We start from the raw sequence: 56448 nt of genomic DNA on the forward strand, positions 1-56448 counted from the left end.
TAGGGCAGGCGGCTGCGAGAGCGCCACTGCAGCACCTGGGTAGGCAGACACCGATTCGCAACTGTAAAAGCCGTCTCGCTTGGGATCGTTCCCATCGAGGCGAATGTCGGCTATGGAGGCCATGATGCCGCACTCGGGCGGCCTGCCGTTCGCCGCCCGTCCTCGTACGACATGCTCCTGCTCACCGCTGCCGGGCGGTGGGGTCGTCTATCTCCTTGTCTGCCGCGAGATGGCCATGTTGCTGATACGGCATCTCGTCGGGGTGCCGTTCGAGCCTGACGCGCCGCCATGCGGCGTCGAAGGAGAGGTTCCCCTGGCTGGCCCGTGTCAGCTGCCACGCCCGCCAGCTTGTCCAGGGCGAGAGCAGCCATCGCGATGCTGACGTGCTCACCAGACCACCACACCTGCGAGGCCGAGGCGGATACCTGCCGCCCCGCTCAAGACTCGTCCTCCGGATCCGCCGCGGCGTACCCGTTGACCAAGGCTTGTGCCTTGGCGGCGTGGTGTGGCCGCTGGGCGCTGTCCATGCCGGCGGCAAGGAGGGTGTACAGCATGCGTTTCTGGGTGTGGTCAGGGAAGCTGGCGAGGAATTCGCGCAGCACTTCGACGGCCTCGTGCTCGACGGTCCGTTCGTCCTCGGGGCGATGCCGGGCGAACACCTCCGCGACCGTGTTCACCTTGTCGGCGAAGGCCGGGAGTTGGGACCAGTCGGCGTTGCCGTGCTCGATCCATCGCACCAACAGGGCTGCAGGGTTGGCGAGTTCAGCAGCGAGAGCATCGGTTTTCTGCCGTCGCAGGATGTCGCTCACAGCCTGCCGACGCTGAGCAGTCAGCAGCGCGGCCACGGCAGCCCGATCGTCCGGCAGCAGGTCGAGCGTGAGCTCGGCCGTGAACTCGACCGGAGGGTCGGTGGGCAGTTGACGCAGTCGGGCGAGGTGCTGGCCGCAGACGTCCCGCGCCGCGGCGAGGTCGGCCGGGTCGCACGTCTTCGAGACTTTGCTCGCGGCGTCCCTGAGCGTGGTGCGCACCGCCCCTGCGATCTCCTCGACAGGGCTGGGGTAGGGCGGCTCGGTGAGCACTGTGGCCGTGATCCGGGCGCTGAAGCCGATCCCGGGACAGGCACTGCGCAACCGGACGTCGAAGCGGGTCAGGGCGCGCCGCACTGCTTTGCGCGCACGACGGCGCGACCATCGTGTGGAGGCCATCGATCAGGACCCCGCCGAGGCACGCTCGTGGCCGGACAGGAGGGACGACAACGCCGGGGGCAGCCGGAGATCCTTGCGCAGTTCGATGACGGCCTCACCGTAGGCCACTCCAGGCTCGCCGAAGATGAGGGCCGAGACCGGAGAGGCGACGAGGTGCCCCAGAACGATTTCGTTGAGGAGTTCCGTCAGGAGCTCGGTCGGCATGTCCGCTGTCTTCCGCGCCTCGGCCCAGGCGGTCAGCAGTTGCCGGCATTCGGCTTCGACCCGGGTGTCGGCCAGGGCCGCGCTCCAGCCGTCCACGAGCGCTTCCCTGACGTCCTGCTTCTGCTCGGCTGCCGCCAGCATGACCTGCAGAATGTACGGGTCCACGCGTGGGTCCAGCAGCGACAGGAAAGCCCGGTGTCCTGCCAGGTGTTTCTTCTCGGTGGCCCATTTGATGACCGTGCTCCACACCCGTGGCAGCTGGCCGTCGCGAGCGGCGATGTCCCGCAGTGCCTCCTGAGCCGTCCGTACGGCCTCGTCCGACTCGGGTCGGTCGAGGATGTGCCGTAGGCGGACGAGGGCCTGGCGCGGGTAGTGCTCGGCGAACTGCCCCCGGCATACCAGGGCGACAACGGTCGCAATGGCCTCCGAGTCCTCCTGTGCCGAGTCCAGCAGCAGACCACGGACTCCGGCGCCCAGTGTGTCCGACTCTGCGGCGACGGTCAGGAAGCGGGCGATCAGCGCGCGGTGCTCGGGGCTGTCGGCGCCGTTGTCGATCCAGGCGTGGACCTTCTGGACGACCCGGAGGTCGTTCTCGGCGACGGCCAGTTCGACCAGGAGGTCGCTGATGGCGGCCAGCCGGTCGGCACCCAACTCTTTCGGGGAGGTAATGGTGTCCAGCCACTTCAGCAGGTGCGGGTGGATGTCGGCACGCTGCTGCCACAGGTGGAGCAGGACTGCGCGGGCGTATCCGGGCTTGTGGTCCAGGGACACGGTCCGCCCGGTGACCTCTGCGCCCATCGCGGTCAGTCGGCTGGTCAGATCCGGTCCGGTCAGGATCGTGCGGACGTCCGCTTTCGGGGATTCGCCCAGCAGTGCCCGGGCGCCGTCCTGGACGGTCAGCGCGTCCTTGCCGTTGAGGAAGATCGCGGAGATCAGCAGGGCGCGGTCATCCGGATTGTCCTCGGTCGCCGCGAAGGCGTCCCGTACGTCAGTGCGCCACTCCTGGAAGGCGCTCAAGGCGTTCTTGAGCCCCTCTGGGGAGTCTTCTGCGGCGGCGAGTTTGGCGGCCAGGTCGGCGGCGTCCGCAGGTCGGCTGCCGTCGGTCAGCTGCTGCGCGGCCTTGCCGGCCAGGCCAGTGTCCGACGGCGTACCGGTCAGCCACCGCAGGCGGTCCGGCTGATGGTGCACGTACTCCAGATGCATCCTGGCCACGCGACGCGCGGACGGTCGAGCCGTGGCACGGACGACGACGCCCTCGACCGCTCCCGTGACCGTCTCGGGCCAGCCGTGTTCGTCGGCGATCACGACGAGGAACGAGCCTGAGAGCCTCAGCTCCTCAGCGTAACTCACCAACTGCTGAGCGACAGAGCCCCGATTCTGCCAGGCGCTGATCTCCGCGGCCACGTCCAGCAGGTAGCCCGTGCCCGGCTCGTCAGGCAACTCGGCGACGTCCGGGGAGCCAGGCTTCTCCCAGTCCGGCACGATCTCCTGGAGCTTGAGCGACTGTCGTTGGGACACCTCCCACAACGCCTTGATTCCGGCAGTTCGCTTGCCATATCCAGGCGGCCCCGCGACGACTGCTAGGCGAGGCCCCTCCCCGGTGAGACGGGCGACTGCCTTCTCGGCGGTCCGCACGTGCTGGTCGCGCACGTCCAGCTCCACCCACGCCCGCCGTACGACGTCGAGTTCGATCTGCGGGATGTTGACCACCGGCAGCTGCGGTTTGTCCTTCATCGTGATGGAGCCGGCGGCAATGATGATCTTCGAGTTCTGGTTGCCGTCGACCTGCACCTGGAAGCCGGGCATTGGTGGGCCGACGGGGGGAGGCGGTGACGGCGGGACGGCCCCAGGAACGATCTCCTCGTTCACCGGCTCCGCTCCGGAGCACGGTAGTGGAAGCCGCCCGAGGCGTTGATGTCGCCGCCGGAGATGACGACCATGCTGTCGGTGTTGTGGTGCACGCTCGTCCGAGCCGCGCCGGCCTCGCCCGCCCCCTTGACCTGGTCGATCAGGTCCTGCAGCTCCTGCACCGCGTCGGGATTCTTTCTCAGGAACACCACCAGCTGCATCTCCAGCTCGCCACGCAGCTGCTGCTCCACCGACCCGCGCTCGCCGGCCGCGCTGTCAAGGAGCTGCTGCCGTGCTGAGTCGATCAGCCGCAGTTCCTGCTCAGCGCTCTCCTCGCCACCCCGCCGGAAGAGCCGGGCGATCGCACCCCGCACAGATTCCCACGTGCTCTTGGCCATTTCGGTGACCAGGGCTGCAGCCCCCACACCCGCGACATCCGTGATGCTCAACGCGTCCCCCAGGATCCATTCCCCTGCTCGGCGAGACGTGCAGGGGTCGGCGGCATATTCGACAGATCAGGGTGGATGTCAGTACGGAGGTCGGCAATCGAAAGTATTTGCCACATATCTAAATGCGTAATTCTTAATCGGCCAGAATCGGTCAGTCCGCGTGGGCAGGGTGGGGCTTATGTAGAGCTTGTGGCGAGAATCGAGACAAAAGGGCCTTCCGGTCCCCGAGTTGCGAGGCTAATTGGCCAATGGGTTGTTTGGGTGATTGTCCTGAAGTGGGTGTAGCGGGCAGACGTGACTACGGCAATCAGCTAGGCGCCTGTTGAAAGAGCGGCCAATGAGGCGCTGGGCTGCCATGGGCGTACACCGAGGCGGGCCTGCCCGCCCTCCCCGACCGCCGCCGCATGGCCCGGTGGGACCGCGAGTGGGAACGCCCGGGTGGGTCATGCGCTCCGGGCGCTGACGGCACCGTCGCCCCGTAGTCCGTCATGCCGCCGGATGCCCATCTGTGGCGGTGTGGCGATGGGTCCCGCAGCGTGGGGAACAGGGGCGGACCGGCCCAGCGGGCACGGACATCGAAGGAGAGGTGGGACGCATGGACGCGGATGTCTCGGAGCCACGGGTGGTGGTCGGCGTCGACGGGTCGCAGTCCTCGTACGAAGCCTTGCGCTGGGCCGTGCGCTACGCCGGCCTGGTCGGCGGCACCGTGGAAGCGGTCGCCGTGTGGGAGCTGCCGGGTCTGTACGGCTGGTCGGGGCCTGCCGTGGACATGGACGTCGACGAGGAGGAGACCCGGCAGAAGATGAGCCAGGAGCTGTCCGACGTGCTAGGCGCGGAGGCTGCGGGCTCGGTGCGGACGCATGTGGTGCACGGCAACGCCGCCGACGTCCTGTTGCGCGCCGCCGAAGGAGCCGAGGTCCTGGTCGTGGGCAGCCGGGGCAGGGGCGGGTTCGCGCGTGCCCTTCTCGGCTCCGTCAGTCAGCATGTGGCACAGCATGCGAGCTGCCCGGTCGTGATCGTGCGTTCCCAGAAGCAGTGACCCGAGGCCCCGGACTGAGTGGAGCCAGCTCACTGGAAGGCCGCGTGAATCTCCTGCTCGGTCGCCTCGTGCGACACGAGCAGGAGCTCGTCGCCTGGCAGCAGCCGCACCTCGGGGCCCGGGACCGTGGGCCGGCCGTCGCGTACGACGGTGGCGACCACGGTGCCGGCGGGCAGCTCGATCTCACCCAGCCGGAGTCCCGCCGCCCGGGATTCCTCGGTGATCGCGGTCTCGATGACCTCGACGCCCGCCTTGCTCAGTCGCAGCAGCGCCACCGTGTCCGTGGCACCGGTGGCCTCCTCGATGAGGGAGATCAGGGGGGTGGCTGCGGGCACGGCTACGTCCACGCCCCACCGCAGGTCGAAGAGCCAGGCGTTCTCCTCCTCGTTGACGCGCGCGGCCACCCGCCCCACTCCGAACTGCCGCTTGGCGAGCAGGCTGATGACGAGGTTGTCCTCGTCGCGGCCGGTGGCGGCGATGACGAGGTCGCAGGCGAGGGCTCCCGCGTGCTCGAGGAGCGCCGGCTCGCAGGCGTCCCCGGCTACGACGCGCACGTGCGGCAGGTCGCCGAGTTCGGCCACACGGTCGTCGTCGTACTCGACGAGGGTGACGTCGTTGCGGGCGACGGACAGCACCTGGGCGATCTGGGTGCCGAGCCGGCCCGCACCCGCGATCAGGACCTTCACGTTCCCAGCTCCTTGTCGAGAAAGCCGCTCAGTCGGCCCAGCGCCGTGGCGGCGACGCTGAAGGTGACCAGGTCACCGGGTTCGGCCAGGACACCGTGGGCGGGGAGCAGTGAGTGACCGGCACGGGTGATCTCCACGACGCGGATTTCACCGTCGACGTCGAACTCGGTGACCTGCCGTCCGGTGAGGTAGGACGGCAGCCGGGAGCGGACGAGGAGCGTCTCGCCGTTGCCGAAGGTGAGTTCCGAGGTGAGGTGGCGGTGCAGCAGCATTTGGTGGATGCGGTTGACGGCCCAGCGGACGCTGGAGATCGTCGGGATGCCCAGTTCCCGGTAGATGTCGGCGCTGCGCGGATCGTGGATCCGGGCGAGGACGATCGGGACCCGGTACGTCTCCTTGGCGGTGCGCGCGCTGACGATGTTGCTGTTGTCCCCGGACGTGACCGCGACGAAGGCGTCCGCGTGGGCGATTCCGGCCGTCTCCAGCACGGAGCGGCTGAAGCCGTTGCCGATGTGGAAGGTGCCGGGGAAGCCCGGTGCCAGCCTCTTCTGCGCTTTCGGCTGCCGGTCGACGAGCCGAACATCGTGGCCTTCGGCGACGAGCTGCGTGGCCAGGGTGGCCCCGACCCGCGATGATCACTCTCATCCACCTTCCTCCCTTCGAGATGTCCTCCGGTGCCGCAGCGCCCATTTCCTGAATTCCTCGGCGGCCAGCAGCAGGGCTCCGAACGCGGCGAGAACCGCCCAGTCGGCGGGGGTCAGCGGCGCGGTGCTGAAGACGGCCTGGAGCGGTGGCGCGTAGCTGATGGCGGCCATCAGCCCGATGCCGAAGCAGCCTGCGACCAGCAGCCAGGGATTGGTCAGCAGACCGATCCGGAAGACGCTCTGCCGGTCGGTGCGCACGGCGAGGGCGTTGAAGAACTGGCTGACGACGATGCCAGCCTGGACCATGGTGATGGCCTCCCGGTAGACGGGATTGTCCTTGGTGAAGTCCGCGTAGGGGATGCCGGAGGCGTGGATGTGCCAGAAGAAGACGGCGCACACGCCGAGGGCTTGGATGCCGCCGAGGAAGAGGATGCGGCCCATGACAGCCGTCGAGAAGAGCCGCTCGCTGCGGGGCCTCGGCGGGCTGTTCATGACGTCGGGTTCCATCGGTTCCGCGCCGAGTGCGAGGGCGGGCAGCACGTCCGAGCCGAGGTCGATGGCGAGGATCTGAATGGCTGTGATCGGCACCAGCGGGAAGCCGGCGAAGGTGGCGGCGAGGATCGGTACGAGTTCGGCGATGTTGTGGCTGAAGAGGTAGATCAGGAACTTGCGGATGTTGCGGTACACCGAGCGGCCCAGCCCGACTGCGGTGGTGATGGAGGCGAAGGAGTCGTCGAGCAGCACCATCACCGCGGCCTCGCGGGCGACATCGGTGCCGGAGGCGCCCATGGCGACACCGATGTCCGCGTGCTTGAGGGCCGGGGCGTCGTTGGCCCCGTCGCCGGTGACGGCGACGACCTCACCGTGTCGCTGCAGTGCGGTGACCACCCGCATCTTGTGCTCGGGGCTGACCCGGCAGAGCAGCAGTTCGCCGGAGCCGGTCAACAGGGCGTCCAGACCGCCGTCATCCAGCGCGTCCAGCTGGGTGCCTGACGCCACGGTCGGAGCCCGCTCGTGCACGATGCCGACACGGCGGGCGACCGCCTCCGCGGTCAGGGGATGGTCTCCGGTGACCATGACGATCCGGATCCCGGCCCGCCGGCACGCGTCCACCGCGTCCCGCACCTCCGGCCGGGGCGGATCGTACATCCCCGCGAGCCCCAGCAGCGTCAGCTCCGACTCGACGTCCCCGAGCGACGGCCGGGGACCAGCCACCGGCCGCCTGGCGACTGCGAGAACGCGCAGGCCCTGTCCGGCCATGCCGTCCGCAGCCGCCGCCACTTCAGTGCGGGCCGCGTCGGACAGTGGTGTCTTCGTGCCACTCCGGTCGATGGCATCGCAGCGGGCGAGGAGTTCGAGCGGCGCGCCTTTGACGTATGCGAAGAACCTGCCGTCGCTGTCGCGGTGCACGGTGCTCATGAGCTTGCGCGCGGAGTCGAAGGGATGCTCCGCCACCCGGGGTGTACCGGCCTCTTCCTGCGCCGGATCCAGGCCGGCTTTCCGGGCGGCCACCAGCAGGGCCCCCTCGGTGGTGTCTCCGAGCACCCGCCACGCGTCCCGCCCGGTCGGCGGCACCAGCCGGGCGTTGCTGCACAGAGCCGCCGCCCGAAGCAGCTCTCGTACGGGCCCGGCGTCGGTGATCTCGCCGGTCGGCGCGTACCCCACTCCGGAAACGGCGTGGGAAACCCCGTCCGTCCACAGCTGTACGACGGTCATCTCGGCCTGGGTGAGGGTGCCGGTCTTGTCGGTGCAGATCACGCTGGTCGAGCCGAGCGCCTCCACCGCGAGCAGTTGCTTGACCAGCGCGTGCCGACGGGCCATGCGGCGGACACCGATCGCCAGCGACACGGAGAGTGTGGCCGGCAGCCCCTCCGGGACCAGGGCGACCATCACACCGAGCGAGAAGACGAACGTGTCGACGAACGGCTGCCCGCTGGGCACGCGCACCGCGAACAGAACGGCGCCGGTCGCGAGCGCGACGCCCGCGACCCTGCGGGCCATGAGGGCGACCTGCCGTTGCAGCGGGGTCTGCTGCCGCGGCGCGGCGGCGGCCAGTCGGAAGATCCGCCCGAACTCGGTGGCCGTGCCCGTGGCGAACACGACGGCCTTGCCCGTGCCCGTGACCAGATCGGTGCCCATGAAGACGCAGTTGCGCGCCTGCAGCGGCGGCCCTGACGGTACGGGTTCGGCGACGCGGGCGACGGGATCGCTCTCACCGGTGAGCGCGGCGTTGTTGACAGCGGCTTCCTGCGCCTCGATCAATCGGCAGTCGGCAGGCACCGCGTCCCCGGCCTCGAGGATCACCACATCGCCCGGCACCAGATCCCGCGCGGACAGCTCATGCCGCTCTCCGTCGCGCAGCACGCGGCAGGTGTGCGGCACCATCGCCTGCAGGGACTCGGCCGTGCGTTCGGCGGAGTACTCCTGCGCGAAACCGATGCCGGCGTTCAGCAGCACCACGCCGAGAATCGCCAGGGCCAGTTGGAGGGTGGCCGGATCCCGGGGCTGCCCCAGCCAGTACGCGAGAAACGTGATCGCCGAGGAGACGAGCAGGACCACTGCGAAGAGGTCGGTGAACTGCGCGACCAGCCGACGCCACATCTGGCCTCGGCCCACGCCGGGCAGCTCGTTGGGGCCGTAGCGGGCCCGCCGTGCGGCTGTCTCGGCCGATGTGAGACCGCGGGCGGAGCTTCCCAGGCCGGCAAGGAGGTCCGGCACCGGCAGAGCGGGGACTGACGAGCTGGAGGCATTTCGCTGGTCCGGGGGCGGCGCCGCCGCCGTCGTGACGCCCGTCGCTGGTCCGCCCTCGCGGAGGACAGCCGTCCCCTGCCGTCCCGGTTCAGGGCTCATCCACTGCTCCGGTCTCGGCAGGGGGGCCTGGCGGCTCCTGCAGGACGCTCCAGGCCACCGGTCCGAGCAGGTCGGCGAGCCGCCGGAAGACGTCGAGGAACAGGTCGTCGATCGTCAGCACGCCCACCACCCGGCCCGCGTCCAGGACCGGGAGACGGCGGACCCCCGTGCGGCGGAACGTCCGGTAAGCCACCTCCAGGTCGTCGGTGGCTTCTACCGTGACGACACGTGGCGACATGACGGCGTCCACGGATGCCTTCGGGTCCAGGCCGCCGCCCATGCCGCGTACGACCAGGTCGCGGTCGGTGACGATGCCGTGCAGCGCCCCGTCCTCGACCACGAGGACGGACCCCACGGCGCACTCGGCCATCCGTCGAGTCACCTCTACCAGGGAGGCATGGGGTTCGACGCATACCGGAGGAGCGGTCATCGCCTCGGAGACCTTCATGCGAGCACTCCTCGGTGTCCGATGCTGTCCGATGGGGAGGTTCAGAGAATGTCGAGCAGATCGGCCACCGGCCGACGTGGGCTCGCGGGGCCTTCGGGGCCGTAGCCGAGCCGGATGACCATCTGGACGTGTGTCATGGACGAGAGGGGGTCGCGGACGGCCCATCGGGTCTCGGGCCATTCCAGGGGCTGGGAGGTGACCGAGGCGACGAGCCCGTCCGCGGTGGCCCGCAGCAGCACCCGCTCCAGTGCCTGACCGGCCACGAGCCAGTCCACGGGCTCGTCGCGGGCCGTGCCCAGCAGGGCGATGTTCGGGTTCTTCTCGAAGGGCGCCCAGCCACGTCCGGGCATCGGGCGGCCGACGGCGAAGTCACGCACAGGAGCCGAGGTGCCGCGCTGCCGAGGACCGAGCGCCTCGCCCGGGATGCCGTCGGCCACCCCAGCGGCATGGGGCAGCTCTGTGTGCGTCCAGCGCGTCGTTTCCTCACGCACGTCCGGTGCGAGCGCCTCTCTGTCCTCCGCGTCCCGCACCAGTTCCAGGATCGATTGCACATGCCATGCGCCGGTGAACAACAGCTGGGCCCCCTCGCCGTCGGCCGCTTGGGACAGCCCGTCCCGCACCTCGCCGGGGATTTCCTCGTCGCGGAAGGGCAGCCGGCTGGAGTGGCGGCGCCAGATGGCAGGGCCCAGCTGGGCGAGCGCCCCGTCGGGTGGTCCGGTGCCGCACAGATGCACTTCGGCGAGGAACTCGGGATACGCCGGGTCGGGCAGCAGGCGGACGAGCGGCGACAGGCCCGCTGCAGCGGCGGCCACGCGCAGGTTCAGCAGCGCTGCGCCGCAGCCGATGTGCAGGCCCCGATTGTCCGGGTCCGTTCGTGGCAGGGTGCGCTCCAGGTCGGCATAGAGGCGGAGGACTCCGATGTCCCGCAGGTAGCGGAAGGTCCAGGGCTGCGCGTTGTGCAGCGAGGGCGCTGCGGCGGCGTCCGCCACGAGTGCGGTGACGGTGTTCACGTCGAGAGGTTCTGCGGTCACGGCGGCTCCCCTTCGTGAGGGTCCTGGGATTCACTCAGGCGTCGGGACGGCGATGACAGGGCAAGTGGCGTGGTGCAGCACGCCTTGGCTGACCGAGCCCAGCAACATGCCGGTGAAGCCCCCACGGCCCCGCGTCCCCACCACCAGCCCCAGCGCATGTGCCGAGGCATCGGTGAGAACTTTGACGGGATGTCCGAGGACCACTTCGTGACGCAGGTCGACCTCGGGGAAGCGGGCGTGGCGGCCTGCCACGATCTCGGAGAGCAGGCGGCGGCACTCCTGCTGCGGCTCGTACTCGTCGAAGATCCGGAGCGGTCCGGGCTCCCAGACGAGCAGGGCCCGTAGCTCGGCGCCGCGCAGGGCCGCCTCCTCGAACGCCACGTCGACCGCGGTAGCGGAGTGTTCGCTGCCGTCGACGCCGACGACGAAGTACGCCGGCTCCTGGGTGATGTGTTCCGGCTCGGGGACGACCACCAGGGGACAGCGCGTATGGGCCATGACCGGCAGGGCCACCGAGTGCGAGCCGAACACCTCCTGCCTGCGGCTCAGGTGCCGTGATCCCAGCACTACGGCGGCGGCGCCGCGACTCTGCTCGCGCAGCACCCACACCGGTTCACCCTCCGCGAGCAGAACGTCCACCTCAAGATGTGGGTGCCGGGCCGCGACGAAGCCCGCGGCCTCCTCCAGCACCTGCTGGCCGGCTTTGTGCAGCGCCTCGTTCCACTCCTCCCACGACGGTGGGACTTCCCGCCCGCGGTAGCCCCTGGTGGGCACGCCCTCGACATGGACCAGGCGCAACGGCAACCGCCGACGGGCGGCCTCGTCGGCCGCCCAGGCCAGCGCCATCCGATGGCCGGGATCAGGATCGAGGCCCACCACGATCGGCCGGCGGTCAACGAGCCGGGACATGGCCGTCTCCCGTCACCAGATGGCGGATGTAGGCGTCAGGACCCGGGAAGTACAGGGTCACCCGTCCGCTGTCGGCCCACCGCACGTCGTAGGGCGGGCTGCCGTCCGGGTGGTGGAGGCCGACGATCTCGCCATCTCGTGCGATGACTCCGGCCGTGGTTCCCCGTACGACGATCTCGTCGCCGACGCGTGCGCGCATCGAGGCGCCTGTGGCCTCGGGGCCGGTGGCCCGTACGGCCTGGTCGTTCTTCTTCAGTGGTGCGGGAGCGGACATCGCCCTCGCCTCCTCCCTGCGGTGGCGCGGAGGGAATGCCGCCGCCGATTCCATGGAAGTCTTCGGCACTGTCGGCCTGCCAGGGGCCATTGGTCCCCGTGGCGGCCCTGTCGACCCTCCGCTTGTGGGGGGACCGGTCAGTGTGTGTGCGCCGAGAGTGGGCCGGAGCGGGAAACCGCCGTGTCCGAGGGTGCGACGCGCCCCTCCGGGCGCAGTCGGGCTTCGATGTCGGCGCGCACCGAGGCGGTCAGCCGCGCCAGAGCCTCGGACCATACCGGCGGAACCGGTTCGGGGTCTTTGATCCGGAGTGCCGGGGCGGGCAGAGCGGCGAGGTCCTCACGGAATCGCTTGCGTGCGTCCTGCCAGTGGTCCGGCGACCAGGTCCGCCGCCCACCGCGCATGACCGTGCGCAACAGTGGCTGAGCGGAATCCGGAGGCTCTTCCCCGGCCAGGGCGATCACGTCGGGCCGCCCGGCGCGGCGGAAGACCTGCTTGCGGCCCGGGGCCGTGACCTTCGCCGAGGACAGTTTCATCACGGGCCGGCCGTCGTACTCGACGAGCTTGTATGCGGCGTCCAAGTAGGGGGCGTCCGCTGCCACACCCACCTTCGTGCCCACCGCGTACACATCGATCGGGGCGCCGGCGCGTACCAGACGGTCCACGCCGTACTCGTCGAGTCCACCGCTGGCCACGATCCGTACGTCGGCCAGTCCGGCGGCGTCCAGGATGGCGCGTGACCGGCGCGCGAGCGCGTTGAGGTCACCGCTGTCCAGGCGGATCGCGCAGCCAGGTCCGCGCCGGAGTTCGGCCAGGACTCGGGCGGCGATGCGTACGCCCTGCTCGGTGTCGTAGGTGTCGACGAGGAAGGTGACGGGGCTGGGGTGGGCGTGCGCGAATGCACGGAAGGCCTCCTCCTCGCCGGGGAACGCCTCGATGTAGGAATGCGCCATGGTGCCCGAGGCCGGGATGTCGAGGGCCGTCGCCGCGGCCACGTTGCTCGTACCCGCGAACCCCACCAGGGCGCCCAGACGGGCGGCCTGCAGGCCTGCCCACGGGCCGTGCGTGCGGCGCAGCGAGAAGTCCACGACCGGCCGTCCGGCCGCGGCCAGGACACAGCGCGCCGCCTTTGACGCGACCACCGTCTGGTGGCACAGCTGGTTCAGCAGGTACGTCTCGACGAGCTGGGCCTGTGGGAGCGGGGCGGTCACCTCCAGCAGCGGCTCACCGGCGAACACCACACGGCCCTCCGGTACGGCGCGCACCTCACCCTCGAAGGAGAGTCCGAGGAGCGGTTCCAGATCCCCGACAGGCCGGTGCAGGGCGTTCGCGAACTCCTCGACGTCGTCCCGCTCCACACGGTAGTGGGCCAGGAAGTCCAGGGCGGACTCCAGACCCGCGGCGACCAGGAAGCCCCGGCCCGGTGGAAGGTCGCGGACGAAGAGGCTGAAGCCGGCCGGGGCCCGCATGCCCTCCCGCAGGTAGGACATGGCCATGGTCACTTCGTAGAGGTCAGTGGTGGTGACGTCGGACATGGTGATCGCCGCCGAGTGGCTTGGTTCCTTGGTTCCCAGTCTGGCCGCGACCGCTCAGTACGAAAGGGACCTCAGGTCCCGGGGGAGGGGCTGTTCGGCCTCAGCGGTACGGGTCCGTGCGCGCTGGACTGGAGGTGTCGGCAGGCCGCACAACAGCCGAGGAGGTACGGCGATGACCACGGTGGCACGTAAGCAGAGGTTCGCGTTCCCGGAGATGTCGGACTGGTTCGAGAACCTTCCGGCCCGGTTCGCGATGCCCACGATGGGGGACCTGTACACGGTCCGGATCGAGGACTACACGGAGGACGGCCGCTATGTGATGCGGGCGGAGCTGCCGGGCATGTCGCCCGAGGACATCGACGTCTTCATCAGCGACGGCATCCTCACCGTCCAGGCCGAACGCACCGAGAAGGATGTCACGAAGAACCACGGCGAGATCCGGTACGGCGCGATGAGCCGCAGCGTCACGCTGCCGCCGGGCGCCGACGAGGACGACGTCAAGGCCGACTACACCGACGGCATGCTGACCGTCAGCGTGGGTCTGGGGGCCGAGAAGGCGGAGGCGAAGCACGTGGAGATCCGGCACGGGAACTGATGCCGAACCGGCGGGGGGGGGGGGGGGGCCGGGGGGGGCCCCCCCCCCCCCCGGGGGGCGCCCCCCCCCCCGCCCCGGGGGCCCCGGGCCGCCGCCGCCGCGCCCCCCCCCCTCCGCCCCCCCCCCTCCCGTACGGCCGGCCCGGGGGGGGGGGGGGGCCCCCCCGCCCCCCCCCCCCCCCCCCCGCCGGTCGCGCGAAATGCTCAGGTGCCGCCGTGCCCGGCGGCCCAGCGTCGCCGTACCGCTTCTTCGCGCTCCGCCTCCTCCAACGCCAGCTCTGCTACGGCCAGTTCGTCCTGCAGCCGAGGGATCCAATGCCGGCGCAGGGCGCGGACCCGCTGCCGGGTCCCTACGGCCTCGGCGGCCAGAAGCTCGGCGGCCGCCTGGTGGGCGGCGAGTTCCGCCGCGGCACGGGCGGCTGCACGATAGGCCGTCTCGGCGTGCGCGAGGGCGGTGTTGGGCGGTGTCTGTTCCCCAGGGGAGCGGGCGGGGTCCGTCCAGGTGACCGCCGCCGGGTGGCGCACGCCCATCAGCGCGCCCCACTGGACGTCGACGCGCGCCGGCCCGGCCGGTGCCGCCTCGGCCAGTGCGCTTTCGCCGCCGAGCAGCACTCCTCGCACGAGCCACGATTCCGCCTCGGCCAGCCTCTGTTGCCACACCCGGTCCGCGTCCTCGGCCGCTTGCCGTGCCGTGTGCTCCCGGTCCAGCAGGAGCCGGAGTTTGCGTTCCAGGAGGTCCGCTCCGCGAACCGCCGTGGCGAGACTGCGACGCAGCCGCAGGCGCCCGGCGCGTCCCGCCGGGATCCGGCGTGCCCGCGGACTCATCGTGCCTCCTGGTCCTGCGGCGGGGCGTGGGCGTCGAGCAGGTCGGCCGGGAGCATGCCGAGCTGGCTGCGCGGCAGGGTCAGCAGCACCTCCCAGGCCCGGTCCAGGGAGTCGTCCAGCGACCGGTTCTCGTCGGTGCCTTGCGCCAGGAACCGGTGCCGGAAGGCGTCCTCCAGCTCCAGATGGTGCAGATCGGTCGGGCTGAGTGCCGAGCGTCCGATCAGGTCGGCGAGCTCTCGCACCTGCCGGGACCGGGCCAGCGCGGCGATCAACTGCGCCGCGACGGCGGGATGGTCCGCGCGGGTGCGTCCGGCTCCGGTTCCCTTGCGCATCAGTCGCGACAGCGAGGCCAGCGGATCTACGGGCGGGTAGGTACCTGCTGCCTGCATCTCGGCGCTCAGCACGATCTGACCCTCCGTGATGTAGCCGGTCAGGTCCGGGACGGGGTGGGTGATGTCGCCCGCGGGCATGGTGAGAACGGGAAGGATGGTCACCGACCCGGGCCGACCTCTGATGCGGCCACAGCGTTCGTAGAGGGACGCGAGGTCGCTGTAGAGGTATCCGGGATAGGCCCGGCGGGCCGGAATCTCGCCACGCGCGGCGGACACCTCACGCAGCGCCTCCGCGTAGGCCGTCATGTCCGTCATGACCACCAGGACGTGACGGCCCTCGGTGAACGCGAGGTGCTCGGCTGCGGTCAGGGCGAGTCGCGGGGTGAGCAGCCGTTCGATCACCGGGTCGTCGGCGGTGTTGAGGAGCAGAACCAGTTCCCTCGCAGCCGAGCGGGCCGCCAGCCCCTCGCGGACGAACGCCGTGTCGGCATGGGTGAGTCCCATGCCGGCGAACACGACGGCGAACGGCTCATCTCCGCACGACGCCTGAGCGGCGATCTGCACGGCCAGTTCCAGGTGCGGCAGCCCGGCCGCCGAGAACACCGGCAGCTTCTGGCCCCGCACCAGCGTGGTGAGCACGTCCACGGCGCCCACACCGGTGAGTACCGCCTCGTTCGGCGGTTCCCGGCGTACCGGGTTGATCGGCGCGCCGGCGACCTCCGCGTACGATCCGCCGAGCACCGGTGGCCCGCCATCGGTTGGGTCGCCCCGGCCGTTGCACGCCCGTCCCAGCCACCCGGCACCGACCGGTATCCGCAACGGCGTCCCCGAGAAGGCGACACGGGTGCCGGTGCGGTTCATGCCAGCCGTGTCCTCCAAGACCTGCACCATCGCGATGTCGCGGTCCACGTCCAGGACGAGGCCGTGCCGTCGCTCACCGGAGTCGAGGACGATCGTGGCGAACTCGTCCCAGCCGACCCCGCTCACTCCCTCGACGAAGAGGAGCGGACCGCGCAACTCCCGCACCCCCGTGTACTCGATGCCCACGCCGCCGGTCATGCCCTCTCCTTGAGCCGGGCCAGCACGGTGTCGCGGGCTGTGGCCACCGGAGCGGTCTCGGCGGGACCCGCCGTCTCGCGCGCCCGCAGCAGCGGGGTGAAGTCGACCGCTTCGACGGCATCTGCAGGGATGCCGGAGTCCACCAGTTCCACGCAGCGGTCGATGACCGTCAGCACGGCCTGCACCAGGGCCGCCGTCTTCTCGGGCGCGCTGTAGGCGTCCGCCGGGGACAACGCGTTCTGCTGGATCGCGGCCTCACGCAGCAGCCGTCCGGCGAGCACACTGATCCGTTCCCGGGGTGGCAGCGCCGTGATGCCGACCAGTTCGACTAGGTCGGCCAGCCGGTCCGCCTCCCCCAGCTGCCGCGCCACACGACCACGCCGCTCGGCCCACTCGGTGTCACCGGCCTGGGTATGGGCGGCGGCCAGCGTGGCGGCGTCCCGGGAGAAGGACTCCGACCAGGACACCGCAGGATAGTGGCGTGCGTAGGCGAGATCGCGGTCCAGGCTCCACAGGCAGCGCACGAAACGCTCGGTGTGCGCGGTGACGGGCTCGGTGCGGTCACCGCCCGGTGGAGACACCGCGCCGATCACCGTGACCGAGCCGGTCGCGCCGCCGAGGGTGCGCACGGCGGCGGCCCGCTCGTAGAACGCCGCCAGTTGGGAGGCGAGCCCCGCCGGATAGCCCTCCTCGGCGGGGAGTTCGCCCATACGGGAGGCGAACTCGCGCAGTGCCTCCGCCCATCGGGAGGTCGAGTCGGCGATCAGAACGACGTCGAGGCCCATGTCGCGGAAGTACTCGGCGACCGTCGCACCCGTGTGCACGCCGGCCTCGCGGGCCATCATCGGCATGTTGGAGGTGTTCGCGATCGTCACGGTCCGTTCGGCCAGACGGCCCCCGGTCCGCGGGTCGGTCAGCTCCGCCAACTCCTTGATGACGTCCGCCATCTCGTTGCCGCGCTCACCGCAGCCGACGTAGACGATGACGTCGGCGTCGCACCACTTGGCGATCTGCTGCAGCAGCATGGTCTTGCCGGTGCCGAAGCCGCCGGGCACGGCGACGGTGCTGCCACGTGCCACCGGGAAGAGCAGGTCGACGGCGCGCTGCCCGGTGTTCAGGGGCACGTCCGCCGGCAACCGCCGCGCGACGGGTCGCGGTCTGCGCACCGGCCAGGACTGCGCCATCCTCACTTCCTGGCCGCCCACCACGGCGAGCACACCGTTCGAGGGGTGATCACCCGCCGCCGCGACCCAAGTCACCTCACCCGACACGTCCGGAGGCACCAGGAGTCGCAGCGGCACGCCCGCGCCGATCTCCCCGAGGACGTCACCGGCCGCGACCGGCTCTCCCTCAGCCACTTGCGGTGTGAACGACCAGGTGCGTCGGTCCGGTTCACCTGCTGACGGTCCGCTCGCCGTGAGAAGGTCGCCGATGCCGGCCAGAGGACGCAGCAGCCCGTCGAACACGCCGCCGAGCAGATCTGGTGCGAGCCGCACCGACAGGGGGCGGCCCTGGGGCTCCGCTGGGTGCCCGGGCGCAAGTCCGCCGGTGTACTCGTACGCCTCGATGGTGGCCGTGTCGCCCTGGATGGCGACCACCTCGCCCGGCATCCGGGCGGCACCCAGCACGACCAGGTCGTGCATGGCCACCGTGGGCGGGCAGGTGATCTCCACGAGGGGGCCGGCGACACGAAGGATCCGTGGGCAGTCCGCGCCGTCCGGCGGAGCGCCGGGCGTGATCTGCGGAAGCGTGTGCCTGTCCGACGAGTCCGATGAAGGGTTGCCGGAGCTGGTCATGCCGGCTCCCACAACGTCTCGGCCCGGACGCCCAGCCGGTCCAGGGCACGATCGGCGAGGGCTTCCGCCGACAGGTCGACCCGGCGGCCGGGCACCTCGGCCGTCACCCCGCCCTCCGAGGCTGCCGTGACCCTCGCCTGCGGGCCCAACAGCTTTCGTGCCGCCTCCGCGCAGCGCGCCCGCAGAGACGAGTCTTCCATGAACTTCCTTCGCACACCTGCGCGGACCGCAGCCCTGAGAGCCACGTAGACCTCGGCCCTGGCGGCCAGTTCTGCTGCCCAGACGCACTGGACCGCCCGCACCCGTTCCCGAGCCGCCTCGGCGGCACCGTCGGCTCTGCCGAGGTCCCGGGCCCGTGCGAGCACTGCCTCGGCCGTGGCGCGGGCTGAGCGCAGGGTTTCCTCCGCGTCGGCCTGCGCGCGGTCCCGCACGGCGTCGGCGGAGGCCCGTGCCGCGCGCAGCAACTCGGCGCGGACGGGGCTCAGGGCGTCGACAGGCGCGGTCATCCGGGCATCACCACCGTCAGCGGCCGGGACGGGTTCGGCGCCGTCGTCGCGCCGCCCAGCGCTTCGGCGGCCTTGACCGTGAGGATCACCAGACCGACCGTGCCGGGCAGCGTCCGCCAGGCACTGCGGACGGCGTCCGGGTCCTCCGCGACGAGGACGTCGACCCCGGCCAGCGCCAGACCGGACACGCTGGTCCGTGTGCCGATAGCGGCCACGGTAGCCATCGTCATGCCTTTCCGATCAGCAGGATCGCGACCACCAGCCCGTACACCGCGATGCCCTCCGCCAGACCGACGATCACCATCGCCCGGCCGAACATCTCCGGTCGCTCGCTCAACGCGGCCAGCGCCGCGGCACCCGTGTAGGCGACTGCGATCGCGGCTCCCATCGACGCGCCGGCCACAGCGATGGCCGCCCCGATCAAGGCGGATCCGTTGACCCCACCGGACGCGGCGGCCTGCGCCGAGGCCTGCGCCGGACCTGCCAACGCCGTGGCGAGGACGACGAGAGCGCCGCCCAGCAGGGCGATGTTCGTGGCCAGGAGCCAGCGGAAGGCATGTCTGGTGCGGCGCCGCCGCAGCAGCCGGACGGCGCCGAGCACCGCCACGAGGACCGGCAGGACGATCAGCCAGGTGAGCATGGGATCACCTTCGTAGCGGGATCGGCAGGCTCCGCCGGGGGAACGTGCCAGGGACGGAACGGTCGGCCCTCGGTCTCGAAGAGCCGGGAGAAGAGTTCGTAGAACTCCAGCCGCAGCGCCTGCACGCCGGCCACCAGGGCTTCCAGGCCGAAGGAGACGGCCGTGCCCACGACGAACAGCAGGGCGGCGCCCGCGACCCCGGCGGCGCCACGCCCGGCCAGGCCGGTGGTACCGCGCCACACAAGATCCGCGAGGGCGGCATGGGTCAGGCCGAAGGCGGCCAGCCGGGCGAACGACAGGGTGTTGGTGCCGGTCCGTACGACGACGTCGAACAGCCGCACCACCGTCTCGGCGAGTCCCGCGCCGCCGCCCGCAGTGGCCCGGAACAGGCCGAACCCCACCAGCGCCAGCCCGGTGACGGCGAGAGCGGCTCCGGCGACGGCCGGAGCCTGCCTGTGTAGCACCAGGCCCGCCGCGGCCAGAGCGAGGCCCAGGTAGAACAACAGCCCGGCACAGCCCGACGCCGCGTACAGCCCCGAGCCCCAGCCGCCCTCACGCACCCGGTTCACCGCTCCGGCGGCGTGTGCGAGGGCCAGCAGACCGGCACCGAACACCACGGCGGCGGCCAGCAGACGGGCAGGACTCTCCAGCGGGCTCAGCCACAGCACCGGCAGCAGGCCCGTCGGCCCGAAGAACTCGCCGTAGGCGGCACCCGCCGCCATGGAGGCGACGCCCGCACCCGCGAGGAACGGCCACAACCGGCCCAGCCCGGCCAACCGGCGGGGCCACCCGAGGCGCAACGCGATCGCGCCGAGTACCAGCAGTGCCCCGTGCCCCACGTCGCCGAACATGATCCCGAACATCGCGACGTAGGCGAGGCCCGCCGGCCACGAGGGATCGACGTCTGCGTAGGCGGGTGTCCCGTACGTCGTCACCAGCGGCGTGAAGGAGGTGGCCCGGCCCGGCCGCAGCAGCGTCGGCGGATCGGTCCCGTGCGGGGACGGCAGCGGCAGCAGCGCGCCTCCCGCAGCGGCCAGGCGTCCCGCGACGCGGGATACCTCGGCGGCCGGGCACCACCCGGCGAGCGCGGCCACCTCTCCCTGCCGTACCGCGCCCTCCACGCGCTCCTCCAACTGGGCCTCGCCCGCCAGCAGTGCGACGTTTTCACGGCGTTCGAGCAGGTCGAGATCGGGCGCGGCGGAGGACAGAACTGCTGTCGCGGCGCTTTCAGGGCCGGTTGTTGCGCCCCGCCCCCGCACCCGCTGCAGTCGCGCGGCCGCCGCCCCCGGAGCCGCTTCCTCGGCGCGGTCCAGCTCCACGCAGCCCTCCTCGGCGATCCGCACCAGAGCGTCCCGCAGGGCCGCCTGCGGCACGACCACCGCCACGCGGCGCATCCGGACCGGCGTCACCGCCTCAGACCAGGGCATCGAACACCTCCCCCGGCCGTCCCCCGCGCGCCGCCGACTCCAGCGCCGCCCGCACCCGCCATGCGTCCACGGACAGTAGCGCCACTGCACCGACGACCACCCGGGGCCCGTACCGGCCTTCACGCAGCAGCGCCGTGCCGTCAGCCTGCACCGTCCGCCACCAGCGGGCCTCCGCCAGCCACAGCTCACCCGGCTCGTTGATGTCCTTCAATGCCCAACCCGCGGACGAGGGCAGACGCTCACGGAACTCCTGGTATGTGGCGGCGGCCGTCGCCCGCGTCCCGAGCAGCCGGGCCGCATCGCGCAATACGGGCTCCGGAAGAGAGCGGTGGTGTACGAACAGCTCACGAGCTGCCAGCAGGACGGCGCGCCCCTGGGCCCAGCGGCGCGCGGGCTGTACGGCGACAGCGGTGCGGCGTGCCGCGGCCATCCGCATGCCGGTGACCAGGGCCCACGGCGTGTCACCGCCCGGGTCGCCCCAAGGCGAGGCGGTGAGCGCGGTCCGTGTCTCAGCGGGTGTCCCTGCGCGTTTCAGACTTCGCCAGGCGGTCTCCAGCGCCCCCAGCCGATAGGGCTCCAGAGCCTCCGCGCGGCGCCCGTCCGGTGTGGGCAGCCGCGAGGCCACGTTGGCGATCTCGAACCCGGCGGCGAGCGGAACCAGCAGGCGGGCACCGCCCCGGGGCAGCCAGCCGGCCAGTACCCGCAGATGCCACAGCAGGGTGGCGGACACCGCCCGCTGGGCCTGGCGCACGTCGTTCGCAGACATCCGCACGTATCTCGCGTAGGGCGTGGTCGCCAGGCGTTGCAGGGCGTCGTGGAGCGTCGGACCACGTGCGATATCCCGCGCCCCGTCGGTGCCCGGATACCGGCCGACGAGGGCCTTTGCGCGCACCGCTCCGGCGACCCACCCGGCACTCATGGCTCATCTCGCTCTCCGCCTGTCAGGCGCAGGGCGTCGGCCACGGCGAGATCCACCAGGTGGGGCATACGCTCCGGGGCCCGCTCGCGGATCGCCGAGGCAGTGCGGTCTCCGGCGGCGCGGAGGGCGTCCGCCTCTTGCTGCGCCTCCCGCAGGAGGGGTTCTGCGGTCTGCCGGCGAAGCTCGTGAGCGTGCTCCCGCGCGGCATCCACCATCCGTGCCGCCTCTCGCGCGGCGTTCTGCCGCAGGGCCTCGGCTTCCTGCTCAGCGGCGGCCCGGATCTGCGCCGCCTCCTGCTGAACGCTTGCGAGCCGGGCGAGGGAGGGCTCCAGTTCCGCGGCGCGTTCGGCCGTACGGTCGGCGGGCACGCCGGTGGCGGACGCTCCGGGCGTGCCCGCCGGACGGAACCGCTCCAGGAAGTCCCGCAAGCTCATCGGCGGCCTCCTCCGGGTCGGCTGCTCCTCCAGTCTCACCGTTGCCGTTCCGGCCCGCACCGGATAGGACCGTCACGCCGTTCCACCAGGGCCGTTCGGCTCTTGGCTCGGGCAGCGAGAGCGAAAGACTGGGACGGTAGGCAACTCGACATCAGTCAGGAGGCCGCCGTGAACGAGCACGAGAACTTCTCCGCGAAGGCCGAAGCCCGGCGGGATGTGCCCGCCCGCCCCTGGAGCCCCGGCGAAACAGCACGGCAGGACACCCTGCTCCGCTACCTGGGTGCCGTGGCCACCGCCGCCGCCAAGCATGCAGGTACAGAAGCGCAGGCTCCGACGACTCCACCGAGCGCTACAGCCCGGCCCGCACCGCCGTCCGCCCCGCTCACGCCGCAGTCCGTATCCGCGCCCGAACCGGGACTGCCCCTGGTGCGGGACGTGATGGACGTGCCCGCCGCCTCCCTGCGCGAAGACCTGCCGTACCGCGACATCGCCCGCTCGCTGGCGCGCGTGCACGCTGGCGCGCTCCCGGTCGTGGATGCCGATGACCATGTGGTCGGCGTCGTCTCGGAGTCCGACCTGCTGGCCAAGGTCGCCTTCGAGGCATCCGGTCACCGGCCCGGCCCCATCGGCAGGCTGCGTGAGCGCCGGATCCATGGCAAGGCTCGTGGCGACCTGGCCGCCGACCTGATGACAAGTCCCGCGATCACTGTGCTCCCGGGCGCGACTGTTGCCGAGGCGGCCTGGCTCGCCGCGCTGTCCCGGCTGAAGCGGATGCCTGTCACCGACCGCGATGGCCGCCTGGTGGGCGTTGTGCGCCGTGATGCGCTGCTGCAGTCGCTCATCAGGGACGACGCCGGTATCCGGACGGAGGTCGAGGCAACGATCTCAGCGTGCTGCCCCCCGGGCGACCGGGAAAACATGGAAGTGGCCGTGCACGACGGCATTGTGGAGCTGACCGGGCGGATGCCCTCGGCGGCGATGGCCCGGCTGGTGGCGGAGGTCGAGGAGATCTCCGACGTGGTCGAGGTGAAGAACCTGCTCACTGCCGCCTGATTACCGGCCCTGATCCCCGGCCGCCCTCAGCGGGAAGAACGATCCTTGACTTCGTGGGAGTCGTGCGGGCCGGATTCGTGCTGGTCCAAGTGGGAGGCGAGGACCGCCGCCTGGACGCGGCGCTGCACGCCCAGTTTGGCCAGCAGCTGTGAGATGTGGTTCTTGACGGTCTTCTCCGACAAGTACAGCTTCTTGCCGATCTCGCGGTTGGTCAGACCGTCGCCGATCAGCGCGAGAATGTCGCGTTCTCGGGGCGAGAGGCCGGCCAGTTCAGGGGGCAGCGACGGCACCTCGGCCGGGTCGGCCCGCAGGGATCGCATGAGCCGGGCGGTCGTCGCCGGGTCCAGCATCGACTGCCCCGAAGCGACGGTGCGCACCGCCGACACGAGGTCGGAGCCCTTGATCTGCTTCAGCACATATCCGGCCGCCCCGGCCATGATCGCGTCCAGTAGGGCCTCCTCGTCGTCGAAGGAGGTCAGCATCAGGCATGCCAGTTCCGGCATCCGGTCTCGCAGCTCGCGGCAGACCGTGATGCCGTCGCCGTCGGGCAGGCGGACGTCGAGCACGGCTACGTGCGGTCGCAGAGCGGGGCCCCGGGTGAGCGCGTGTTCGGCGGTGTCCGCGTCGCCGACCACGGAGATGTCCGGTTCGGCGTCCAGGAGGTCGGTCAGGCCGCGTCGTACGACCTCGTGGTCGTCGAGCAGGAACACACGGATGGGGTTCTGCTCGGTGAAGGTGCGTGTCTCGGCCATGGCGACCTCGATTCCGCAGACGTGGCACACTGCCGAATGTCCTAGACGTCGATCATCACCTGACGATGCCCATCGCACCAGGGCCGTTCGGCCCCAGTCACCCGGCAGCGGTATGCACTCCAGCTACTGCGTCCTACCGTCCTGCACGAGGTCGAACCCCACGTCCACCACTCCTTCGACGCCCCTCACCAGCCGCGCGGCCACAGGAACGAGGGCAGTGTCGCCGACCCGCCCGGTGAGTGTCACGACACCGTCGTGCACCTCCACCTGGACGGTCGACGACGGCGGCGGGAAGAGGTACGAGGCGATCTCGTGTCGGACCTCCTCGGCGATGTCCTCGTCGTCGCGCAGGAAGACCTTGAGCAGGTCGGCCCGGCTGACGACGCCCGCCAACAGCCCGGCTTCGTCCACCACGGGCAGCCTCTTGACCCCCTCTCGCGCCATGATGCGTGCGGCCTCGGCGAGCGTGGCGGCGGCCCGGACCGTGACGGCGGGGGAGGACATCAAGTCTCCTGCGGTGAGGGCGGCGGCCTTGGCCACGTCGACGGGCTGACGCAGTTGCAGATAGCCCACATCGAGGTCGTCCCGGAGCTCCTCCTTGGGCAGGAGGTCGGCCTCGGAGACGACTCCGACCACCCGGCCCTCGCCCTCGATCACGGGCAGGGCGCTGACCTGCCAGTCCTGCATCAACTGCACGATCTCCTTGAAGGGGGCCCGTCGGCCGACGGCGGCGACCGTCTGGGTCATGACATCGCTGACGGTGTGCGGGGTGCCGTACATGGTGACTCCACAGGGGCCTCGATGGGGTGTCCGGCTTTTTTCAGGGTGTGCCGACAGGCTGCAGGCGGGCCAGGGCCGCCCGGCCCCTGGATGGCCCGTCCGGCTACCGCACTGCTGAGGGTCGGTCGGTCCCCGAACGGGCCGTGTGGCCCCTGATGCGGCCGGCGCTGCGGCGCCACGCTGATAGCGGAACCCTCTCTCACCCGGAGGTGGAGACGATGTCCCGCACCGTCACCGTCGGCCTCGACGACTCGCCCGAAAGCCGGGCCGCAGCCGAGTGGGCGGCTCGCGAAGCGCTGCTGCGTGGCCTGCCCCTGAAGATCGTGCATGTCCAGGAGCCGACGCCCCGGTACGCCGCCCGGACCCCGTTGCTGGACCTCGACCGTTACCAGCACTGGGCCGAGCAGTTGACACACGAGTCCGCGGAAGGGATCCGGCTGCGCCACCCGGGCATCGAGGTGATCACCGAGCAGCTCACAGGGACCGTGGCCGACGTCCTCTGTGAGGCGGCAGGCTTCGCCGAACTGCTGGTGCTGGGCTCGCGAGCGCTCGGTGGACTGCAGGGATTCATGGTCGGCTCGGTGAGTCTGGGGATCGTGGCCCGCGCCGAGCGCCCGGTGGTGCTGGTGCGCGCGGAGGAGCAGGCCGCTGACGAGCACAGGATGGACCCGGCGGGCGTACCGTCCGCTGCGGCGCCGTTCCGTCCCGTCGTACTGGGCCTCGACATCGATCAGCCGGACGACACGCTGCTGGAATTCGCCTTCGACGCAGCAGCTCGCCGGAAAGCTGCTCTACGGGCGGTCCACGCCTGGCCTGAACCGCCCACCTCCTTCTACCGCTTCCCCGGTGACGCCGAACTCTACGACACGCTCGAGCGCGGACAGGCCTCCCTCCTGAGCAAGGTACTGCGTCCCTGGCGGCAGAAGTTCCCGGACGTCGAGGTCATCGAGGCGAGCCGGTGCGGCAACGCCGCCCAAGTCCTCGTCAACGATTCCCGTGACGCCTCCCTGGTGGTCGTCGGCCGGCGCATCCGCACCGGCTCCTTCGGCGCCCACATCGGCCATGTCACGCACTCGGCCCTGCACCACATCACCGCCCCCATCGCGGTCGTCGCGCACAGCTGAGCCGTCGCCCCGAGGAGGAGACCCCATGAAGGCATCAGCCGCACGGGCCTTTGGCGAGCCCGTGGACCTCCCGATCGTCGTCGGTGTCGACGGCTCCGAGCCGAGCATGAGAGCAGTGGAGTGGGCTGCCGACGAGGCGGCCCTGCGCGGGGCGTCACTCCGACTGGTGTACGCCTCGCTCTGGGAGCGCTACGAAGGCGCATCCTTCGCCCACGACCTCGGCAAGCCCTCGGAGGAGGTGATGGCCGAGGACATCGTAGAGACCGCCGAACGGCGCGCCCGTCAGCGGCAGCCAGGCGTGAAGGTCACCACAGACGTGCTGCCCGAGGAAGCCGGGTACGGCCTGATCCGGGAGACCCACAGCGCCCTCGCCATGGTCCTGGGCTGCCGAGGCCGCAGCGGTGTGACCGAGGCACTGCTCGGCTCCGTGAGCGTCACGGTGGCCGGGCACGCGCACTGCCCGCTGGTCGTCGTGCGCGGCAGCCACGACAACCGCTCCGGTGCACGCGGTCGCATCGTCCTGGGGGTGAGCGAGAAGCAGGCAGGCTCGGCTGCCGTACGTTTCGCGGTCGAGGAGGCTCTGCTGCGCGAGGTCCCGCTGGAGGCTGTGCGGGCCTGGCGTCGACCGCTGCATGAGCCCCGTCCGCATCCGCTGATCGTCGGAGAACCGGCCCACCTGCAAGAGCGGCAAGCTGCTGAAACGGTGGAGGAGGCGCTGCGGGACACCCCGGCCGGTCTGCAGGTGCACCGCCGTACGATCGAGGGCTTCGCCCGCGACGCCCTGCTGGCGGTGTCCCGTGAAGGCGACCTGTTGGTCGTCGGCGCCCGGCGCCGCCAGGGTCACTTCGGGCTCCAACTCGGCCGCGTCGCCCACGGGGTGCTCCACCACGCGGTCTGCCCGGTGGCCGTGGTACCGGAGCCTGCCTGAGCCCGCCCCGCACGGGCGGCGGTCACCGCTCTGCCCGCTCTGCCGGCACCGTTCGACCTCACCGATCACAGCACCTCCGCACGGCCAAGGCGGGCTCGATGATGAGCGCAGAGTGCAGTCTTTCTTGCAATCTCTCTCGGGCCTGCGGTCTGCCGCTCCGCCCGCGCCCGCTTGGTCGGCACCCAGAGGGAAACGCATCGCGATAGGGGACATGGGGTGTCCGGAATCGCTCGGAGTGTCGCGTGGGAAACCGCCGAAGGGACACCGAGCCATGCGTATCGCAGTCACGACGCCCACCGGTAACGTCGGACGACACGTCGTCCCCATGCTCCTGAGAGCCGGGATACGCCCACTCGTGCTGGCGCGTGATCCCGGCCGGCTTCATCCCGACGTCCGCAACGAGGTGGATGCCGTCGCGGTTGACCAGCGCGACGTGGAGGCGGTCGTCGCCGCCACGGCCGGGACGGAAGCTCTGTTCAGGGTGGACCCCCGTCTACGGGCGAGAATCCACTCGCGGACTACGAGCCGGCTACGCGAGCGTGGTGAGCGCCGTCAAGGCGAACGGCATCAAGCGGACAGTGTTCCAGAGCAGCGTCGGTGCCGAAAAGCGGCGCGGAGCCGGTGAGATCGACGGCCTCGCGGGCACCGAGCTCGCCCTCGACACCCTCGGTGCCTCGGTCACACACCTGCGGGTGCGGCTACTTCTTCACCAACCTCGAGCTACAGCTCGATGCCGTGCGGACCGGCTTCGTCCCCGTGATCCTGCCCTTGGACCAGCCTCTGGCATCGGTCGCGCCGCGCGACATCGCGGAGGTCGCCGTGACACGGCTGCTGTCGACCGCCTGGTCCGGACGCTGCGTACAGGCCTCCACGGGCCAGCAGACCTCACCTGGCCGCAGGCCGCCGCGATCGTGTCCGCCGCCACCGGCCGTCCGGTGCGCGTCGAGCGCGTCGGCGACGACGCGATGCGGAAACTGCTGCGCGTATCCGGGATGACCGACGGCCTGGTCGAAGCGGTTGTCGGGATGTCGACCGGTCTGCGGGACGGCTTCGTCCCGGAACAACCGCGAACCCCGTACACCACCACCCCCACCACTTTGGCGGCCTGGGCCTACGACCTCCTCCGCCCCCCAGCTGTGACAGCGAGCGGCACAGGCGCAGGATGACCGATGAGGCTGTCTGTGGGCCTGACACGGGCCGGGACTGCCACGGATGGCTCTCCCGGTCGCGTCAGCCGAACTCGATCCTCACCTGCGGTGGTTGACGCAGTGTGCTGTGCACCGTGCAGTGGTCGACCACGGCGCGCAGCGCCTGGAGCCTCGCCTCGCTCAGTCCCTCCGACAGAAAAATCCGCATACGGACAGCGGCGACGCGGGCCGGCCGGTCGTCGGCCATCGTGAAGTCCGCCGACACACGCAACCGTTGGCGGTCAATGTGATGGCGCTCCAGGAAGCGCCCCGCGTAGTAGGCGACACACGAGGCGAGCGACACGACGAGAACCTCGACGGGCGTCGGGCCGCGGTCGCCGCCCCCTGCCTCGACAGGCTGGTCGATGACGAGGGCGTGTCCCCGTACGTCGACCTTGAACGCACAGCCTCCCAGGTGGCATACCTCGACGTGGCCCTCGGGCAGTGCGGTGGTCCGTCCGGTGGCCAAGGTCGTGTCCGTCATGATGCCTCCTTCGTCAGGTGTGGGTCGGTGCTCCGTGGCAGGGTCTGCGTGGGCTCGGCCGGCCAGGCCAGGGCCCGGGTGATGTCGGCGACGGTGAGGATGCCGACGAGGCGTCCTTCGTCCAGGACCACCGCACGGCGGACGGGGCTCGCCTCCAGCCGGGGGAACAGATCGAGCACCGGCTCCTCGGGCGCGGCGATGACGACGTCGGCGAGAGGACGCATCACCTGGCCGACCGTCGTGCTTACGCGGCCCTGAGCCGGCGCCAACTCGACACGCCGCACGGTGAGAAGACCGACCACCGAGCCACCTGCCGCCAGCACCGGGAAGGCTGAGTGGCGGTAGTGGCCGAAAGGCCCCTCGGCCAGGAAGTCAGCGAGTGTCGCCGTGTCCGGAACCGTGACCGGATTCGGGGTCATGACGCAGCTGACCGGGACACCGCCCAGCACGCTCCGCATCTCGGCCTGGCGAGCCTCCGCGGTCGCCGCGCTGATGAGGAACCAGCCGATCAGCGCGGGCCACAGGCCGGACAGATTGTGCGCGAACAGCACGGCCGCGAAGCCGGTCACCACCAGGAACCAGCCCAGCGCCCGGCCCGCAGCCGAGGCGCCGCGGGTGGCCCGCAGTCGGTCGCCGGTGCGATGCCACAGGTACGCCCGCAGCAGCCGTCCCCCGTCGAGTGGGGCGGCGGGCAGCGCGTTGAAGACGGCCAGCAAGATATTGATCGCGGACAGCCAGGCGACCGCCTCGACCACGAGCCCGGACGCGTGCAACGCGTCCAGCCCGGCGGCAACGCCCGCGAGGGCGCCACCGGCCAGCAGACTGGTGAGCGGGCCCACGGCGGCGATGCGCAGCTCCGCGGCCGGGGTCGCGGCCTCGCTGTGCAGGCGCGCCGCGCCGCCCAGCATCCACAGGGTGATGCCGTCGACCTGCACGCCGTTGCGGCGGGCGACCACGGCGTGCGCCAGCTCGTGCGCCAGCAGCGAGACGAGGAAGACGACCGCGGCCAGCAGGGCCAGCGCCCAGTACTGCACGGCGGAGTAGCCCGGATGGGCGGCAGGGAATTCACCACGCGCGAGAGTGACCGTCACCAGGACGACGATGACCAGGACGCTCCAGTGCAGGCCGACCCGCACGCCGGCGATCCGACCGAGGGACAGCGTCTCGTTCATGAACCTCGCCTCATCCTCCAGCTTGCGTACCGAGGGCCGGGTGCGCGCTCGGTGGGGGCGGGGTGCGCAGCTCTCGGGGGTACGTTTCAACCCGTCTTCGGGCCCCACTGCGGTCCCACCAGATCCCACTCCTGGTCCCAGCGGGCCATGCGACGCCGGTCGAGCCGTGCCCGTGCGAAAGCGCCCGCACCGAAGACCGGAGCCGCGACGGCGAGGGCGGCCGCGGCACCGAAGAGGGCGGCCTCGACGTGCCCTTCGGCACGGCCCGTCGGCTGTGAGAGCGCGAGCCGGCCCTGGTCGTCCTGCCAGACGGTCACCGAGGCTCCGGCCTTCAGGCCGCCGTCGACCAGCGTCTGCCCACTACGAGGGGTGCCGTCGGGAGCTGCCCAGCGCACGGAGCCCCGGACACGGCCGTCGGTCTGCCGGTCCGCGGTGACGCCGTGTGGCGCCTCGGCGACAAGGACCGCTCGAACGGCGTGCCTGTGGGCGCGCTGCTCCCCGAACTCATGCTCGGCGCTGCGGGCCGTCACCAGTCCGGCGACGGCGCCGGCAAAGGCGACTATCACCCAGACAGTCAGGACGACCCAGGCCTCGACGATGTCCTCGTGCCTCCGCAGCGGATTGCTCCGCCACCGCCACAGCCGCTTCGTGGTGCTCATGACGGAACACCTCCTCATCGTGGTGCCTCCTTCGACGGTGGCTCCGGCGGGGCCGTGCTCACAGGGGCCGACGGGGCTCGGTGAAAGGCCGCCCGGGACCCCTATCACGCGCTGGTAGGGCCCATTGGTCCCTATTGGGCTCTTGAGGGCGACGCCCAAAGGCCGCTGCAAGCGTGAAAGTGATGTGGGTCCGTCGCGCCCCGTTGCGTTACCGAAGCCGCCCTGCCACGGGTCGGTGAGCCATTGGGCACCGTCCGGCTGAGTACAAGGGCCGGAAGGCCCAAGCGCGACCTCCTGCGGACCGCCCAGGCTGAACGTGCGGGGCGCTTCCCGGCACCGTGCCGGAGCCGGCCCGCGTCCCTCGTCGTACGCGCCGGAACGCTGGTCCCGCAGCAGACAACAGGGTGAGGAGCGCGATGAAAGGCTTCGTCTTCCACGGTCCCGGACAGGCCTCCTGGCAGGACGTTCCGGACCCAGCCGTCAAGGAACCGACCGACGCGATTGTGAAGGTCGGCGTCGTGACAATCTGCGGGACGGACCTGCACATCCTCAAGGGCGACGTTCCGGAGGTCCGTCCCGGCACCATACTCGGTCATGAGGCGGTCGGCGAGATCGTCGAGGTCGGCAGCGATGTGCGCACCGTACGGCCCGGCGACCGGGTGCTGCTCTCCTGCATCACCTCCTGCGGACGGTGCCGGTTCTGCCGGGACGGCTCCTACGGACAGTGCCGGGGCGGCGGAGGCTGGATCCTCGGCCACCTCGTCGACGGCACCCAAGCCGAGTACGTCCGCGTGCCTCACGCCGACCTGTCCGTCCACCCGCTGCCCGCCGCCGTGCCCAGCGAGGAAGCCGTCCTGTTCGCGGACATCTTCCCGACGTCCTACGAGGTGGGCGTCCTCAACGGGCATGTGCGTCCGGGGGACACCGTGGCCATCGTCGGCGCCGGGCCGATCGGACTTGCGGCCATCGCCACGGCTCGGCTGTTCTCGCCCGAGCGGGTCATTGCCGTCGACCTGGCTCCGGCCCGTCTGGAGGCTGCGCATCGGCTTGGTGCCGACGCGGTAGCCGACGTGCACGAGGCACCCGGCCAGCTGGTCGCCGACCTCACCGGCGGGCTCGGAGCCGATGTGGTCATCGAGGCGGTCGGCGTGCCGGAGAGCTTCGAGCTGTGCACCCGCATGGTCCGTCCTGGCGGGCATGTCGCCAACGTAGGCGTGCACGGCAAGCCCGCCACGCTCCACCTCGAAGACCTGTGGATCAAGAACGTGACGATCACGACCGGTCTGGTGGACACCTACTCCACCCCGACCCTGCTGCGGATGGCCGCGGCCGGCCGGCTGCGGACCGGGCAGCTGGTCACTCACACCTTCCCGCTGAACCGCATGGAAGAGGCGTACGACGTCTTCTCCAAGGCCGCCGAGACCGGCGCGCTGAAAGTGGTGCTGGGCGGGCAGCAGCACGCGGAAGTGGCCGTTCCCGCGGCCTGATCGAGAAGGACACGACGGCCATGACCGAACAGACGAGCGCGCATGTCGCGACGGAGGCGCCACTGGGCGACCTGGGCCGCCGCCTGGCTACCCAGCGGGCCCGACTCGGTGTGACACGAAGGCAGACGGCCGCCCGCGCCGGCATGGCCGCCGGCTACCTCCGATACCTGGAAGAACATCCCGGTGCCGCCCCCGGCTCTGGCGTGCTGCACCGGCTGGCCGAGGCGTTGGAAACCACCGTGACCGAGCTGACCGGCGGCGCGGTCGACGTGTCACCCGGACCCGGTTGCGCCGCCCGTGACCCCCGCTTCACCGAATTGAGCGCTGTCGAGTGCCAGGCACTGCTGGGGTCGCACGGAGTCGGGCGGCTCGCGGTGTCCACGAGTTCCGGGCCGGAGATCGTGCCGGTCAACTACAGCGTTGTGGATGGTGCGATCGTCTTCCGGACCGCTACCGGCGCCACGCCGGCGCTGGCCGACGGCCGCCAGGTGGCCTTCGAGGTCGACCGCATCGACGACGCGTTCAGCCAGGGCTGGAGCGTCCTGGTGCACGGCGTCGGGCGGGTGGTGCTGAACCCACGGAAGCAGCGCCGGTACGACGAGAAGGCACACAGCAAGCCATGGGCGGGCGGACACCGCGAACGGTGGATGCGAATCGACTCCGGCATGGTCACGGGACGCCGGATCACCGTGTGAGCGGCTGCTGCTCTATCCCAGCAGAGGCGGTACGAGTGGCTCGACACTCGTACCGCCTCTGCCGCGTATGTAACTGCACGTCAGCTGTCAGCCGGTTGCCGCGCCCCCGTCTCGGTGAGGAGGACACCGGTGACCAGTTCGGGGCGAATGCGCACCGCCTGGTCCATCGGTTCCATTGGCACCCAAGGTTGCAGCAGCCCACGGATACGCTCGAGTTCAACCGGGTCGGTCACCAGCTGGGCGTACCCAGTGACGACCACGCTCCAGCCGAGGTGGGTGTCCGGGTCGATGGCATCGGCCTCGTACGCGACGACGACGCCCGTGCTCTCGACTTCCTGCGCGTGAGACGTGAGCGCAGCACCCTCGTGGGTACGGATGACGATGTCCCCGTCGTCCAGGACGTGGTTGACCGGGCGGACGGTGGGCAGCGCCTGCCGGGTGAAGACGATCCTTCCCAGCGACACGCTGCCGAGCAACCGCAGCGACTCGGCGTCGTCGAGGTCGATTCGCCGATGTGCTCGCAACTCACCGGCTGCCATCACGTGCCTCCCTTCCGCTGCCAGTCGGGCCCATGCCGATGAAGGGACCGTGCACCCCCCTCACCTGCTGTCACTCGTGTCCATGTCCGCCAAGGCCGCCCGGCCCGCCTCAAGACGGGCCACCGGGACCCGGAACGGCGAGCAGGAGACATAGTCCAGGCCGACCTCATGGAAGAAGTGGATCGACTCCGGATCGCCACCGTGTTCGCCGCAGACGCCGGTCTCGAGGTCCGGGCGGGCCGCACGGCCCTCCTCGACGGCGATCCGGACCAGTCGGCCCACCCCCTCCCGGTCGAGCGTCTCGAACGGCGATGCGGCGAAGACGCCCTTGTCCAAGTAGGCCGAGAAGAACGCGGCCTCCACGTCGTCCCGGGAGAAGCCCCATGTGGTCTGGGTGAGATCGTTGGTGCCGAAGGAGAAGAACTCCGCCTCCTCGGCGATCCGGCCGGCCGTGAGCGCCGCACGGGGCAGTTCGATCATCGTGCCGACAGGACAGTGGACAGGGGTGCCGGTCTCCTCACCGACCTCGGTCAGAACGCGGACCACCTCCTCGCGGGCGAGCCGCAGTTCCTCGACGGCACCGACAAGCGGCACCATGATCTCCGCATGCGGAGAGCCACCCGCTCGCGTGCGCTCTACGACCGCTTCGGCGATCGCCCGGACCTGCATCGCGACCAGGCCAGGAACCACCAGGCCGAGCCGCACGCCACGCAGGCCGAGCATCGGGTTCTCCTCGTGCATCCGGTTCACCGCTGCCAGCAACTCCACGTGGTGCGCCTCCGGTTGTTGACCCGTGGCCTCGGCGGCGGCGATACGGACGGCCAGGTCGGTGCGGTCGGGCAGGAACTCGTGCAGCGGCGGGTCGAGCAGCCGGATGGTGACCGGAAAGCCGTCCATCGCCTCAAGGATGCCCGTGAAGTCCCGCCGCTGGAGCGGCAGCAGAGCCGCCAGCGCGCGGTCGCGGTCGGCATCCGTACGGGCGAGGATCATCGCCTCGACCAGCTTGCGCCGCTCGCCGAGGAACATGTGCTCGGTGCGGCACAGCCCGACCCCCTGTGCCCCGAACCTCCGGGCCCGGGCAGCGTCTTCGGGGGTGTCGGCGTTGGCCCGCACCTCCAAGCGCCGTACCGAGTCGGCGTGGTCCAGCGCCCGGGCCACCGCGCAGACCACGCTGTCGGCCTGCTCACCGCTCTCCAAGTAGCGCATGGTGGCCGACGCGACCAACGGGACTGCCCCGAGGAACACGTCACCGGTGGAACCGTCGACCGAGATGACGGTGCCCTCCTCGACGACAATGCCGTCACGGGCGGTGAAACGCCGTGCCTGCGCGTTGACGGTGATGTCCTGCGCCCCGCACACGCACACCTTGCCCATGCCACGGGCGACAACGGCCGCGTGGCTGGTCTTGCCGCCGCGGCCCGTCAGCACCGCCTGCGCGGCCACCATCCCGGGCAGGTCGTCGGGCGTCGTCTCCTCGCGGACGAGTACAACCTTCTCGTCGGCCGCGGCGCGCTGTACGGCCTCCGCGGAGTCGAACACGGCCGCGCCCACCGCGGCGCCCGGCGAGGCCGGCACACCGCGGGCAAGCGTCTCACCGGTGGCGGTGGTGTCGAAGCGCGGGAACATCAGCCGGGCCAGCCCGTCACCACTCACCCGCGCCAGGCCCTCGTCGGAAACAATGAGACCTTCCTGCACCAGCTCGGTGGCGATGGCGAAGGCGGCCTCGGCGGTGCGCTTGCCCACCCGGGTCTGCAGCATCCACAGCGTTCCACGCTCGATGGTGAACTCGATGTCGCACAGGTCGCGGTAATGCCGTTCCAGCGTCTGTGCGTGATCGCGCAGTTGCCGGTACGAGCGTGGGTCCAGCCGCTCCAGCTCGGCCAGCGGTACGGCGTCCCGCACGCCCGACACGACGTCCTCGCCCTGGGCGTTCGGCAGGTAGTCGCCGTACAGGCCGGGGCGCCCGGTGGCCGGGTCACGGGTGAAGGCGACGCCGCTGCCCGAGTCGGGGCCGAGGTTGCCGAACACCATGCGCTGCACGGTGACGGCCGTTCCCAGGTCGTCCGGGATGCGCTCGCGCCGCCGGTACAGCACGGCGCGTTCGGCGTTCCAGGACCGGAAGACGGCGAGGATCGCCTGCTGGAGCTGCTGGGCGGGGGACTGAGGGAAGTCGCGGCCGGTCTCGTCCCGGATCAGGCTCTTGTACGTCTCCACCAGCCATGCGAGGTCGCTCGCGTCGAGATGGAGATCGTCGGGGGCTTCGCGGGCGTCCTTCAGCAGGGTCATGGCCTCGTCGAACAGGGCCGGATCGACCCCCATCACCGTGCTGCCGTACATGTGGACGAGCCGGCGGTAGGAGTCCCAGGCGAAGCGCTCGCTGCCGGACACCTTGGCCAGGCCGAGCACGGAGTCGTCGTTGAGGCCGATGTCGAGAACCGTCTCCATCATGCCGGGCATCGAGAAGCGGGCCCCGGAGCGGACGGACACCAGCAGCGGGTCGTCCCCCTGCCCGAGCAGCCGCCCGACACCCGTCTCCAGCGCCGAAAGGTGCCGGGAGACCTCCGCGGACATGCCCTTGGGTTCCTCGCCGGTGGCCAGGAACGCGCGGCAGGCTTCAGTGGAGACGATGAATCCCGGCGGTACGGGCAGTCCCAGCCGGGTCATCTCGGCCAGGTTCGCGCCCTTGCCGCCGAGCAGGCCGGCCAGGTCGCGGCCACCGTCCTGGAAGTCGTACACATAACGGACCATGACGCCACTCCTGGGCTCCGAGGTCTTGTGCTTCCCAGCCTGGAAGAAAGTGCCGCGCCCGGGCAGGTGCCCTCCGTCCCACGACGTGGGCCGACCGGCCCTGAGTGGCGAGGATGCGGCCCGCTCCCACGTGGGGAGTCGGATTCGGGCCACTGGTACGGCCGCGCTGCCTGCGTCCGCAGAGGACGGGTAGCGTGGGCAGTGACCGCGACAGTCCGGACTCGTGTGCGAGGGGACATGGAGGAGCGGCGTGGCAGGCGCAGAAGAGCCCCGTGTACGACTGCCGCAGCTCAAACTCGACGAGCTGCTGGAGGAGCTGCAGGCCCGGATCGACGCGGCCCGCGGCACTCAGGACCGGGTGCACAGCCTGCTGGAGGCGGTGCTCTCCGTCGGCCGCGAACTGGACCTTGAACAGGCACTGCACTCCATCGTTGAGGCAGCTGCCGTGCTCGTCGACGCCGAATACGCCGCCCTCGGCGTCATCGGACCCGGCGGCAGCTCCCTCTCGGCCTTTCTCACCGTCGGAGTGACCGAGGAGCAGATCGCCGAGATCGGCTCCTTCCCCGAGGGCCACGGCATCCTCGGAGAGGTGATCCGACACCCGGAGCCGCTTCGACTGGAGAAGATCTCCCAGCACCCGGCCTCGTACGGCTTCCCGGCCCGCCATCCGCCGATGAACAGCTTTCTGGGCGTTCCCATCCGCGTCCGCGATCAGGTCTTCGGCAATCTGTACCTGACCGAAAAGCGTGGCGGGGTGCAGTTCGACGAGGAGGACGAGTCGGTGCTGTCCACGCTGGCCGTGGCGGCCGGTGTGGCGATCGACAATGCCCGGCTGTACGAGGAGTCCAGGCTGCGCGAGCGCTGGCTGCTGGCGAACGCCGAGATCACCCACAGCCTGATGTCGGGCAGCGAACGCGCCGAGGCGCTGAAACTGATTGCCGAACGGGCACGCGAGATCATGGGGTCGGCTCTGGCGGCGGTGGCGATGCCCATGGCGGCCACCGAGTCCCTCACAGTGGAGATCGCCGTGGGTGTGGACGCGGAGGCACATCGGGGGCTGGTGCTGCCCCTGTCCAAAACTCTCATGGGGCTTGCCTTCTCCGCTGCCGAGCCGGTCACCAGCGACGACGTGCAGCAGGACGAGAGGATCTCCCCAGATCCGCCGCGTTTCCATGGGCTGGGCCCCGCCGTGGCCGTCCCCATCGGCACCCGGGACGGCGGCGTGCGCGGCGTGGTGCTGGTGGCCCGCGAGACCGGCGCGCCGGTTTTCTTGGGCGAGGAGACCCAGAAACTGCAGGGCTTCGCCGCGCAGGCCGCGATCGCGATGGAACTGGCCGAGCGCCGCAAGGACGCAGAACAGATCGCCGTTCTCCAGGATCGCGACCGGATCGCCCGGGACCTGCACGACCTTGCCATCCAGCGGCTCTTCGCGACGGGCATGACGCTGCAGAGTGCGGGCCGCTTCATCGAGCATCCCGAGGCCGCCGAGCGGGTGCTGCGGGCCGTGGACGACCTGGACGAGACCATCAAGATCATCCGTTCGACCATCTTCGCGCTGCGCGCCCGTGCGAGCGCCGTCGACGCCGGGCTGCGGGCCCGGGTCGTAGACGTCGTCGGCGAGAAAACCCCGGTGCTGGGTTTCACGCCCAGCGTGCGCATCGAGGGCCTGCTCGACACCGACGTCCCGTCTCAAATCGCCGACAACATCGTGGCCGTCCTCTCCGAGGCCCTCACCAACATCGCCCGCCATGCCCATGCCGACAGGGCCCAGGTCGCCCTGACGACCGACGGCCGGGAGGTCACTCTCACGATCGCCGACAACGGTGTGGGAATCCCGCCTGACGGCCGGCACAGCGGGCTGCGCAACATCGCCGAGCGCGCGGAGCAGCTGGGCGGGCACCTCGACGTGTCCAGCCCCGACGGGGGCGGTGCCAGACTGCAGTGGCGGGTGCCCCTGCCCGGCACATAGGAGAGCGGACATTCCCCGGCACGGGGGCGGAGTCTGGCAGGTCCGCGCTGACGGACCACACGGGCAAGGGGGCCCAGGGACGGGCCACTCGGCCCATGTCCCGCGACCGCTCGTCGGCGCAGCCTGAAGGTGTCGTAGAACGGTACCCAGCCCCCGGAGGACGCCATGAAGGGCACTCCCACCGTCGTGAACGATGTGATGACCCGCAGGGGCGTCGCCCTGCGCACGGGGGCGGCCTTCAAGGACATCGTGCGGACCATGCAGGAGTGGAGGGTCAGCGCCCTCCCCGTGCTGGACGACGGTGGACGCGTCGTCGGCATCGTCTCCGAGGCCGATCTACTGCCCAAGGAGGAGTACAGCGAGGGCGACGTGGGCCGGTACGGGCAGGAGGGCCGCAAGGCGGACGCGGTGACCGCCGGTGAGCTGATGACCGCTCCAGCTGTCGCTGTGACGGCCGACGCCACCCTCGCCCGCGCCGCTCGCGTCATGGCTCGCAGGAGGGTCAAGCGACTGCCGGTGGTCGGCGCCGACGGCACTCTGCAGGGCATCGTCAGCCGGTCCGACCTGCTCAAGGTCTTCCTGCGCGACGATCCGGACATCGCCGAGGACGTCCGGTGCGAGGTCGCCGAGAGGCTCTTCGGTGCACACGCCGAAGCGATCCGGATCGAGGTGCGCGACGGTGTCGTGACTCTCACCGGCCGGGTCCACGAAACTGCTCTGATTCCGCTCGCCGCCCGCCTCGCGCGGGCTGTCGCGGGCGTGGTGGACGTGCACTGTGCGCTCAGCGGTCCGCCCCGCCATCCGGACCTCGCCCCGGACCTGCCGGACCCGCAACGGTGGGCCCCTGCCTGACGGACGCCGACCGCATGCCGAAGGAGGGGCGGCCGATGGCACGGACACCTCCTACGACCGTGGCACGAGTGCGGCTGTGGCGCTGGCGGCACAACCCGCTGAAGCGGCACAAGCGACGTCGTCGAGGCCTGGATCGTGCTTGTCACTTGGACCCTGGCTCTCCTCGGAGGAGTGCTCGCGGGCGTGGTGGCGGCGCAGGCGACGGACTCGGCGTTCGCCGCCCGGCGCGCTCAGGTGCACGCCGTGTCCGCCGTACTCACCGACGGCGCGGCGAAGGCCCCGCCCGGCGTCAGGGGGTACGAGGACGGCCGGGTGTGGGCCGCCGTGCGCTGGAGGACGCGGTCGGCAAGGTGCACATCGGCCAGGCGAAGATCTTCCCGGGCTCCCCCGTGGGCAGCAGGCTCACCGTGTGGACGGACCATACCGGCCGGATCGTCTCCCCGCCTCCCAGCGGGACAGGGGCAACGCTGCAGGTGGTTCTGACCGGCGTCCTCGTGGCTCCGCCAGCCGGTGCAACGGTCTGGGCCGGCGGCTGGCTGATCCGTACGCGGCTCCTTCGGCGGCGCCTGGCCGAGTGGGAGGAGGAGTGGGAGCAGGTCGGACCTGAGTGGCGGAAGCGGAGCGGCGGCAGAGGTTGATCGGCAACGCCGGCGGCAAGAGGCTCGGCAGCAGCACCGCCAAAGGCTCAGTCCCACGAGGGCTCGGTCTCACGCCGCAGCGAAGGCCCAGCCCCACCGTCGAGTGAGCTGGGCGGTCGGACGCGTCACCGAACGCCGATCGGGTGCGCGCTGAAGGCGTCACCCGGCGTCGGAGCCGGCGGCGGTAAGTCGGCAGTCCACGCCCACGACCCCTTCCACACCCTGGACGAGGCGCGCGGCCAGTGGAATCCGTGCAGCGTCCCCGACGCGTCCCGTCAGGGTCGCGACGCCGTCGCTGACGATGATGTGGACGGGCTCGACCGGGGTTGGGAAGAGAACGTCGACGATGTCGCGCCGGATCTCGTCCGCCAGGTCGTTGTCGGGACGCAGGAACACCTTCAGCAGATCCCCGCGACTGACGACGCCTTCGAGGACGCCCTCGGCATTCACCACGGGCAGCCGTTTGACATGCCGCAAGGCCATGATCCGTGCCGCCTCGGCGAGCGTGGCGTCTCCGTGGACGGTGACGGCCGGGGTGCTCATCAACTCCTCGGCGGACACCGCCCCGGCCTTGGCCAGGTCGGGCAGCCGGCGCAGTTGGGTGAACCGGTCCGGGTCGCTGTCCCGAAACTCCTCCTTGGGCAGCAGGTCGGCCTCGGAGACCACCCCGATCACCCGCCCGTCGCCCTCCAGCACGGGAAGGGCACTGACCTTCCACTGCTCCATGCGTTCGACGATGTCCTTGAACAGGGCCTTGCGGCCCACCGCGACGACGGCATGCGTCATCACGTCGCTCACCTGGTGCGGGCTGCTGTCCATGCTTTCCTCCCAGGGCCGTTCGGCCGGACGGAGCGTGCGCGCGGTCACAAAAGGTCACCGCTGCCGTAGGGGGCGTACAGGTCGAGCAGCCGGACCCGGGTGGCGTGCAGCCGCTGGGCGGCCACGCGTCCCACCCACACCGCTATAGCCCGGCCGAACGTGGGGTCCGCGGCGCACATCGTGCGGACCGCCTCGGCGTCGAACTCCCAGGCCCGCACCGGGGTCATCGCCTCGGCGCCCAGGTGCCAGAGATGCGGCGGGAAGTGCCAGGACCAGCCGACCAGCTCGCCGTGCCCGAGCGACTCGACGACGGCCGGTCGGCGGCCGGGCACATGCAGATCGAGGGCGACGGTTCCGGTGCGTACGATCCAGAACCGGTCGGCGTGTCGGCCCTCCTCGAACAGGCGGGTCCCGGCCTCGAAGGAGACCTCGCGGGCGAGGCGCATCAGCCTTTCGCGGTGCACGGGCTCAAGCGCCGTGCTCATGGTGGTTGCGGAGGTCATCGCACCGGCTCCCTTCATGGGGCTGTCGATCCCAGCGTGCGCGACTTCGGGAGCCGGTACCACGGGCCGCCCGGACCCGGCCGTGGGCCCTTCGGCTCATGCCGCGCGGGGTGTCGCCCGGCCGATGCCCATCCACCACCCGAACCGAGCCGGTGCCGCACACCCGAAAGGGCCGCCCTGGCCCCTTGTCGGGCCTCTTCGGCTCATGCGCCCCGACCGCCGGTCCAAGCACGCTGGACGCACTCGCAGTGGAGGGAGAACGATCATGAGCGTCTCCACGCGCATCGCCGTCATCGCGGTCGGTGACCCGTCCCGGCACGACGAGGGGGTCGGCCGGGCGGTGCTGTCCCGCCTTCGGGAGCGGGCGCTGGAGAGGCCTTTCCCGCCGGGCACCGTACTCGCGGAGTGCGACCTCGATCCGGGACGGCTGATCCGGTTGTGGGAACACACGGACCTGACCGTCGTCCTGGAGGCCGCGCATATCCGACCGGGGAACCCCGGCCGCATCCACCGCCTGGAGCTGGACGCCCGCCAACTGGACCGGCCGAACGCCATGGTTGCTCGCGGACTCGGCGAGGCCGTCGAAGTGGCCTGGGAGGTGAACCGGCTGCCTGGTCAGCTGGTGGCGTACGCCGTCGAGGCCGCCGACACCTCGCTCGGACCAGGGCTGTCTCCACCCGTCAACGCAGTGGTGGACGTCCTCGCGAGGCGAGTCGAGGACGAGATCGTCCGGCACAGGGTCGCTGCGGCGCGTGGGGCCGATGGCGTGGCCATGGCATGACTGGACGGGAAGGGCTCGTGTCCCGCTTCTCGCGGATCCCGATTGCGCGGTGCGCGGCTGCCGGCCGCTTCTCCGCGTCTCCTACGGGTCCTTCCCGCCACTACCAGCACACCACCGAGACCGCTGGCCCACCAGGGCCGATCGGCCCCGATGCGGCGGCAATCGCGAGGAGCCCGATGACATGACAACCGCCCTTCATGACTCCGCGGCCCTGCCGGCCGTACGGCCCCGGCCCGCGCTGCTCACCTTCCTCGGCGGCGTCGGCACGGTCACCGGCAGCAAGTTCCTGGTAGAGAGCGACCACGCCCGGGTCCTGGTCGACTGCGGTCTCTTCCAGGGTCTCGCCGACCTTCGCCGACGCAACTGGCGCGGCTTGCCCTGCGACGCGGGGGACATCGAGGCCGTCGCGATCACGCATGCCCACCTGGACCACTGCGGCTTCCTGCCGCGGCTGGTCCGCCACGGCTTCCGCGGCCGGGTCGTGACGACGGAGTTCAGCGCCCGCCTCATGGAGATCGTGCTGCGCGACAGCGCGAAGCTGCAGATGGAGGCCGCTCAGCACGCCAACGAGCACGGCTGGTCCAGACACCGGCCTGCGCAGCCCCTGTACGACGACTCCGACGTGGACCGCACCCTCAAACTCCTCGACCCGGTCCCGACCGGCACCGAGACCGGCCTGGCCACCGGAACCCGGCTGACGCTGCATCCCGCCGGCCACATCCTCGGCTCGGCATGGGCGCACCTCACCCTGGAGGACGGTCACACCCTCGCTGTCAGCGGCGACCTCGGCCGCCCCGGCCACCCCCTCCTGCTCCCGCCGGAGCCCTTCTCCGGCGCAGACGTGCTGCTCGTGGAGTCGACGTACGGCGACCGGAAGCACGAGCAGGAGGGGGGCCGGGCCCGGTTCGCCGGCGTGCTGAACCGGACGCTCGCCCGCGGCGGCACCGTCGTCATCCCGGCGTTCGCTCTGGACCGCACCGAGGTCGTCCTGCACGAACTGGCTCAACTGCGCCACGCGGGCCGCCTACCGGTCTCCGTTCCCGTCTACGTCGACAGCCCCATGGCACTGGCCGCCCTGGACGTCTACCGGGACGCCCTCCTGACCAGAGCCCCGGAACTCCGCCCCGAGATCACCGCGGAGGGCACTGTCGCCCTCAGCCCCGAGCCGTTCCTTGCCGTGCGCACCGTTCAGGAATCCATTGACATCAGCCGCTCCGGCGGCCCGGCGATCATTGTCTCCGCCTCGGGCATGGCCACCGGCGGCCGTGTCCTGCACCACCTGCGCCGCGTTCTGCCCGATCCACGCAACGCGGTGGTCGTGGTGGGCTTCGCCGCGCAAGGCACACGCGCCCGGGACCTCGTCGACGACGCCCGGGTGCTGAAGATGTTCGGTGAGTACGTTCCGGTCAGGGCGACGGTGGCCGACGTACCGCATTTCTCGGCGCATGCCGATGCCGGCCAGATCATCGGCTGGCTGCGCGGGGCCACAGCACCGCACACGACGTATTTGGTGCACGGCGAACCGGACGCGGCCGTAGCACTCCGCGACCGCATCGACCGCCAACTGGGATCGACGGCGGTCGTACCGCGTTCTGGGGAGCATGTGCTCGTCCGCTGAGCATGCACGCGACGGGACCCGGCCGGTCATCGGCCCGGGTCCCGTCACACGCCAGTGGAACTCTCAGTACGGCAGGTGCCGCCCCGACGGCGTCCGCAGGTCCTGAGACTCCGCGCCTGAGTTGACCGGCCCAATGGCCCCATGAGGCGGACGGCGCAGCCGCCGCACCGACCGCTCACAACCTGTCCAGGACTTCTCACAACCGGCGCAGCCAGTCGTCGGCCACCCCGTGTGCGGCCGGGCCGGCGGCCTGCCCGTGCCTGTCGTCGAAGCGGTAGGTGAGGTCGTCGACCACGTCCACGACGCCGTCGATGCGCCGAGTGATGGCGACGGAGACGGCGGCAGCTGTGGCGTTCCAGTTGCCCGGAGAGAGTGACCACACCTTCGCAGACGGCCACGTCCACGGTGTGCGGGTCGAGCCAGAGTGCGTCGACGAGCACCTCGCGCTGCACAGCCCGCCGGATCTCGTCGTCGCTGCGCAGGAAGACCTGGAGCAACTCGCGGCGGGTTGACGATGCCGACGAGCCAGTCCTCCTCGTCGACCACCGGCAGACGTTCGATGCCGTGCCGAGCCATCAGCCGGGCGGCCTCCGGCAGGCCGGCTTCGGCACGCACCGTCACCGCGGGTGCCGACATGATTCCGCGGGCCGTACGAGCCCGGCTCCGTGCGAAACTCTCGCGTGTACGACGCCGGTGCTTGCACGCCCAGACGTTGAGACGGCCGCCGGTTTCACTCGACCGCGCCTGGCGCTGCATCAGATCGGTCTCGGAGACGACCCCGATGACCTTGTCGTCCTCGTCGATCACGGGCAACCCGCTGATGCCGTGGTCACGCAAGAGTCGGACTACGTCCTTGAACGGGGTGTCGTACTGGGCGGTGACGACGTCGCCGCTCATGACGGCACCGATCTTCGTCGTCTTCATGGCCGTCCTCCTTTGCAATGGTCGTGGCCCGGTCAGCGAAGTCGGCGCAGGTACGGGTCGTGGGGCCGGCGCGGAACCAGCCGTACGCGAGCGTCGAGGGTGGTGACGCCGTGTGGCCCGGCCAGCACAGGGTTGAGGTCGGCCTCCGCCAGCTGGGGAAGGTCCGCGGCCATCCTGGAGAGGCGGTGCAGGAGTTGCTCCAGGGCGCCGAGGTCGACGGCAGGGCTGCCGGCGTAGCCGAACAGCAGGGGAGAGCAGCGTGGGGAGGTGAGCAGGTCGTGCACGTCCAGGTCGGTCAGCGGGGCGAGCCGGGCGGCGTGGTCGGCGAGCAGTTCGGTCGCCGTACCGCCGAGGCCGAACACCACGAGGGGTCCGAAAACCTCGTCCTGGACGACTCCGGCGAACAGTTCGGTGCCGCGCTCGGCGAGCGGCTGGACGACCACTCCGGTCATCCGGTCGCCGAATCGGGTGACCAGATCGCGGTGGGCGGCCCTGACCTGTGAGGCGTTCTGCAGGTCGAGGTGGAGGGCGTGTTGCTCGCTCTTGTGGACCAGACCCGGCCAGTAGGCCTTCATGACCACGCGTCCGTCCGGTCCGGCGAGCCGTTCGGCCGCTGCGACCGCCTCATCCTCGTCCCGGGCCCATACCCAAGGGATCTGTCGGATGCCGTAGCAGCCCAGGAGCACGGCCGTGGTCTGAGGGTCGAGCCAGCCGCCCTCCGGATGGGCCTCCAGGTAGGCGGTGGCCAGGTCCTTCGCGCGTACGGTTTCCACGTCCGGCAACTGCGGTACACCGCCCGGCTGTCGGGCAAGCCAGTCGGCGCGCGTTGCGGCGTGGGCCAAGGCGTGGGCGGCGTCCTCGCCGTCGGAGTACGCGGGCAAGGTGCCCCTGCCGACGGTAGGCAGCAGCTCGACGCGGGCCGCTTGCGCGGGGAGCACCGCGACGACGGGGCGGGCGAGCGGGCCAGGGGCCGAGGTCAGAGCGCGTACCAGGTCTTCTCCGGTGGCCGTGGCGACCGCCGTGGGGACCAGGCTCACGAGGACGGAGTCGACAGCGCCGTGCCGGGCCAAAAGGCTGATGCATGCCTGTAGTTGCTCCTCGCCGACGGCCGCAGTGACGTCCACGGGGTTGGTCGCGGTGGCGCCGTCGGGCAGCAGGGCGAGGAGTTCGTCCACCAGGTCGGCGGCGACTGGCGGGATCACCAGTCCGGCGTCCACGCACGCGTCGGCGGCCAGGACACCGGCCCCGCCCGCGTTGCTGACGACGGCGACCTTCGTACCGTGGGGCAGCGGCTGGGCATGCACCAGGGCGGCGGTGTCCAGGAGTTCACCGATCGTGCGGGTGGCGGTGATGCCGGCCTGGGTGAACAGGGCCTGCCGGGTCATGGTCGGGGTGGCCGCCGCCGCGGTGTGCGAGGCTGCGGCCCGCCGCCCGGCCTCGGAGCGGCCGGCGTCCACGGTCAGCACGGGCATGGTCCGGGCTACCCGGCGGGCGGTGCGCGAGAAGGCGCGGGGGTTGCCGAAGGACTCCAGGTGCAGCAGCGCCAGGTCGGTGTGCCCGTCGCTCTCCCACCACTGGAGCATGTCGTTGCCGCTGACGTCGTACTTGTCGCCGAGCGAGACGAAGGTCGACACCCCGATGCCCAGCCGGGCCAGCCCATCCAGCAGCGCGATGCCGACACCGCCGGACTGCACGGCCACCCCGGCGGTGCCTGGTCCGGGGTGCCGGGCGGCGAAGGTGGCGTCCAAGTGGACGTCGTCCTCGGTGTTGGCCAGGCCCAGGCAGTTCGGGCCGACGAGCCGCATGCCGTGGCGTCGGCACGCGTCCATCAGTGCGCTGCTCTCGTGTGTGTCCAGGCCCGCGGACACCACGAGCAGGGCGCGCACGCCGATCCTCCCGCACTCTTCGGCCACCTGGGAAACGGATGCGGCCGGTAGGGCGATCACGGCCAGCTCGGGCACCTGCGGCAGGTCGGCGACGGACCGGCAGGCGTGCACCCCGGCAATCGCGGCGGCCTCCGGATGCACGGCGAACAGCCGCCCGGTGTAGGAACCGTTCTGAATGTTCCGCAGGATGGCGCGCCCGACCGACCCTGGCCTGCGGCCCGCGCCGATCACGGCGACCGTCCGGGGCCGCAGCAGCGGCTGCAAACTGATGACGTCGGCCAACCGACCCCGGGCTTCGACCGCGCTCAAGTAGGTCTCGTCCTCCGTGAGTTCGACCGAGCAGTGCACCTCAGGCCCGTCGAAGTGGCGCGTGACGCGCAGCCCCAGGTCGTGGAAGACCTTCAGCACGTCGTGGTTCTCGGCCAGGGCGTCGGCGCTGAACGCGGTGATGCCCGCCGTACGCGCGGCGTCCGCGAGGTGTTCCAGCAGGAGGGTTGCCACACCACGGTGATGCCAGCCGTCGGCTACGGCCACCGAGATCTCCGCCGTGCTGTCGCCCGGCAGCACCTCGTACTCGGCCAGCCCCACTAGCCGCCCGTCGTACTCAGCGGCCAGCGCGCGGTACCCGGGGCGGCCGCCCTTGGCCACCCGCTCGGCGGCCTGCCGGGCGGAGGACGGGCTGACGGAGAAGAACCGCAACCGCAGGTTCTGTGGTGACATCGCCTCGTACAGCTGCTGCACCTGTGCATGATCAGCCGGACCCGCCTGCCGTATGCGGACTGTGGTTCCGTCGGCCAGCAGGGCATGCACCGGGGCTTCCTGGATGCCGGTCATCACGAACTCTCCCTCCGGAGGATCCCGCGTTCAGCGTCCGGCGGCGGGGGCCCGGTGGCACAGGGGCTGACCGGGCACCGCGCGGGCCGAATGGCCCTCCGGTGCGGAGCGCTCCGGCACAAACCCTTGCCGGATCTCACTGGGCCAGCGAGAAATAGCTCTCCTCCTCCTGCGTGAAGTGCAAGCGAAGGACGGTGTGCAGCCCGTACAGGCAGGAACGCAGGTCGTCGAGCTGGCCAGGGGACAGGCCGCCTTCGGCGCGGGCCAGCTGCAGGTGGGTGGCGATGCGGCGGGAGAGGCGTTCGATCTCGGTGTGGGCCCGGCTCATGGTGGCCGTGGCCTCCGGGCCACCGAGCGCGGGGGCGATGGCGGGGTAGAGCTCGTGCTCCTCGGCGTACTCGTGAGGCAGCAGCCGATCGGTGAGCAGCCGGTGCGCCTCCTCGACGGCCGCCAGAGCCTGTGGGCCGGGGCGGTCGGAGAGGCGGTCGGCCGCGCTGTGCACCGCTTCGAGCACATCCTGGAGGTCGTTGTGTTCCGAGGCGAAGCGTTGGATGAGCGCCTCGGCGGCGGGGGCCAGCGCCGGCCGTGTGGCCTGATCCGTGCGCCGCGCGCGCAGGGCGTTCAGGATGACCGCCACGTCGATGGCCTCCTGGAGGAGGGCGCCGCCGGCGGGTGGTAGGAGGCCGAAGGCGGCGGCGGCCATCGCGGCCAAGGACATCGCCATTCCGCCCAGAGCACTCTGCACAGCGATCCGCCGGGCCCGTACGGCGATGAAGACGGCGTCGACGAGCCGGTCCACGCGATCGGTGGTCAGCACGATGTCGGCAGCCTCCGAGGAGGCGGTGGAACCGCGGGCCCCCATCGCCACACCGATGTCCGCGGCGGCCAGCGCCGGCGCGTCGTTCACGCCGTCGCCCACCATGACGGTGACCGCGCGTTCTCGTTCGGCCCGTACGACGGCGACCTTGCCAGCGGGGTCGAGCCCGGAGCGGACGTCGTCCAGGCCGAGGACGGCGCCCACCTCGGCTGCCGGCTCCGCGCGGTCGCCCGTCAGCATCATCAGCCGCTCGATGCCCGCGGCCCGCAGGTGGCGCAGGGTGCGCGGGGCGTCGGGGCGGAGGGGATCCCGGAGCAGCACCGCACCTACCGAACATGCGTCGACGGTCAGCCAGGCGACGGCCGCGCCGTCGAGAAGCGCCCGGTTGTCCACCGCCCTCGCCCAGGCCGGGCGGGCGCCGGACGCGTCGATGCGGCCGACGGACACCCGGTGCCCGTCCACGGTGCCTGAAGCACCTCGGCCGGGTTCCTCCGTGACGTCGGACGGCACCGACAGGACCAGCTTCCGCTCCTGCGCGGCGCCGACGATCGCCTCGGCCAGAACATGAGGGGAGTACTGGTCCAGCGACGCGGCCTGCCTCAGCACCTCCGCAGCCTGCCACCCCGGTGCGGCGACCACGTCCAGGACGCGAGGGCGGCCGCGGGTGAGGGTGCCGGTCTTGTCGAGCAGCAGGGTGCGGGCCCGGCCCAGGTTCTCCAGGGCGCCACCGTCGCGCATGACGACTCCCAGGCGTGAGGCGCGGGAGATTCCGGAGACGATGGCCACCGGAGCGGCCAGCAGCAGCGGACAGGGGGTGGCGACCACCAGCACCGCGACCGCTCGGACCGCCGAGCCACTGAGCAGCCATGCCAGTCCCGCCACCGTGAGGGTGAGGGGCAGGAACCAGGCCGCGTAGCGGTCGGCCAGCCGGACCACGGGTGCGGACTCGGCCCCGGCCTGCCTGGCCAGACGCACGATTCCGGCGTAGGTACTGTCCTGCTCGGCTGCCGTGGCCCGCAGCTCGAAGGCGTGGCCGGCGTTGACCACCCCGCTGCGGACCGTGTCACCCGCCGCCCGTTCGACGTGCAGGGACTCGCCGGTGAGCACGGACTCGTCGAGGCTGGCCACGGCGCCCTCTACCCGCCCGTCGACCGGGACGACCTCGCCAGGGCCTACGACGAGCAGGTCCCCTACGGCGACTTCGGCCAGCGGAACCGTGGCGACGCCGGCCGCTGTGCGGCGGCGCGCCGAGCGGGGCGCACGCTCCAGCAGCGCACGCAGATCGTGCGAGGCGCGCCGCTGGGCTGCCGCCTCCAGGGTGCGACCGGTGGCCAGCATCAGCGCGATCAGCGCACCGGCCAGGTATTCATGGACGGCGAGGGTGCCACCGAGAGCGAGAACCGCGATCAGGTCGACGCCAGCACGGCCGTGACGAAGTGCGGTGAGCACCCAGCCCACCGCCGGTAGGACCGCGGCCAAGGTGCCCAGACCCCACATGAGGTCGGCGAGGCCCTCGTCACCGGCGAGCCAGGCAGCACCCCCTGCAGTCAAGGCCGCCGCCGTGACGGCCAGAAGGGCGGGCTCCAGCCATTCCGAGGCGACGGCCACGGTCAGGGAGCGCAGCCGTGTGATGAAGGCGGAGCGGTTCATGGCCACCTCTGTCCGTCCGGCATTGCTGCATGAAGCCTGATCCCCGTCCATCACATCCCGGCGCGCTGGCCCCGCGACAGGGGACGAGTGGCCCTGCCACCAGGGCCATACCAACCCTGTTCGCGCTATCGCGGTCGTCCGCTGCGACACGCCCCGAGCACCCTCGATGCGATGAGGTCCCATCGGCCCCTCGCGTTGGCCTCACCGACCCATGACATGCTCTGTGACCCGAGTGAACCTAAGGAGCGGGCACTCCAAAGCAGCAGGCACCGGGCGTATTGCTCCCGGCGTCCGAAGGGGATGAGCCACCAATGTTCTGGTACGACCACGACGTCGGCGGATGGGGCTGGTTCGCCATGTCAGCAGGCATGATCTTCTTTTGGGCGGTGATCATCGCCTTGGGCGTCCTTCTGTACCGCGCTTTGACGAGGCCAGGAGGGAGCAGCGACCATGCCGACACCCGGCCGCTCGACCCCACCCCTGAGCAGATCCTTGCCGAACGCTTCGCCCGAGGCGAGATCGACGAGGACGAGTACCACCGCCGCCTGACCGTCCTGGCGAAAACCACTGGCGACGTTCCTCAGCCCGGTCGGCACTGATCGGGAGGTGACAGCCGTGGACGAGAGGCTTTCCGCGGGTGCCGTGATGAACGGGGCGTTGTACGCGATCAGTGAAACGAGCCTGAAGGTAGACAGCCATACTCCCGTAGGGCATCACGATCAGCTATTCAGCCTTCGATGTGATACCGACCTTGAGACACGACCGCCTGGCGGATCTTGGTGGTGAAGTCGGCGGTACGGGCGATGCGGTCGACTCCACCAGCCTTGCTGCGACGCAAGACACCTTTGAAACTCTGCTCGAGAGTGCCCGTCATGCGGGACATGAGGTCGTCACTCAGGTGATCGAGATCGATGCTCAGAAGGTCCCGTGGCGTGGGCTGCCGTAGCCGTGTGAGGGTGTACGCCGACATTGCGGCGAGTGGGTGGAGCCAGTTCTCCACAGAGTCGCCCAGTAGGGGCCGGTCTTCGGCGTACCGGGTCAGGAAGGTTCGCAGTCGGGTATGGACGTCGAGGCTGAGACGGTAGATGTCCAGGTCGTGGCGTGGCGAGAAGATCCGGGCGTAGTGCTGGTCGTCGAGGAGCAGAGCGTCCGAGTGCCGTAGCGCGGTGTGTGGCTCGCGCAGGACGAAAGCGGTGAACTCGCGTGGCACGGCGCTCGTAGTAGTAACCGCCCGCATGGTTGAGGCTTTCCTCGATGTCCTTCTGGATGGATTCGGTTGCTCGCAGGGCGCCGGCCGGCAGCCGGGTCTGGCTGTTGGTCGCCCGGATGATGCGATCACGAGCGGTGCCTGACTCAGGCGCCACCACGATTTTGACCAGGAGGGACCGGTCGCGGTGGTGGCCGCCGTTCTGGAAGTAGCTGTAGATCTCATGGCTGGTTTGCAGCCCGTTGACGATCTGCGGGTCCTTGACGACGATCTTCTTGCCGGCGATCTGGGCGGCGTCGCCCACGACGGTGACACCGTTGTTGAACCACCAGAAGTCCTCGCCCGTGGCGGACTTGAGTGTCTCGCCGATGGCGTTGTTCACCGACGTGGACCCCGCGTAGTCGCGGACGTTCGACTCGAACAGCTCCAGCCGCAGTGCCTCGTTCTCGGAGGTGATGAAACGGTAGTACTCGTCAAGCCGCGCCAGACACACGTACCCCTCCCCGAGGGACGTGCTCATCGGGGTCTCGGTGAACACCAACTGTGCGACCGCTTTGGCCCCACGAGCGGTCCGTTCCCGCAAATCAGCGGCATTGAGGTACTCCAGATCTGCGCTGGTGTCGGAGGTGATCTTCGAAAGCTCTCTCCGGAGTCGGTCTCCCTTCGCCTTGACGTTCGGGTGAGGGGTCTCAGCCGACTTGTTGGCGTAGATCACCTTGATGCGAACCTGCGGGAACGAGGACGCCAACTCCTCGAGGATGTGCAGGAAGCGCCTCGTGCGTTCAAGCAGTTTGGCGTTGGTATGGGCGACCAGGTCGTCTTCGTCCCTGCTCATGTCCAAGAGGGTGGGCAGGTGGAAGTGCAGCTTCTCGATCACGGACTCCTGGTAGCCCGACGAGTTCTTCGCCTGCAGGATCACCAACTCGATCTTGCTCGCGCGCGAGGAGAGGAACTGATGCCCGTCGGCGGTGATGTAGCGCTCGTCCACGAAGGTCCAGATGCCGTCGATGCCGCAGTCGTGCGCCCCATCGACGATGCCGTCCAAGATCTCGTCGTTGTCGAGGTCCCAGTCCTGCAAGGCCTTGTCGGCGGAGAAGAAGGTGAAGAAGTCGTCCCTGCTCTTGTCCGGCGCCAGCTTGCGGTGCTGGTCCTCCAGGATGCGGTCGAGCAGCCGCTGATCATTGTTCTGCACAGACGTCACGCGAGACCCCCACCAAGCCCTCGGACCGAGACAAATAGATGTTGGCAGGCTGATGAGACGGTGAACACCCTGCGTGCAGCAGGGCTTTGCTGGAACCGAAGCGGGTGTTCGACGTGGCAGCTGGTGTGCCGGAGGCGAGTGCCGTCGACGCCTCTCAGGGTCGCCAAAGCGCGGAGGGTCCGTTCACCCTGTGATCTCGCTTCCCGCGAGTCTGCTGGAGGTGGATGCTGCCGAAGTCCCTTGCTGGTCGGAGATAGCGGCCAGACGAACTGCGTAGGCTTCGAGACGGCACAGCAGTTCCAGTTTGGCGCCCTTGCGATTTGCTGGTGTACGGAGCTGGCTGATCGATGCGACGAGTCGATGAGTGCTTTGGCCAGACTGGCGTAGGGCACTCAGCACGGGGCTGTGAAGATGATCGCCTTGAGTCACCTGCGCCCAGATGAGGGCGGTCGCGGTCTCCTCGTTGGGCGAGTTGATCCCTCGTCGGAAGCGGCTGAGGCCGTGGCACAGCTGAGCCCAGTCAGTGTCCGACAACCGCCATGGTTCGAGGAGCGCACGGCGACTCCGATAGTCGACGCGATCAGAGCTGGCATCCAACTGGCGGGCGAGGCTCTCCATCGCCTCATCGAAGGCGGGCCAGAGGTTGCTCTCGGTAAGTGCATTCTTGACCACCCTGAGGGACTGCTGAGCAGTTCGCCACGGGATTTGAAGCTTCTTCGCGCACTCCGGCCAGGTGCCGCCGGCACTCATCTCCGCCAGCTTGAGTGAGGCGACCCGACGCAGATGCCGCACCTTCCCATCGCTGGGATGTTCCGACAAGGACAGCAGGTCGCTGAAGTGTTCGTGTAGCCACGTCTCCGGAAGGAGAGCCGGCACGTGCTGGATCCCGAAACGACACCGTCGCGAAGGAACCTGCTGTTTTGCCTGGCGGCGGCCACCGGCCCGATAGAAACCGTCGGACCGGCAAGCGAGGGCTCGCGCCAGGTCAGGGGAGACATCCATTCGCCGCAACGCCGCGCCGATATTTGCGGCACTGCGGCCGTAAGCGGCGGCAGCGAGCGGTTGGACACGATCGACCAGGCCGGAAGCCCCGTGATCTTCGCCGACGAGTAGGGCATGCGCGGCAACCAGCAGCGCGGCGCACTCCGCAGGATCCTCGGGTGCGGGCCAAGTGCTGCCGGCGCGCTGCCCGGGTGCGTATCGGTGGCGTTGGACGGCGGCGGAGACCAGGTGGTGGTCGATCAGGTCGGCCAGCGGCCCGGAGGGCGCGAAGCAGGTACCGTCGGGCCAGCTGAGTCGAATGAGATGCGCGGCGACGATGAGATCCGGGAAGAAGCAGCGGTCCAGAGGATCCGGATGTGAATGCGACGCATCGCGGTGAAGTGTCAGGTGCTGATCGATACGGTGTTGCAGGGCCAGCAGTGTAAGAAGATCGGAGTCCGTCACTGCGGTAGCCCGAAAGCCCTGGTCAAAGCGCGCCGAGCACAGGGAAGCTCGCGGGCCCTGCCCTCCGAGTGCGGGCGGAGCAAGGTGCCGGCACTGGGCGGGGTGCAGTCCGCTGACGGTGCGCTGCATGATCAGCCCTTGGCGCTCGGTAGTCGCGGGCTGGTTGGGCAGGCCACGGCAGCGCGGGCAGGTGTGGACGAGCAGGCACCGGTGCGTGGTGCACGCGAAGGACACCGGAAGGTGCCAACGCAGCTTCCACGGACCTCCGTAGAGGCGTTGAACTGTACTTTCGTCTCCAGAGAGGCAGGCGGGGCAGTAGCGGCTGGCGAGGTTTGCCGCCCACGAATTTCGAGCAGCGGTGGCATTGCGGTTGCCATCGAGCCGAACGGAGGCCAGTGGAGGGTATGAGTCGGCGAGAGAGGAGAGGGTCAGGGCGTGGGCCTCATCTATGTTCAGACGGGTGACGCGTGCGAACTCCTCGGCACGGCTCGTGGGCAAGGCCAAGAGGTACTCTGCTGGCAGACGGTTCTGACGGTGACTGAGACCGCACAGCTCTGCGATTCTGGCCGGTGAACGCTCCAGGCGACAGGCCAGTCGGAGTACGAGCCCGGGCAAGGACTCCTCGGGCAGCGGTGTGAGGCCACGTGCCAGTGGGCGTACGGTCATCGGATGGGAACGCACTGGTAGGCGCTGTTGAACAGGGCGTCAGCTGTTGTCGGCATGTCAGCATGCAGGGCTCCTCGATCGCAGGCTTGGCTTAGCCGATCTGCATAGAGCTTCAGCCGCCGAGACAGCGCCACAAAGCTCGGTCGCTGACGGCGGATAATGCTTCCGATCTCGTCGGTGATTCGGTCGGGCACCTGACACATGGAGCGTCGCCGGGTCACGGTCGGGCTGTGAAGGTAACTGGCCTCGTTGGCCCAACTCCAGATGATGGCCTCGCCGACGCACGGATCGCCTGAGGCGCCACGCTCTTCAAGCCCGCTGATGTCCGCACAAATCCGCATCCACTGACCATGCGAAAGACGCCAGTTTGAGGTTAAGCGGCGGCGATTGGAGTAGTCGACTCGGCGATCCTGGTTGTGCAGCAGCAACGCGACATCATCGATGGCTGACTCGAAGACGGGCCACAAGCCGGCGTCGGTCATCTGCTGGCCCAACACGTTCATCGTCCGCATTGCGCTTCTCTCTGGGATCCCCAAGGCAGGAGCGCATGCGCGCCAGCCTTGCCCAGTGACCAATTCGGCGAGCCGAAGTGAACCGGCCCACCTGAGGTGACGCTCGAAGCGCCCCGTGATCTCGGTGAAATGCTGGGTTAACGGTCGGAGATGGGTTTCGTACCAGTCTCTGAGGAGTAGTGGTGGAATCTCCTCAACGCGGTAACCATACAAACAAGGGGTCGTCCTAAGGGCGCATCTTTTCTGGACTCCGTAGACGCGCGGAGCGGTAGCTCGAAGCAGTACCGCGGAGGCATCGCTCTTGCGGAACAATTTGTTCCCGGTCGAGGTGGACCGCCGGTAGACCGCTCGGGCCAGGGGTTCGACTCGCTCCCGTAGGGAGGCCAAGTCCCGGTCACCGAGTGCCGTTGCTGCGGCAAGAAGGAGGGCCGCAGAGCAAGCGGCACGGTGCGGCGCGCTGCGTTGTGCTTGCAGGGCTTCCGAGGAGTGCGAAGGCGGAGCGGCGCATTGATCGACGAGATCCATCAGAGGGGACGAGGGCAGCAGTGACGCGCCGAGTGGCCAGCTCAGTGTGATCAGCTTTGCTGTGAGAACCAGGTCGGAAAAGTAGGTATCCTGCCCGTCGCCGCTGTACTCCTTGTTCGGCGTGTCCGGCGCCAGTCGGTGGTCCAAGCGCTCCTGCAGCCGGAGGGTTCGAGCCAAGTCCTCCGCAGAGAGGGCGGCGGTCGGAGTCCTCGGGGTGTCCAGTCGAGCGGCGCAAGGTGTGGCAGGGCCGTGGTGGCGACGAGCCACACCGAGTGCCTGGCTTCGGCACTGTGCCGGATGCAATCCGCTGACATGTGGTGATTGGAAGAGGACGTAGCGTCTGACGACCCGCCCACTCAGTGGTTGCGCGCAATGCGGACAGGTATGTTCAAGGAGGCATTGATGCTTTGTGCAGGCGAATACGACAGGAAGGTGCCAACGGAGCTGCCAAGCGCCACCGAAGGCATCTTGAACCGGACTGGCATCTCCCTTCAGGCAATCGGGACAGTACCGACTCACGGGATTCACGGCCCAGTCAATGTTCGACTTGCTTCTCGTGCGGTCGCCACCGGCACGCAGTTTGGCCAGTGGCGAATAGGCGCGGGCGATTGCCTCGAGCGTCAAGGCGTGTGTCTCGGGCACTGTCAACTGTGCGGCCGTCGCGAGGCGCTGGGCTACATCTGGGCTGAGTCCGCGCAATTGATCCTGCGGGACGCCATCGCTTCGGCACTCCAGACCGCATAGGGTCGCCACACGGTGAGGCGTGATGTCCAGCCGGTAGGCCAGCCTGAGGATAAATCCGCTCAAGGACTCGCCCGGCAATGGATCAAGGCTACGCGCGAGGGGACGATGCGCCGTCGCCGTCATCCAGCAGACTCCGCTGGACCGGAGTCGTCGAAGACGCTGTTCCTGCCCTTCGCTCTCTTCTTGGGAGGATTCTGGATCGGAGGAATCGTCGGCTGCTCACCGGATTCTGCGTCGAGGTCGGGCAGGTCCGTAGGGCTGACCCGGCAGCGGTTCAGCAGCCCCGTGTCCAGCCGCTCACAGCCGTCCTCGATGGCGAGCCGGCATCCACGCTGGATGAGCTTCTCCAGCAGTCCGACCACTCCGTTGGTTCGGCCGAAGAGGTATTCCGGCATGGCACCACCGCTCAGCATGCCCGAGGTATCGGTCAGAAGCCTCAAGCTCTGTTCCAGAGCTGCAAGGTGGTCGACCCAGGCATTGACCTGTGCGGGGGAATCGTAGCTGAAGGCTTCCAGTTCGATCATCTCGAAGCGCCGCTCGTGTTGCGTTGCTGCCTCCGGGTTGGGGCTGCGCCCACGGTCCCTGACCGGCGGGATGATCCATTGCTTACGGACAGGGTCGAAGCGGCCGCGACGTAGCAGTCCGGAGACGGGGATGCCGACCCCCACGAGGATCAGGGTGACGGACATGCTCATCACCTCCAACAGCAGGTCCAGGACATCCTGGTCGCTTTCGCGGTGCAGCTTGAGCCGAGTGATGTCGTCGATCACGAGGGCCTTTGTGGCATGTGCGGAGATAGCGGCGTTGACGGTGCGGATCAGGTCCTCCTGCCGCATGTTCTTGTAGTCCTCGCCGTAGAAGTCGAGGATGCGCTGGCAGGTGGACACAGGAGTGGCCTTCACAGGACACCGGACGTACGCGACCGGAGCCAGCAGGTCCCTGGTCCCGGCCATGGCCTCTGGGTTCATGTACTCGTTCACCTCCAGCCATTCAGCCTCGAACGCCGCCAGGGCTTCGCACACGGTTTCCGTCTTTCCTTGCGCACCGCCCCCGTTGACCATGACACCCGTGCGGATGCCGGCTTTGTGACTGTAGGCACCGTCCTCGATCCGAGCCTTCACCAACCACGCCACCGCATCGCTCATCGGAGTGCTGAGAACCGGCAGACTGCTGTGAGTGGCCAGACGGTGGAGGTCGTGAATCCGGCGCCGGCGGGGAGACATGTTCGAGTACTGGCTCCGATCAAGGACCGGGGCCGGCTCGAACGACTCTCGGGTCCGGACCCACCGCTGCCAGCCTTCGACGCGAGTACGGTCGATCGGAGGGCCGGGAAGGAAGGCGGCAGAGTCAGAGCTGGGCTTGGCGAGAGCAGTCATGCTCGCCCTTCTGGTGGGGTGCCGGCGTCGGACTCGTCGTCGAGGAGGTCCATGAGGCTGGTTCCGCGCAAGCGCTGGCCGAGCGTAGAGGGCACATGTGGCTCGTGGTCTCCCGCTTCGCGCCTGCGTTGGCGCTCCGTATCGATGGCTGCTTGGCCCTGTTCGACACGTTGACGCCAGCGCAATTCGACGACATTGTCGGCCGGTTCAGCCTGGCGGGG

At 70.1% G+C, this 56448-nt stretch carries 51 protein-coding genes and 5 pseudogenes (1 of these 56 running past the window's edge); 15 read left to right on the forward strand and 41 right to left on the reverse strand.

Annotated features, from left to right (window positions below; all coding sequences use genetic code 11):
* Positions 1–181: 181 nt before the first annotated feature.
* From AC07C1_RS02615 to AC07C1_RS02630, 4 genes are all read right to left on the reverse strand, one after another.
* Positions 182–391 carry a hypothetical protein gene (locus AC07C1_RS02615; RefSeq protein ID WP_171160322.1) on the reverse strand — a complete coding sequence of 70 codons (210 nt, stop codon included), beginning with the start codon at positions 389–391 and terminating at the stop codon, positions 182–184.
* A gap of 46 nt (positions 392–437) precedes the next feature.
* Positions 438–1028: a hypothetical protein gene (locus AC07C1_RS02620; RefSeq protein ID WP_478936400.1), complete on the reverse strand. Its 591-nt coding sequence runs from the start codon at positions 1026–1028 to the stop codon at positions 438–440.
* Between the two features lie 180 nt (positions 1029–1208).
* Positions 1209–3215 carry a hypothetical protein gene (locus AC07C1_RS02625; protein ID WP_478936402.1) on the reverse strand — a complete coding sequence of 669 codons (2007 nt, stop codon included), beginning with the start codon at positions 3213–3215 and terminating at the stop codon, positions 1209–1211.
* Positions 3216–3274: 59 nt separating this feature from the next.
* Positions 3275–3655 (reverse strand): hypothetical protein, encoded by a 381-nt coding sequence (locus AC07C1_RS02630; RefSeq protein ID WP_478936403.1) that lies wholly within the window; start codon positions 3653–3655, stop codon positions 3275–3277.
* A gap of 646 nt (positions 3656–4301) precedes the next feature.
* Between AC07C1_RS02630 and AC07C1_RS02635 the strand changes: the two genes are divergently transcribed.
* Positions 4302–4745, forward strand: a complete 444-nt coding sequence (locus AC07C1_RS02635; protein ID WP_478936405.1) for a universal stress protein — start codon at positions 4302–4304, stop codon at positions 4743–4745.
* 29 nt (positions 4746–4774) lie between these two features.
* On the opposite strand, the gene AC07C1_RS02640 is transcribed toward AC07C1_RS02635, so the two are convergent.
* The 8 genes and pseudogenes from AC07C1_RS02640 to AC07C1_RS02675 form a co-directional block, all read right to left on the reverse strand.
* Complete coding sequence (locus AC07C1_RS02640; protein WP_478936406.1) at positions 4775–5431, reverse strand: potassium channel family protein; 657 nt, start codon at positions 5429–5431, stop codon at positions 4775–4777.
* Positions 5428–6060 (reverse strand): annotated as a pseudogene (locus tag AC07C1_RS02645) (potassium channel family protein); the annotation flags it as partial. The pseudogene AC07C1_RS02645 and the gene AC07C1_RS02640, both read right to left, overlap by 4 nt.
* 12 nt (positions 6061–6072) lie before the next feature.
* Positions 6073–8793 carry a cation-translocating P-type ATPase gene (locus AC07C1_RS02650; RefSeq protein ID WP_478936407.1) on the reverse strand — a complete coding sequence of 907 codons (2721 nt, stop codon included), beginning with the start codon at positions 8791–8793 and terminating at the stop codon, positions 6073–6075.
* 121 nt (positions 8794–8914) lie between these two features.
* Positions 8915–9373, reverse strand: coding sequence for a CBS domain-containing protein (locus AC07C1_RS02655; RefSeq protein WP_478936408.1), 459 nt, complete (start codon positions 9371–9373; stop codon positions 8915–8917).
* A gap of 41 nt (positions 9374–9414) precedes the next feature.
* Entirely contained in the window at positions 9415–10404 is a 990-nt protein-coding gene (locus AC07C1_RS02660; RefSeq protein WP_478936410.1) for an Acg family FMN-binding oxidoreductase, read from the reverse strand.
* A 30-nt stretch (positions 10405–10434) separates the two neighbouring features.
* The gene (locus tag AC07C1_RS02665; RefSeq protein ID WP_478936411.1) at positions 10435–11313 is read right to left on the reverse strand and encodes a universal stress protein; all 879 of its coding nucleotides are present in this window, start codon (positions 11311–11313) and stop codon (positions 10435–10437) included.
* Positions 11314–11323: 10 nt separating this feature from the next.
* Positions 11324–11512: pseudogene (locus AC07C1_RS02670) on the reverse strand (DUF1918 domain-containing protein); the annotation flags it as partial.
* 212 nt (positions 11513–11724) lie between these two features.
* The gene (locus tag AC07C1_RS02675) at positions 11725–13119 is read right to left on the reverse strand and encodes a nicotinate phosphoribosyltransferase (protein WP_478936413.1); all 1395 of its coding nucleotides are present in this window, start codon (positions 13117–13119) and stop codon (positions 11725–11727) included.
* A gap of 172 nt (positions 13120–13291) precedes the next feature.
* On the opposite strand from AC07C1_RS02675, the gene AC07C1_RS02680 reads away from it, so the two are divergent.
* Entirely contained in the window at positions 13292–13714 is a 423-nt protein-coding gene (locus AC07C1_RS02680) for an Hsp20/alpha crystallin family protein (RefSeq protein WP_388396735.1), read from the forward strand.
* 203 nt (positions 13715–13917) lie between these two features.
* Here the strand turns inward: AC07C1_RS02680 and AC07C1_RS02685 are convergent, their stop codons facing one another.
* From AC07C1_RS02685 to AC07C1_RS02725, 9 genes are read right to left on the reverse strand one after another with little or no spacing between them, the layout of a single operon-like run.
* Positions 13918–14538: a V-type ATP synthase subunit D gene (locus tag AC07C1_RS02685; RefSeq protein ID WP_471508609.1), complete on the reverse strand. Its 621-nt coding sequence runs from the start codon at positions 14536–14538 to the stop codon at positions 13918–13920.
* Positions 14535–15929, reverse strand: a complete 1395-nt coding sequence (locus tag AC07C1_RS02690) for a V-type ATP synthase subunit B (RefSeq protein WP_478936416.1) — start codon at positions 15927–15929, stop codon at positions 14535–14537. The genes AC07C1_RS02685 and AC07C1_RS02690 overlap by 4 nt, the downstream gene beginning before the upstream one ends.
* A complete protein-coding gene (locus AC07C1_RS02695) occupies positions 15926–17725 on the reverse strand; it encodes a V-type ATP synthase subunit A (RefSeq protein WP_478936417.1) in 1800 nt (599 codons plus the stop codon). Before AC07C1_RS02695 ends, AC07C1_RS02690 begins: the two co-directional genes overlap by 4 nt.
* Complete coding sequence (locus AC07C1_RS02700) at positions 17722–18231, reverse strand: hypothetical protein (RefSeq protein ID WP_478936419.1); 510 nt, start codon at positions 18229–18231, stop codon at positions 17722–17724. The genes AC07C1_RS02695 and AC07C1_RS02700 overlap by 4 nt, the downstream gene beginning before the upstream one ends.
* Positions 18228–18455 carry a V-type ATP synthase subunit F gene (locus tag AC07C1_RS02705; protein WP_478936420.1) on the reverse strand — a complete coding sequence of 76 codons (228 nt, stop codon included), beginning with the start codon at positions 18453–18455 and terminating at the stop codon, positions 18228–18230. The genes AC07C1_RS02700 and AC07C1_RS02705 overlap by 4 nt, the downstream gene beginning before the upstream one ends.
* A 2-nt stretch (positions 18456–18457) precedes the next feature.
* Positions 18458–18871, reverse strand: a complete 414-nt coding sequence (locus AC07C1_RS02710; protein WP_478936421.1) for an ATP synthase subunit C — start codon at positions 18869–18871, stop codon at positions 18458–18460.
* Positions 18856–20298, reverse strand: a complete 1443-nt coding sequence (locus tag AC07C1_RS02715; protein ID WP_478936422.1) for a V-type ATPase 116kDa subunit family protein — start codon at positions 20296–20298, stop codon at positions 18856–18858. Before AC07C1_RS02715 ends, AC07C1_RS02710 begins: the two co-directional genes overlap by 16 nt.
* A complete protein-coding gene (locus tag AC07C1_RS02720; RefSeq protein ID WP_478936423.1) occupies positions 20285–21217 on the reverse strand; it encodes a hypothetical protein in 933 nt (310 codons plus the stop codon). Before AC07C1_RS02720 ends, AC07C1_RS02715 begins: the two co-directional genes overlap by 14 nt.
* Complete coding sequence (locus AC07C1_RS02725; protein WP_478936425.1) at positions 21214–21651, reverse strand: hypothetical protein; 438 nt, start codon at positions 21649–21651, stop codon at positions 21214–21216. Before AC07C1_RS02725 ends, AC07C1_RS02720 begins: the two co-directional genes overlap by 4 nt.
* 438 nt (positions 21652–22089) lie before the next feature.
* Here AC07C1_RS02725 and AC07C1_RS02730 point away from each other — a divergent pair, with 438 nt between their 5' ends.
* Complete coding sequence (locus AC07C1_RS02730) at positions 22090–22704, forward strand: CBS domain-containing protein (protein WP_478936589.1); 615 nt, start codon at positions 22090–22092, stop codon at positions 22702–22704.
* A gap of 26 nt (positions 22705–22730) precedes the next feature.
* Here AC07C1_RS02730 and AC07C1_RS02735 read toward each other — a convergent pair whose 3' ends face one another.
* Both AC07C1_RS02735 and AC07C1_RS02740 read right to left on the reverse strand, forming a co-directional pair.
* The gene (locus tag AC07C1_RS02735; protein ID WP_478936426.1) at positions 22731–23456 is read right to left on the reverse strand and encodes a response regulator; all 726 of its coding nucleotides are present in this window, start codon (positions 23454–23456) and stop codon (positions 22731–22733) included.
* 123 nt (positions 23457–23579) lie between these two features.
* Complete coding sequence (locus AC07C1_RS02740; RefSeq protein WP_478936427.1) at positions 23580–24236, reverse strand: CBS domain-containing protein; 657 nt, start codon at positions 24234–24236, stop codon at positions 23580–23582.
* Positions 24237–24454: 218 nt separating this feature from the next.
* On the opposite strand from AC07C1_RS02740, the gene AC07C1_RS02745 reads away from it, so the two are divergent.
* The 4 genes from AC07C1_RS02745 to AC07C1_RS02760 all read left to right on the forward strand — a co-directional run bounded on the left by AC07C1_RS02745 (position 24455) and on the right by AC07C1_RS02760 (position 27454).
* Positions 24455–25360: a universal stress protein gene (locus tag AC07C1_RS02745; RefSeq protein WP_471508587.1), complete on the forward strand. Its 906-nt coding sequence runs from the start codon at positions 24455–24457 to the stop codon at positions 25358–25360.
* A gap of 25 nt (positions 25361–25385) precedes the next feature.
* Positions 25386–26288 (forward strand): universal stress protein, encoded by a 903-nt coding sequence (locus AC07C1_RS02750; protein ID WP_478936428.1) that lies wholly within the window; start codon positions 25386–25388, stop codon positions 26286–26288.
* A 325-nt stretch (positions 26289–26613) separates the two neighbouring features.
* Positions 26614–26913, forward strand: a complete 300-nt coding sequence (locus AC07C1_RS02755; RefSeq protein WP_478936590.1) for a hypothetical protein — start codon at positions 26614–26616, stop codon at positions 26911–26913.
* On the forward strand, positions 26831–27454 hold the full coding sequence (locus tag AC07C1_RS02760; protein WP_478936593.1) for a Rossmann-fold NAD(P)-binding domain-containing protein: 624 nt from the start codon (positions 26831–26833) through the stop codon (positions 27452–27454). The genes AC07C1_RS02755 and AC07C1_RS02760 overlap by 83 nt, the downstream gene beginning before the upstream one ends.
* A 64-nt stretch (positions 27455–27518) precedes the next feature.
* Here the strand turns inward: AC07C1_RS02760 and AC07C1_RS02765 are convergent, their stop codons facing one another.
* The 3 genes from AC07C1_RS02765 to AC07C1_RS02775 form a co-directional block, all read right to left on the reverse strand.
* Positions 27519–27959: an OsmC family protein gene (locus AC07C1_RS02765; protein WP_478936430.1), complete on the reverse strand. Its 441-nt coding sequence runs from the start codon at positions 27957–27959 to the stop codon at positions 27519–27521.
* Positions 27956–29131: a site-2 protease family protein gene (locus AC07C1_RS02770; RefSeq protein ID WP_478936431.1), complete on the reverse strand. Its 1176-nt coding sequence runs from the start codon at positions 29129–29131 to the stop codon at positions 27956–27958. Before AC07C1_RS02770 ends, AC07C1_RS02765 begins: the two co-directional genes overlap by 4 nt.
* 86 nt (positions 29132–29217) lie before the next feature.
* On the reverse strand, positions 29218–29790 hold the full coding sequence (locus AC07C1_RS02775; RefSeq protein ID WP_478936432.1) for an Rv1733c family protein: 573 nt from the start codon (positions 29788–29790) through the stop codon (positions 29218–29220).
* Between the two features lie 416 nt (positions 29791–30206).
* On the opposite strand from AC07C1_RS02775, the gene AC07C1_RS02780 reads away from it, so the two are divergent.
* Complete coding sequence (locus tag AC07C1_RS02780) at positions 30207–31277, forward strand: zinc-dependent alcohol dehydrogenase family protein (protein WP_478936434.1); 1071 nt, start codon at positions 30207–30209, stop codon at positions 31275–31277.
* 20 nt (positions 31278–31297) lie between these two features.
* A complete protein-coding gene (locus tag AC07C1_RS02785) occupies positions 31298–31972 on the forward strand; it encodes a helix-turn-helix domain-containing protein (RefSeq protein WP_478936435.1) in 675 nt (224 codons plus the stop codon).
* A gap of 80 nt (positions 31973–32052) precedes the next feature.
* Here the strand turns inward: AC07C1_RS02785 and AC07C1_RS02790 are convergent, their stop codons facing one another.
* Positions 32053–32511: a pyridoxamine 5'-phosphate oxidase family protein gene (locus tag AC07C1_RS02790; RefSeq protein ID WP_478936436.1), complete on the reverse strand. Its 459-nt coding sequence runs from the start codon at positions 32509–32511 to the stop codon at positions 32053–32055.
* A 60-nt stretch (positions 32512–32571) separates the two neighbouring features.
* Complete coding sequence (gene ppdK / locus AC07C1_RS02795; RefSeq protein ID WP_478936437.1) at positions 32572–35259, reverse strand: pyruvate, phosphate dikinase; 2688 nt, start codon at positions 35257–35259, stop codon at positions 32572–32574.
* Between the two features lie 250 nt (positions 35260–35509).
* Between ppdK and AC07C1_RS02800 the strand changes: the two genes are divergently transcribed.
* The 3 genes from AC07C1_RS02800 to AC07C1_RS02810 all read left to right on the forward strand — a co-directional run bounded on the left by AC07C1_RS02800 (position 35510) and on the right by AC07C1_RS02810 (position 38718).
* Positions 35510–37228, forward strand: coding sequence for a GAF domain-containing sensor histidine kinase (locus AC07C1_RS02800; protein ID WP_478936438.1), 1719 nt, complete (start codon positions 35510–35512; stop codon positions 37226–37228).
* Positions 37229–37393: 165 nt separating this feature from the next.
* Complete coding sequence (locus AC07C1_RS02805; protein WP_478936439.1) at positions 37394–38080, forward strand: CBS domain-containing protein; 687 nt, start codon at positions 37394–37396, stop codon at positions 38078–38080.
* A 314-nt stretch (positions 38081–38394) separates the two neighbouring features.
* On the forward strand, positions 38395–38718 hold the full coding sequence (locus tag AC07C1_RS02810; RefSeq protein WP_478936440.1) for an Rv1733c family protein: 324 nt from the start codon (positions 38395–38397) through the stop codon (positions 38716–38718).
* 159 nt (positions 38719–38877) lie between these two features.
* On the opposite strand, the gene AC07C1_RS02815 is transcribed toward AC07C1_RS02810, so the two are convergent.
* Together AC07C1_RS02815 and AC07C1_RS02820 are read right to left on the reverse strand one after the other, a co-directional pair.
* Positions 38878–39537 (reverse strand): CBS domain-containing protein, encoded by a 660-nt coding sequence (locus AC07C1_RS02815; protein WP_478936441.1) that lies wholly within the window; start codon positions 39535–39537, stop codon positions 38878–38880.
* Between the two features lie 44 nt (positions 39538–39581).
* Positions 39582–40040: a Crp/Fnr family transcriptional regulator gene (locus AC07C1_RS02820; RefSeq protein WP_478936442.1), complete on the reverse strand. Its 459-nt coding sequence runs from the start codon at positions 40038–40040 to the stop codon at positions 39582–39584.
* Positions 40041–40305: 265 nt separating this feature from the next.
* Between AC07C1_RS02820 and AC07C1_RS02825 the strand changes: the two genes are divergently transcribed.
* Both AC07C1_RS02825 and AC07C1_RS02830 read left to right on the forward strand, forming a co-directional pair.
* On the forward strand, positions 40306–40821 hold the full coding sequence (locus tag AC07C1_RS02825; RefSeq protein WP_471508559.1) for a hydrogenase maturation protease: 516 nt from the start codon (positions 40306–40308) through the stop codon (positions 40819–40821).
* A 181-nt stretch (positions 40822–41002) separates the two neighbouring features.
* On the forward strand, positions 41003–42439 hold the full coding sequence (locus tag AC07C1_RS02830; protein WP_478936443.1) for an MBL fold metallo-hydrolase RNA specificity domain-containing protein: 1437 nt from the start codon (positions 41003–41005) through the stop codon (positions 42437–42439).
* 196 nt (positions 42440–42635) lie between these two features.
* Here the strand turns inward: AC07C1_RS02830 and AC07C1_RS02835 are convergent.
* The 3 genes and pseudogenes from AC07C1_RS02835 to AC07C1_RS02845 form a co-directional block, all read right to left on the reverse strand.
* Positions 42636–43363, reverse strand: a pseudogene (locus tag AC07C1_RS02835) (CBS domain-containing protein).
* Between the two features lie 32 nt (positions 43364–43395).
* The gene (locus AC07C1_RS02840) at positions 43396–46083 is read right to left on the reverse strand and encodes a bifunctional acetate--CoA ligase family protein/GNAT family N-acetyltransferase (protein WP_478936444.1); all 2688 of its coding nucleotides are present in this window, start codon (positions 46081–46083) and stop codon (positions 43396–43398) included.
* Between the two features lie 136 nt (positions 46084–46219).
* Positions 46220–48550: a heavy metal translocating P-type ATPase gene (locus AC07C1_RS02845; protein ID WP_478936445.1), complete on the reverse strand. Its 2331-nt coding sequence runs from the start codon at positions 48548–48550 to the stop codon at positions 46220–46222.
* A 311-nt stretch (positions 48551–48861) separates the two neighbouring features.
* Between AC07C1_RS02845 and AC07C1_RS02850 the strand changes: the two genes are divergently transcribed.
* On the forward strand, positions 48862–49149 hold the full coding sequence (locus tag AC07C1_RS02850; protein ID WP_478936446.1) for an SHOCT domain-containing protein: 288 nt from the start codon (positions 48862–48864) through the stop codon (positions 49147–49149).
* Between the two features lie 128 nt (positions 49150–49277).
* Here AC07C1_RS02850 and AC07C1_RS02855 read toward each other — a convergent pair whose 3' ends face one another.
* The 8 genes and pseudogenes from AC07C1_RS02855 to AC07C1_RS02890 all read right to left on the reverse strand — a co-directional run.
* Complete coding sequence (locus AC07C1_RS02855; RefSeq protein WP_478936447.1) at positions 49278–49424, reverse strand: hypothetical protein; 147 nt, start codon at positions 49422–49424, stop codon at positions 49278–49280.
* Positions 49425–49440: 16 nt separating this feature from the next.
* On the reverse strand, positions 49441–50958 hold the full coding sequence (locus AC07C1_RS02860; RefSeq protein ID WP_478936448.1) for an AIPR family protein: 1518 nt from the start codon (positions 50956–50958) through the stop codon (positions 49441–49443).
* Positions 50959–51141: 183 nt separating this feature from the next.
* The gene (locus AC07C1_RS02865; RefSeq protein WP_478936594.1) at positions 51142–52533 is read right to left on the reverse strand and encodes a hypothetical protein; all 1392 of its coding nucleotides are present in this window, start codon (positions 52531–52533) and stop codon (positions 51142–51144) included.
* 81 nt (positions 52534–52614) lie between these two features.
* Positions 52615–53070, reverse strand: a pseudogene (locus AC07C1_RS02870) (TniQ family protein); the annotation flags it as partial.
* A complete protein-coding gene (locus tag AC07C1_RS02875; RefSeq protein WP_478936595.1) occupies positions 53067–53573 on the reverse strand; it encodes a hypothetical protein in 507 nt (168 codons plus the stop codon). The gene AC07C1_RS02875 and the pseudogene AC07C1_RS02870, both read right to left, overlap by 4 nt.
* A gap of 936 nt (positions 53574–54509) precedes the next feature.
* Positions 54510–54974 (reverse strand): annotated as a pseudogene (locus AC07C1_RS02880) (TniQ family protein); the annotation flags it as partial.
* Positions 54971–55996: an AAA family ATPase gene (locus AC07C1_RS02885; RefSeq protein WP_478936450.1), complete on the reverse strand. Its 1026-nt coding sequence runs from the start codon at positions 55994–55996 to the stop codon at positions 54971–54973. The pseudogene AC07C1_RS02880 and the gene AC07C1_RS02885, both read right to left, overlap by 4 nt.
* 227 nt (positions 55997–56223) lie before the next feature.
* Positions 56224–56448, reverse strand: partial view of a transposase gene (locus AC07C1_RS02890; RefSeq protein WP_478936451.1) — the 3' portion only. Its footprint extends 2016 nt past the window's final position; 225 of the gene's 2241 nt are visible here — the last part of the coding sequence; its start codon lies off the right edge, out of view; it ends in the stop codon at positions 56224–56226.

The sequence above is a fragment of the Streptomyces sp. NPDC045022 genome, from assembly GCF_056432605.1.

Coding starts and splice junctions, on each gene's coding strand:
- AC07C1_RS02725 (WP_478936425.1), bottom strand. CDS start 21,651: ATGAGCTTGCGGGACTTCCTGGAGCGGTTCCGTCCGGCGGGCACGCCC.
- AC07C1_RS02865 (WP_478936594.1), bottom strand. CDS start 52,533: ATGCAGCGCACCGTCAGCGGACTGCACCCCGCCCAGTGCCGGCACCTT.
- AC07C1_RS02715 (WP_478936422.1), bottom strand. CDS start 20,298: ATGCCCTGGTCTGAGGCGGTGACGCCGGTCCGGATGCGCCGCGTGGCG.
- AC07C1_RS02695 (WP_478936417.1), bottom strand. CDS start 17,725: ATGACCAGCTCCGGCAACCCTTCATCGGACTCGTCGGACAGGCACACG.
- AC07C1_RS02785 (WP_478936435.1), top strand. CDS start 31,298: ATGACCGAACAGACGAGCGCGCATGTCGCGACGGAGGCGCCACTGGGC.
- AC07C1_RS02625 (WP_478936402.1), bottom strand. CDS start 3,215: ATGCCCGGCTTCCAGGTGCAGGTCGACGGCAACCAGAACTCGAAGATC.
- AC07C1_RS02885 (WP_478936450.1), bottom strand. CDS start 55,996: ATGAGCGATGCGGTGGCGTGGTTGGTGAAGGCTCGGATCGAGGACGGT.
- AC07C1_RS02655 (WP_478936408.1), bottom strand. CDS start 9,373: ATGAAGGTCTCCGAGGCGATGACCGCTCCTCCGGTATGCGTCGAACCC.
- AC07C1_RS02635 (WP_478936405.1), top strand. CDS start 4,302: ATGGACGCGGATGTCTCGGAGCCACGGGTGGTGGTCGGCGTCGACGGG.
- AC07C1_RS02820 (WP_478936442.1), bottom strand. CDS start 40,040: ATGACCTCCGCAACCACCATGAGCACGGCGCTTGAGCCCGTGCACCGC.
- AC07C1_RS02705 (WP_478936420.1), bottom strand. CDS start 18,455: ATGGCTACCGTGGCCGCTATCGGCACACGGACCAGCGTGTCCGGTCTG.
- AC07C1_RS02775 (WP_478936432.1), bottom strand. CDS start 29,790: ATGAGCACCACGAAGCGGCTGTGGCGGTGGCGGAGCAATCCGCTGCGG.
- AC07C1_RS02690 (WP_478936416.1), bottom strand. CDS start 15,929: ATGACCGGCGGCGTGGGCATCGAGTACACGGGGGTGCGGGAGTTGCGC.
- AC07C1_RS02685 (WP_471508609.1), bottom strand. CDS start 14,538: ATGAGTCCGCGGGCACGCCGGATCCCGGCGGGACGCGCCGGGCGCCTG.
- AC07C1_RS02855 (WP_478936447.1), bottom strand. CDS start 49,424: ATGACGGGCACTCTCGAGCAGAGTTTCAAAGGTGTCTTGCGTCGCAGC.
- AC07C1_RS02745 (WP_471508587.1), top strand. CDS start 24,455: ATGTCCCGCACCGTCACCGTCGGCCTCGACGACTCGCCCGAAAGCCGG.
- AC07C1_RS02825 (WP_471508559.1), top strand. CDS start 40,306: ATGAGCGTCTCCACGCGCATCGCCGTCATCGCGGTCGGTGACCCGTCC.
- AC07C1_RS02675 (WP_478936413.1), bottom strand. CDS start 13,119: ATGTCCGACGTCACCACCACTGACCTCTACGAAGTGACCATGGCCATG.
- AC07C1_RS02750 (WP_478936428.1), top strand. CDS start 25,386: ATGAAGGCATCAGCCGCACGGGCCTTTGGCGAGCCCGTGGACCTCCCG.
- AC07C1_RS02850 (WP_478936446.1), top strand. CDS start 48,862: ATGTTCTGGTACGACCACGACGTCGGCGGATGGGGCTGGTTCGCCATG.
- AC07C1_RS02845 (WP_478936445.1), bottom strand. CDS start 48,550: ATGAACCGCTCCGCCTTCATCACACGGCTGCGCTCCCTGACCGTGGCC.
- AC07C1_RS02830 (WP_478936443.1), top strand. CDS start 41,003: ATGACAACCGCCCTTCATGACTCCGCGGCCCTGCCGGCCGTACGGCCC.
- AC07C1_RS02740 (WP_478936427.1), bottom strand. CDS start 24,236: ATGTACGGCACCCCGCACACCGTCAGCGATGTCATGACCCAGACGGTC.
- AC07C1_RS02780 (WP_478936434.1), top strand. CDS start 30,207: ATGAAAGGCTTCGTCTTCCACGGTCCCGGACAGGCCTCCTGGCAGGAC.
- AC07C1_RS02735 (WP_478936426.1), bottom strand. CDS start 23,456: ATGGCCGAGACACGCACCTTCACCGAGCAGAACCCCATCCGTGTGTTC.
- AC07C1_RS02730 (WP_478936589.1), top strand. CDS start 22,090: ATGGACGTGCCCGCCGCCTCCCTGCGCGAAGACCTGCCGTACCGCGAC.
- AC07C1_RS02770 (WP_478936431.1), bottom strand. CDS start 29,131: ATGAACGAGACGCTGTCCCTCGGTCGGATCGCCGGCGTGCGGGTCGGC.
- ppdK (WP_478936437.1), bottom strand. CDS start 35,259: ATGGTCCGTTATGTGTACGACTTCCAGGACGGTGGCCGCGACCTGGCC.
- AC07C1_RS02700 (WP_478936419.1), bottom strand. CDS start 18,231: ATGACCGCGCCTGTCGACGCCCTGAGCCCCGTCCGCGCCGAGTTGCTG.
- AC07C1_RS02790 (WP_478936436.1), bottom strand. CDS start 32,511: ATGGCAGCCGGTGAGTTGCGAGCACATCGGCGAATCGACCTCGACGAC.
- AC07C1_RS02710 (WP_478936421.1), bottom strand. CDS start 18,871: ATGCTCACCTGGCTGATCGTCCTGCCGGTCCTCGTGGCGGTGCTCGGC.
- AC07C1_RS02815 (WP_478936441.1), bottom strand. CDS start 39,537: ATGGACAGCAGCCCGCACCAGGTGAGCGACGTGATGACGCATGCCGTC.
- AC07C1_RS02805 (WP_478936439.1), top strand. CDS start 37,394: ATGAAGGGCACTCCCACCGTCGTGAACGATGTGATGACCCGCAGGGGC.
- AC07C1_RS02840 (WP_478936444.1), bottom strand. CDS start 46,083: ATGACCGGCATCCAGGAAGCCCCGGTGCATGCCCTGCTGGCCGACGGA.
- AC07C1_RS02630 (WP_478936403.1), bottom strand. CDS start 3,655: ATGGCCAAGAGCACGTGGGAATCTGTGCGGGGTGCGATCGCCCGGCTC.
- AC07C1_RS02720 (WP_478936423.1), bottom strand. CDS start 21,217: ATGAGTGCCGGGTGGGTCGCCGGAGCGGTGCGCGCAAAGGCCCTCGTC.
- AC07C1_RS02665 (WP_478936411.1), bottom strand. CDS start 11,313: ATGTCCCGGCTCGTTGACCGCCGGCCGATCGTGGTGGGCCTCGATCCT.
- AC07C1_RS02755 (WP_478936590.1), top strand. CDS start 26,614: ATGCTCCTGAGAGCCGGGATACGCCCACTCGTGCTGGCGCGTGATCCC.
- AC07C1_RS02765 (WP_478936430.1), bottom strand. CDS start 27,959: ATGACGGACACGACCTTGGCCACCGGACGGACCACCGCACTGCCCGAG.
- AC07C1_RS02875 (WP_478936595.1), bottom strand. CDS start 53,573: ATGAACGTGTTGGGCCAGCAGATGACCGACGCCGGCTTGTGGCCCGTC.
- AC07C1_RS02680 (WP_388396735.1), top strand. CDS start 13,292: ATGACCACGGTGGCACGTAAGCAGAGGTTCGCGTTCCCGGAGATGTCG.